Origin of the sequence: Camelimonas lactis, from assembly GCF_004342915.1 — a bacterium.
GTDB lineage: Bacteria > Pseudomonadota > Alphaproteobacteria > Rhizobiales > Beijerinckiaceae > Camelimonas > Camelimonas lactis.
Window position 1 is genome coordinate 115344 of sequence record NZ_SLWL01000008.1, and the last position, 56932, is coordinate 172275.

Below are 56932 nucleotides of genomic sequence, written 5' to 3' on the forward strand. Positions count from 1 at the left end.
TCCTGCATGACGATGCGGGGCCAGGCGCGGCGTTCGCCGCCACGGCGCGTCCCGGCGATGTGATTGGCGTCGCCGGCCCCGGCGGTCGCGGCCTGCGTCAGGCGGAGCGCTATGTGTTTCTGACGGACGAAACCGGCCTGCCGGCGGTGGCCCGCATGCTGGAGGCCCTGCCGGAAACGGCGTCGGGCCTGGTGCTGGCGGAAGTGGCCGACGCGGCGGATGTCCAGCCCCTGAAGGCGCCGGACGACGTGACGGTGCGGTGGCTCTGTCGCAATGCGCGGGGAGGGGCCCCCCTGGTGGAGGCATTCGGCGCGCTGGTCTGGCCGGAGAATGGACCAGGCGTCTATCTGTGGGCGGCGTGTGAGCACGAAGCCGCCAGCCTGATCCGCGCGGGCGCCCGGACGCGCCTGAGAGCGGGGCGGGACCAGCATCTCATCGTCAGCTACTGGCGCGCCGGCATGGCCGAGGAGCAGCACGCCAGGCGCAAACTGGCGACGCGGGAGGCCCAGGTCGCCGCCGGCGCGGCAAATCCACGCTGATTGAACCGCCATGCGCCATCCGGGCTTTCCCAAAACCCGGTGAAGCAGATTCAAAAGCTCCGGCAAACCGGGCAGGCGGGAGCGCGCCGTCGCGCCCTGTCGGGCGGCGTGGCGACATATGGCGAGCCGCCGGATCGCGCGCCGGTCATCCCTGGCGTCGCGAAGCTGCTATGAAGGGGCTTCCGTGATTCCCGTGTTGCCGCCGATGACCGCCGCTCTCGATATTCTCAAAACCGTTTATGGCTACGATGCGTTCCGGGGACCGCAGGCGGACATCGTCGCGCATGTCATTGAAGGCCACAACGCCTTCGTGCTGATGCCGACGGGCGGCGGCAAGTCGCTCTGTTACCAGATCCCGGCGCTGGTTCGCGCCGGCATGGGCCTGGTCGTGTCGCCGTTGCTGGCGCTCATGGCCGATCAGGTGACGGCGTTGCGACAGGCGGGGGTGCGGGCGGCCGCGCTCAATTCCGACCTGCCGTGGGAGGAGCGGCGCGCCCTGTGGCGCGACATCCGGACGGGCGCGCTCGATCTGCTTTATGTGGCCCCCGAAACCTTGCTGCGGCCCGACGTGCTGGAGCTGCTGGACAGCGTGAAGCTGTCGGTCATCGCCATCGATGAAGCGCATTGCCTGTCGCAATGGGGGCATGATTTCCGGCCGTCGTACCGTCAGCTCGACGCGGTCGTGGCGCGCTTTGGCGACACGCCGCGCATGGCGCTGACGGCCACGGCGGATGAGCCGACGCGCGCGGAAATCCTGTCGCATCTGGCGATTGCGGAAACCGACGCCTTCATCGCCGGCTTCGATCGCCCCAATATTCGCTACGCCATTGAAGAAAAAGATAATCCGCGTGCGCAGATAAAGGCGTTCCTCCAGCGCCACGCTGGGGAGAGCGGCATCGTCTACTGCCTGTCGAAGCGCAAGACCGAGGAGACCGCCGCCTGGCTTCAGGGGCTTGGTTACGATGCGCTTGCCTATCACGCCGGCATGGACAAGGCGGCCCGCGAGGCCAATCAGGTCCGCTTCCAGCACGGCGAGGCCGTCATCATGGTCGCCACCGTCGCCTTCGGCATGGGCATCGACAAGCCGGACGTCCGCTTCGTCGCCCATATCGATCTGCCAGGCAGCATCGAGGCCTATTATCAGGAAACCGGCCGGGCAGGCCGCGATGGCCTGCCGGCCGAGGCCCTGATGCTCTACGGCTACGAGGACATCGCCCTGCGCAGCCGCTTTATCGAGGAATCGGAGGCGCCCGACCAGCGCAAACGCATGGAGCGGCAGAAGCTTGACGCGTTGCTGGGGCTGGCCGAGACGGCCGGTTGCCGCCGCCAGGCGCTGCTGTCGTATTTTGGCGACCATTGTCCGCCGTGCGGCAATTGCGACACCTGCGCCGAGCCGCCAGAACTGTTCGACGGCACGGTCGCGGCGCAAAAGGCGCTGTCATGCATCTACCGCACCGGCGAGCGCTTCGGACAGGCCTACATTGTCGACGTGCTGCTCGGCGTCGACAATGAACGCATCGCCCGGCTTGGCCATGACCGCGTCTCCACCTTCGGCATTGGCGGCGAGCATGACAGTCGCGCATGGCGGGCGATCCTGCGCCAGCTGATCGCGCTGCGCCTGGTCGACGTCGATCTTTCAGGTCATGGCGGCCTGTCGATCGCGCCCGCCGGCCGGGCCTTTTTGCGCGACAGGCCAATGCTGATGCTGCGCGCGCCGGCGCCAGCCCGCGCCAGGCGCTCCAAACTGGCGCGTGGCCCGGCCCTGGCAGCGGTGTCCGATGGCGACCAGGAGCTGTTTCAGGCGCTGCGTCGCAAACGCGCCGAGATCGCGCGCGCGCAGAACATGCCGCCCTACGTCATTTTCCACGACAGAACCCTGATCGAACTGGCCTCGGCGCGCCCCACGTCACCCGCGCAGATGGCGAAGGTCGCGGGCATTGGCGAGGCCAAGCTTGAACGTTACGGGGCCGCGTTTCTGGCTGTGATCGCCGGACATGCGTGATTGTTGGGGGCAGGCGCTGTTGCGGAACCGCGTTCGCGCAATGCATCGGCCCAGATGTGAAATTCCGCCTGCCTGACCTGTCCAGATCACAGATGTTTCGCTCACATTGGCTCAGGCTGACGTTGGGGATCGCGCTGGAAAAGCGGGTGCACGCAAAGTGAAACCGCGCCGTTATTCGCAATGAGAGGCAAAGTTTCATTCCAGTTCCGGGGAATATTTCTCCTGTGCGTTTCCAGTCAAATCCAGGTTGCCGGAAACCCGCAAGCTTTTCAGTTCAACACATCTTGTTCACGAAAAGTGGAGTACACTTTTCCTGGAAATGCTGTAGGCTGGGGTTCTCGTGTCAGATGTAATGGAGAATGACGATGAAACGCCTGGCCCTGGCCGTTGCGGGAATCCTGTGCGGGTCGTGCATTGCCTTCAGCGCGGGCGCCGCGCCGCTGGCTCCCGCTCCGCTGACCGCAACTTCAGATATTGAGCTGGCCCAGCACCGCCCGCCTCAGGCCCGGCCGCGCCCGCCGCATCATGCGCATCCACATGTCAGGCATCGTCATCCCCATCACGTCCGGCGCCATTGCACCACGCGGCGCGTGGTCGTGCGGAACCGTTTCGGGCATCCGGTGCGTGACCGCTTCGGCCGGCCGGTTTTCCGGCATGTCCGGGTTTGCCGCTAAAGCATTTTCACGGCAAGGGAGCCCGCTTCGCGTGAAGCGGGTTCCATTCAGGAGGCATGGCGCTTTCCCTGGCGCGGTTTTGCCGAAGTGCTCCAGCGAACCTGACGGCAGGCCTGTGCCTGCGGCTCAGGCTGGCAGGACGACAACCTTCGTCTTGACCGGCGTGCGTGCGTAAAGGTGGATCATGTCCTGGCTGAGGAGGCCGACGCAGCCGCTGGTGACGCCCGTGCCGATCGATTCAGGGTCGCTGCTGGCGTAGATCGTATAGAGCGTGTACGCGCCGTTCTGGTAAAGATACAGCGTGCGGGCGCCAAGTGGATTGTCGAGGCCGCCCGGCATGCCACGGGCGTATTTGGCCGCTTCCGGCTGCCGCTTGATCATTTCTTTGGGCGGCGTCCAGGTGGCCCATTCAGCTTTCCGTCCGACATAGGCGTCGCCGCTCCAGCGGAACCCGTCACGGCCAACATTGGCGCCATAGCGGGTGGCGGTTCCATCGTCTTCGACGCGGTAGACATAATAAGAACCGGGATCGACGATGATGGTTCCGGGCGCTTCTTTGGTTTCGTAGCGCACGGTGCGGCGATAATATTTCGGGTCGACCTTGCTGACGTCGACGGCCGGGATCGGGAATTTTTCCTGGGGTACGGCCCCATACACCCTGGCGGCCTCGGCATGGCTCATATGGTCGGATGTGGCGCAGCCAGCCAGGCCCAGCGCGCCAAGACCGGCGGCGGAGCCAAACAGAAACGCCCGGCGGTGAAGCAGCCCAGGGCGAACGTCGGCCAGGCTTTCGTTGCGCGCCGCGTCAGCGGCGGTGATTTCTCGGTCCGTGATCATGATTTCGAAGCTTCCATGTCGCGTCGGCGGACCAGGAATCACTCCGGCATATCCGCGCTGAATATCCTGGCGGCCAACATTGCCGTCAGGCGCGCCGATTGGCAATCGTACCTCGCCGGCGGCCGCGCGGCTCGCGGCGCCGCCGATATTGGCGCATGCGGCGGGTTCAGGTTTTCCGGTCAGGCGTTCCTGCCGATGACGACTGGTTCACCCTGGCCCAGCAGATGGGCTGACGTGCGCCACGCATGGCTGGCGATCTGGTCCAGACGGCGCATGGTTTCGATCCGCGCGAACGCTTCCGATGCGGTGAGGGCGCCAGGCGCCACGGCGGCCAGCACGCTGGCGCGGCCCTCGCGCTGCATCGTCTGGAGCTTTCTGGCGGCCGCGGCCATTTCAGCCAGCGCCGTATCTTCCGCCGCTGACATCCCCCAACCGATGGGCGTGGCCTGGGCGCTGAGGGCGCTTTCGGCGGTAATCGCATCGGCAATGAACTGCGCGTTGCGCAAGGTGATGTCGCAAAGCGCGGCGGCGTCGCCTTCAGGCGAGCCGGGCGCGGCCACGCCGCGCAGTTCGCCAGCCGCCACCGCCTCGGCCAGGCGCGCGGCGTGGTCGAGGGCGTGGAGCGTGCTGGTCAGGCGGAAGCGCTCTTCTCCGGTTTCCGGCGGCTCCTTCAGCGCGGAGAGAAACCGCCGCACGTCAGCCAGCGTGGTCGCCGCGGTCGCGGCGTCCGGGGCGTCCCGGTGGCCCGCGAGGGCGGCGGACGCTGAAGCGGCGGTGGTCCCCAGCACATCCGCCACGACCCGCCGCGCGGTTTCGATGGCGATCACCGGGCTGGCGAGGGCGCTTGGGTCAAGCGCGCGCTCCAGCGGCGTTTCCCGGGATGGCAGCATCCGGGTGACAGTGCGGGCAAACCACCGGGTGGCGGGCAAAAGCACGGCGACGCCCACGACGTTGTAGGCGGTGTGATAGGCGGCGAGCAGGGTCGTGCCGTCGAGCGTCGATGACAGGCCCTGCATCAACCGCGTGGTCAGCGGAAAAGCGACGATGGCGATGAGCGCGGCGATCAGCTTGAACAGCACATAGGCCAGGGCGAGGCGTTTGGCGGTGACGCTGGCGCCGATGGCCGCCAGGGCCGAGCTCGTCGCCGTGCCGATGTTTTGGCCGATGATCAGCGCCGCGCCCTGCTCAAGGCTAACCGCTCCAGCGAAAAAGGCGGAAATGGTCACGGCGATGGCGGCGGTTGACGACTGCATCACCGCGGTCATGGCGAGGCCGACGAGGACCAGCGTCAGCAGGCCGCTGACGCCGGAAAACCAGCTGACCCCAGGCATGCCCAGCACAGCCGGAAGGTCAGCGGGGTTCAGGCTTTCGGCAAGACCGCCCATGCCCTGCTGGAGGGTCGTCAGGCCATAGAGCACCAGCGCGAAGCCGGCGAGGGCGCCGCCGCCCGCCGCGATCCGTCCGCTGGCCAGCAGCCGCGTCAGCGCCCCGACAAAGATCAGGGGCAGCGCATAAGCGGACAGCGACACCCGCACCCCGATCAGGGCCACCAGCCAGCCGGTGCCCGTGGTGCCAACGTTGGCGCCAAACACCAGGCCGAGCCCTTGGGGAAAAGTCAGAAGGCCGGCGTTGACCAGGCCGATGGTCGTCATGGTCACGGCGCTTGAGGACTGCACGAGCAGCGTGACGATCGCGCCCCAGAAGGCGCCGGAAACCGGCGTCGCCGCAGCCTTGCCAAGCACAGCGCGCAGCGAGGAGCCCGCGAGGGATTTCAGGCTGTCGGTCATGACGGTCATGCCGAGCAGGAACAGCCCGACGCCGCCGAGAATGGCAACAAGTGTCGTCATGCGCGCCTTTCCACCCGATCCGGGCGAGCTGGCGTTCTGCGCCAGGCCGGCATTATGGCCGTGGCCTTGCCGTGGGGCCAGACCCCTTCCGCTTCTCGCATACCGGCCATGAAGCCCTGATCACGATTTCCGGGCGAGGCATCCGGGCGTGCAGGCGTCCTGCGAACAGAACGACGCCGTCCGCCATTTGCGCGAGCGTCGCCAGGGCGCGGCGACGCGGTTGATGCGCTCGGCCTGGGTTCAGCCATCCACGTGCTGGCGCTGGCGCAACAGATCGAGCGCCAGGGCGGTGAGCGCGCCGTCGGGGCGGACGAGTTCCTGGAGAATGGTGAAGTGATTGGCCCCCACGATCGGGGCGGTCACGCAGGGCCGGCTCACGGCGGCGCAGGCCCTGGCGAAAGCCCCGGACTGGCGTTGCAGTTCCGGCAGTTCATGCGTTCCCCAAGCCAGCGCCAGGGGCGTGGACTTCCCCGACGTCCGGCGGGACAGGTTGTTGATCGGGCTGAGGCTGGCGATCTCGCCCGGCAACAGCCGCAGGGCGTCGTTCAGATGACAGGCGGCGACGGGCGCCAGATCGTGGATGCCCGAAATGGCGAGCACGGCGTCCACTTCCGGCATGTCGAGGCAGGAGGCGGCCAGATGGCCGCCGGCCGACCACCCAGACGCCATCAGCCGGCCCTGCGCCACATTGAGCGCGGCGCCATCGTTGCGCAGCCAGCGGATCGCCGCGCGAATTTCACCGACGATCTGCGTCAGCGAGGCTTCCGGCGCCAGCGTGTAGCCGGGCAGGGCCACATCGACGCCATGGGCCAGCAGTCCCTCGGCCATGCAGGAGAAAACCGCCTTGCTGTTGCGCTGCCAGTAACCGCCGTGGACGAAGACGAACAGCGGCGCATTGTTCTGGCCGCAGCGGAAGATATCGAGGCGGGTGCGATCGCCGGGACCATAGGGAAGGTCGAGCAGTTCTGGCTGTCGCGCCCTGAGCGCCGCGCTCCGCGCCGCCCATTGCGCCAGCCAGGCGGCGCTGTCGGTCACGGCGGCCGAGTTGTCGTAGGCGGCGTCCAGCTCCGCCTTCGTCCAGTCGCGCCAGGCCTCGTCCGGCCGCGGGCGCGGGACGTCCCGGGCTGCTGCATTGGTCATGACCACTCCTGCGGTGGCGGTGCGGAGGCCGTTTCATCATGCGAAGCGCGCGCCGCTCCGCATGATCGCTTGCCATGGCATGATCACTTGCCATGGATGGCCGCCATGGATGGTTTGCCGGATCACGCCGCCCTGCGGGCATGGTGGCTGTGCAGGCGCTGGTTCAGATCGCCGCGAATGGCGTTGAACGTGGGCGAGGCGACGTCGCGGGGGCGCGGCAGATCCAGCTGCAGTTCGCTGTCGATGCGCCCGGGTCCCGGCGACATGGCCACCACGCGGTCGGACAGGAACACCGCCTCCTCGATGGAGTGGGTGACGAACAGCACGGTCAGCCCCGTGCTGGCCCACAGCTCCAGCAACTCGTCCTGGAGGCGGTCGCGGGTCATGGCGTCGAGGGCGCCAAAGGGTTCGTCCATCAGAACCACTTCCGCGTCGTTGGCCAGCACACGGGCGATGGCGACGCGCTGCTTCATGCCGCCGGAGAGCTGGTGTGGCCAGGCGTCGGCGAACTTGCCGAGGCCGACCATGTCGACGTAGCGGCTGACCGTGTCCTGGATTTCGGCCTTCGGCCGGCCGCGAGCGGCGAGGCCGAAGCCGATATTGCCGCGCACGGTCAGCCAGGGAAACAGGCCGTAGTCCTGAAACACCATGCCGCGCGACGGGTCCGGGCCGTCGATTGGCTTGCCCCACATCAGCGCCTCGCCGGAGGTTGGTTGCTCGAAACCGGCGGCGATGCGCAGCAGCGTGGACTTGCCGCAGCCCGAGGCGCCGATGAGGCAGATGAATTCGCCCTTGCGCACCGTGAGGCTGGCGCCGGAGAGCGCCTGGATGCGCTGCCCCGAGAAGTCGAACGTCTTGCTGACATTGCGCATTTCGAGGATCGGAATGGTCGGTTCAGACATGGTTCGGACTCCAGGACAGCAGGCGGCGGCCGAGCAGCATGACGAGGCGGTCGGAAATGAAGCCGAGCGCGCCGATGGCGACCATGCCGGCGATGACGATCTCCGTGCGCGAGAGCTGGCGGGCTTCCATGATGATGGCGCCGAGGCCGGTCTGGACGCCGGTCATCTCACCGATGACGATCACCACCCACGCGAAACCAAGGCCAAGACGCAGACCGGTGAAGATCGCCGGCAGCGAGGCCGGCAGCACCACGCGGGCAAACTGCGCCGGCCCCTTGCAGCCGAGCATGCTCGCGGCTTCGAACAGCCGCGCCTCGACGGCGCGCACGCCGAACACCGTATTGACGAGGATGGGATAGAACGCGCCGAGAAACACCAGGAAGAACGCCGAGCGCGGACCGATGCCGAACAGGATCATCGCCAGCGGCAGCCAGGCGGTCACCGGAATTGGCCGCAGCAGTTGCAGGGTCGGGTCCAGCATCTGGCGCACGAACGGCACGCGGCCGATCAGCAGGCCAAGCGGCAGCGCTGCGAGCACGGCGAGACCGAAGCCGCCAAGCACCCGCCCCACCGACGCCAGCACGTGGGTCAGCAACGTCTGGCTGAAGGCGTCGTCGTTAATTCCGCCGAAGGCGAGGTCCCAGAAGGCGCGGGCGACTTCCGCCGGCGGCGGCACCAGGCTATAGGCTTCGCCGGCGGTGGCGAAGTGCCACCCGGTCAGGATGGCGGCGGGAAAGGCCAGCGCCAGGGCGACCTGGCCGGCGCGGCCGCCGAGCGCCCGCAGGCGCGCCGTGGAGACGCGGCCATGACCGCGCATGGCGGGCGGCGCCCCTTGCATGACGATGCTCATGCGCGTCCTCCAATCTGGTCAATGGCGGCGGTCTGGAAGAAGGCGGCGAAATCCGGCAGCCGGCGGATCTGCTTCAGATCGAGCATGCGCTGGGCATAGGTTTCGCCGCGCTTGCGATCCTCGGGCGTGAAGTCCCACACCAGATCGACATTGGGCACGGAGCGGGCGATGGCGTCCGGCTTCTGGCCCAGCTTCGCCACCGCCATCGCGGCCATGCGGTCGCGGTTGGCCATGGCGAATTCGCAGGCCTTGCGGTGCACCTCCAGCAGCACCTTCACCTGCTCCGGCCGCGCCGCCAGCGTGTCCTTGTGGGTGGCGGTGATCATGTTCAGCGCCCCCAGCGGCGTGCCATAGGGGTATTCGACGATCTTGCCGACGCCAGTGGCGAGGCTGACGCCGGGACCCGGCTCGGCGCCCACATAGGCGTCGACGTCGCCCCGGGCGAGCGCCGCGTGCATTTCCGAGAAGGAAATGCGCACCGGGGTGATGTCCTTCACCGACATGCCTTCCTGGGAAAGGCGTTCGAGGATGAACATTTCCTGGGTGGAGCCGGGCCAGATGGCGACGCGCTTGCCCTTGAGGTCCCGGATGGAGTTGATCTCGCTGTTCTTGCCGGCGACGACGCCGACGCCCTTGTTGCAGGCGCCGGCGATCAGCGCCACGGGCTCGCCGGCCGAGGCGCCGAGCAGCCCGGCGGCGATGCCGAACATGCCGAAATCGACGGACTTCGTGACCACGGCGTTCTTGCCCTCGGTAGGGCTTTCGAACGGCACGACGTCGATGCGGTAACCGGCTGGGGTGAACTGCTCGTAGAAATACGGCGCGATGGAGTGGATGAGCTTGAGCGCGCCCATGCGGATGACGACCGGCTTGCCGGACTGGGCGCGGACGCCGGTGCTGATGACGGCCGGGGCGGCGAGGGCGGCCATGGCGCCCATCAGGAACTGTCTGCGCTGGATCATGATGTGGCTCCTTTGCCTGGATTCAGGCGGGTTTCGGGCCTGGCGCCGGTCAGGCCGCCCTGGCGGCGGTCAGGAAGGCGCGCCAGCCGCCAAAAATGGTGATGTCACGCGCGCCAGCGATGGCGTGGGGTTCGCAGAGAAAGCCTTTCACGACGGAGCCGTCCTCCAGTTCCACCGAGCCAATGCCCAGTGGCGCAGGTATCCCAGCAACAAACGTGCCAAAGGCTTCCGGTGTGAGCCGCCACAACTCCAGGGCGACGCCGCCCGCGCCGCCGTCGCGCAACAGGCCAGGCTTGGGCGGCGTGGTTCCTGCAAGTGCATAAAGGCTGTAGCCGGCGCCTGTTTTTGCGGCGCCCAGAAATTCGGCGTTGCGATCGGTCAATTGCCAGTTCAGTGGCTCGCCGCGCAGATGGGCGCCGACGACAGCCAGCGTGACGCCGGCGCGTGGCGATGCGGCCACTGGCGCCGTCGCCGCCAGCGCCCGCCGGGTCGCCCCGAGAGAGGCCGCCGGCACGGCGCGGTGCAGCAGGTCGCCGATGGCGGCGAGCCTGCCATCGCTGAAGGCGGGACCGACAAGGGTGACGCCGGCGGGACGCCCGGCTGAGGTCAGGTCGGACGGAACGGCCAGGGCGGCCAGGTCCATCAGGTTGACGAAATTGGTGAACAGGCCAAGCCGGGCGTTGAGGCCGACGGGGTCGGCCAGCATGGCGTCGATGGATGGATGCTCCGGCGCGGTCGGGGTCAGGACGATATCAACGGCGTTCCAGACCGTTTCAGCCTGGCGGATCAGCGCGGCGAGCCGGTATTGCGCCTTGAAGGCGTCGGCGGCGGACCAGTTTGCGCCTCTGGCGATGACGTCGCGCACCGCTGGATGAACCTCAGGCGCGTTGTCAGCCATAAATCCGCCAACCGCCGCCAGTCGCTCGGCGACCCATGGGCCATCATAGAGCAGGGAGGCCGCGTCTCGCAGGGGCGCCCAGTCGATGGCCACGGCGGTTCCGCCCATGGCTTCCAGCCGCGAGATGGAGCGGGCGTAAGCCGCCTGGACGACGGCGTCGCATGACGCCAGGGTCGCTGCGTCCAGAACGCCAAAACGGAAGGGCGCCACGGCCGGCGTCGCCAGCGCATCCGCCGGGGCGCGGCGCGCATACGGGTCGGCGGCGTCAAAACCTGTGATGATGCGGGTGACCAGCAGGGCGTCGGCGACGGTCGCCGCGAACACGCAGACGCAATCGAGGCTGCGGCAGGCTGGCGTCACGCCGGTCGTGCTGATCAGGCCCTTCGTGGGCTTCATCCCGACCACATTGTTGAAGGCGGCGGGAACCCGGCCCGAGCCGGCCGTGTCGGTGCCAAGGGCAAAGGGGACGACACCTGCGGCGACGGCGACGGCCGAGCCGGAACTGGATCCACCGGAAACCCGCGCCGGATCGAGCGCCGACGCTGGAATGCCATAAGGAGAGCGCGTGCCGTTCAGCCCGGTGGCGAACTGGTCGAGGTTGGTCTTCCCGACCGGAATGGCGCCGGCCGCAACCAGACGGGACACGGCCGTTGCGGAGGACGCCGGCGTGAAAGCGAAAGCGGGGCAGGCGGCGGTCGTCGGCAGGCCGGCGACGTCGATATTGTCCTTCACGGCGAAGGGGACGCCATATAGCGGCAGGTCCTCCCCGGCCTTCAGACGGCGGCTCGCCGCGGCCAGCATTGTTTCGATGACAGCGAGCGGCGTCACGGAAATCCATATGTGCGAACTGGCGGCGGCGGTGATCGCCGCGTGAATCGCCCGCAGATCGGCAAGCGCATCGCGGCCGGCCCGGTATGCGGCGACCCGGGCTGGCAGGTCGGCGAACGGCAGGTCCTCAAGATCGGCGGGCATGGACGTCTCCGGCGTGATGTGATCGCCGGAACAGGGTGGGTTACCCGCGTGTTGCAGTCTATTGCTTGTTTTTGAACAATGTGTTTCATAAAACGCAACACGTCAGGACGATGGATGAAAACGGTGGGTCCGCGATCAGGCTTCAGGGAAGCGGGGACAATGAAACATCTCAGGACGTTCGCCTGCATTCTGGATGTGGCGAAGAGCGGCTCGATCCGCAAAAGCGCCGAGCGTCTGGCGCTGACGCCTTCAGCGCTGACCCGCAAAATCCAGGATTTCGAGCAGGAGATGGGGGTAACCCTGTTTGAGCGTTTGCCCCAGGGCATGCGCCTCAATCCGGCGGGCGAACTTGTCGTGCGCCATATCCGCGACCAGCTCTCGGATTTCGACCGTATCCGCTCGCAGATCGCCGATCTGTCCGGCGAGCGGCGGGGCCATGTGTCGGTGGCCTGCAGCCAGGCGTTCGCCCACGAATTCCTGCCAGCGCAGATCGCGCGCTATCGCGCCGCGCATCAGCTGGTTTCGTTCAGCCTCATGGTGCGCGACCACGCCCATGTGGTTTCGGCCCTGACCGCGTTCGAAGCTGATCTTGCTGTTGTCCTGCAACCGCCGCCCACGCCAGAATTCATGCCATTGCTGGTGCTGGAACAGCCTGTTTGCGCCATTGTCGCCGCCGATCATCCGCTGGCGGCGACCGCCGGGCCGGTGCGGCTGCGCGACTGTCTGCGCTGGCCGGTGGTCATGCCTGATCGCAGCCTCGCCATCCGGTATCTGCTGGACGCGGCGCGCACGCGCGTCTCCCTGCCGGCGCAGGTGGCGCTCGAAACCGGATCATTCGAGGTGATGCGTGGTTACGCCATGCGCGAACACGTGGTGACCTTCCAGATTCGCGCCGGAGTTCCGCGAGAAGATCAGCGGCTGGTTGCCCGTGAGATCGACGCCAGGGACATGGCGCCCGCGCAGACCGTGGTTGGCCAGTTGCGGGGGCGCACCCTGCCGGTCGCCGCCGCCCGCTTCACTGAACAGGTAATCCGGGCGCTGGCTGGCTGAAGCGGGCCGGGCGCACGCCCATGTCGCGAGGGGCGCCCCACACGGGCGTTCGACGCAGGCGGCCTTCCGCCATGCAACTGGACTGTCCGGCGTTGTTGCGGGTCGACAGTCTTGCGCCATGACCATGGGGCAGCCCAGAATGCCGGGGTCAGAACGCCGGTTCCGGCGCGCTCGCCAACGATTTGCATATGGGTTGTGCTGTTGTCCCGGCAATTGAAACCTGGAATGGCGCCATGATGGTTCGCGACAAACGTCCTGTCATTATCGCAGGCGGGGGGCCAGCCGGAATGATGGCCGGGCTGCTGTTCGCGCGCGCTGGCGCGCCAACCGTCGTGCTGGAAAAGCATCGGGATTTTCTGAGGGATTTCCGGGGGGACACGGTTCACCCCTCGACCCTGGATATCTTCAGCGAACTTGGCCTTCTGGATGGCCTGCTCGCGCGTGAACACAACGAGGTGGAGCGCATCGGCGCGGTCATCGGCGGCCATGAATACGGGATTGCCGATTTCAGCTGGCTCCCGGGTCCCGCGCGCTTCCTGGCCATGATGCCGCAGTGGCATTTTCTCGATTTCGTGGCCGGGGAGGCGCGGCGGTTTCCGGCTTTCTCCCTGCGTATGGAAGCGGAAGTCGTCGGGTTGATCGAGGGGAATGACCGGATCGAAGGCGTCCGGCTGGCTTCAGGCGAGATGCTTGAGGGCGCCCTGGTCATCGCCGCTGACGGACGCGACTCCGTCCTGCGTGAGGCCGCCAGGCTGCCCCGGCAGGATCTGGACGCGCCCATAGACGTGCTCTGGTTTCGCGTGCCCAAGGCGCGCACCCCCGACAATCGCACCCAGGGTTATATCGACAGGGGCGAGATGATCGTGACCATTGATCGCGGCGATTATTTCCAGTGCGCGCGCGTCATCGAAAAGGGGGGCGCTGACCGCGTGCGCGCCGGCGGCCTGGAGCATTTCCGGGCGGACGTCACGGCGACGGCCCCGGTTCTTGCCGGGCATATCAGCGCCATTACCAGCTGGGATGAGGTGAAGCTTCTCACCGTATCCCTTGACCGCCTGACCCGCTGGAGCCGGCCCGGCCTGCTTGCCATCGGGGACGCCGCGCACGCCATGTCGCCCGTGGGCGGCGTCGGCGTCAATCTCGCGATCCAGGATGCGGTCGCCGCCGCCAATATCCTGGCCGGGCCGCTCGCGCGCGGCGCTGATCCCGATCCGCTGCTGCACCGCGTGCAGAAGCGCCGGATGCTCGCGGTCAGGACAATCCAGGCCATACAACGCACGGTCCACCGCAAGGTCATTGGCGCAGCCCTGCGCGAAAAGGCGCCGCGCGCGCCGGCGGTCGTGCGCCTCCTGCAAATCATTCCGCCGCTCCAGGCATTGCCGGCATGGTTGCTGGGGCTTGGCGTGCGGCGTGAGCATGTTTCCGCGCCGCGGGCATTGCCGGATCACTGATGGGCAACACGGCCGGCAAGTCGGTTTCAGGCTGAACGGCCGCGTCGCACTGTTCCTATCCAGCTTCGCGATCACGGTTTTTCCGGCTTCCGGCCCCGGACACGCGGCGTTTTCCGGAGGCTCGCAGGTGGGGAAGGCGGTCCGGTTTCAGCGCCGGCGGCGCCGCGCAGGCCGTGCGCCACGAACTTTTTGTAGGTTGCCGCAGCTTTCCGGATTGTCGCAGCGGCGTCGTCGCTCCCCGCCACCGAGTGTGAGTAAACATAGTCGCGGGCGGACATCAGCAGAAACGCCAGGGTGTCCAGTTCATTTTTATCGTAGCCAGGCATTTCCCCGGCGTCATGGTGACGTCCCAGCAGTTTGCGATAGCGCACAAGGAGGTTGCTCACATGACGGCGGTAGCCTTCGGGGGTCGCCACATGCGCCTCATGAAGGAGGCGGAAGAACCATGGATGCTGCTGTACATAGAAAAAGAAGTCCAGAAATGCGCGCGCTTCCAGTTCAACAATTCCGAGCGGGCTGTTGGCGGCGGCGTTCAGGGCGTCGAGAACTTCTTCGCCTTTCATCGGCAGCAACACATCGAAAAGGTCCTGACGGCTGTCGAAATAAGCATAGAAAGTTCCGCACGCGAGGCCAGCCCGCTCCATGATGCGGGAGATGGTGGCGTCGGCGTAGCCGTATTCACCAATAATTTCGGCTGCGGCCTCGCATATCAGCGCGCGTGAACGTTCTGACTTTTCCTGACGGGTCAGGCGCGGCTGGCGCGGCCTGGTTGCCGGAGCCGTCATGTTTTTGGAAAGCCGCCCTGTTTCAGTCCGCGTCGTCTTTGTATGCGCCATAAATCACGATCCGTAACAGGGGCTGGCCAACGGGCTGCGCCAGCAGACGTCTGGCGGGGGGCTGATTTTTCCAACTGCGCCCGGGGTCATGTGATCATTTACGACGGTTGGCGGAGCTTGAGCAAACTGCCGGCCCCGGAAGGGCGGGGGCCGTAAGAAAAACAGCAACTGGTCCGCCTGCTGGGCGGAGCCGCGCCACGGCTTACGCGTCACGCGGCGCGCCAGTAACGCGATGCGCCCGAAGGCGCATCGCTTGATCACATTTCCATGGCGCCAGCCATCCGCAGCCAGCGCGCAACCAGGCGGAAGTTGCCGATGCCGGGCGCGACCTGGCCTACTTTTTGTTCGCCTTCGACTGGAAGTTCTTCATGAACTCCGCGTCGATGAACGAGCCGTTCTGGTGCAGGCGATAGTGCGTGTGCGCCAGGTGGTGGGCGTTGAAGGCCGCCCGCTGCACATTCTCGAAGCCCTGCGCGTGGAACACGGCGTTGAGCGCGTCCTTGGCGAGTTTGAGCGCAAATGCAGGCTTGTCCGCGAGGCTGCGCGCGAACGCCAGCGTTTCGGCCTCAAGCGCATCGCGCGTCACCACCCGGTTCACCATGCCGGCGGCCCGCGCCTCTTCAGCGCTGATCGGCTGGCCGGTCATCAGGAACTCTTTTGCCTTGCGAATGCCCAGCTCCCAGGCATGGGCAAAATATTCGACGCCAGGAATGCCCATGTACATGGTGTTGTCCTGGAACGTTGCGTCGTCGCTGGCGATCACGAAGTCACAGGGCCAGATCAGCATGAGGCCGCCGGCGATGGCCTTGCCGTGAACGGATGCGATCGTCGGTTTGGCGAGATCGCGCCAGCGTCGGCAGAACCCTTCGTAAATCTCCTTTTCCCGGGCATAATAGGCTTCCGCGCCGGCCCAGTCTGCGGGCCCCCAATTGTCTGCTCCCCAGGAGCCGACCAGCTTGCGTTGGCCTTTTTCGACATCCTTCTCCCGCAGGTCATGTCCGGCGGAAAAGTGCTGGCCCTTCGCCGCCAGGATAACCACTTTCACCTGGTTATCGGCCATGGCCGCGTCGAAGGCGTCGTTCAGCTCGTAAAGAAGCTGGGTGTCCTGGGCGTTGCGGGCGTCCGGCCGGTTCAGCCAGATGCGGGCGATGTTGGCCTCGGGCTTTTCGTAAATAATCGTGTCGAACGTGGGCATGTGGGGTTCCGTTATGAAACTGGTTTGAGCGGGCTCTGTCTGGGTGGCGCCCTGGCGTCTGGACCCGCGCCAGCGCAGGGCGAAGCGGCGTCCGGGAACTGGCGCGTGATGGTCCACGCGCCAGACCTGGTTCAGTCGATATTGACCCACCGCTTGCCGTCGAATTTCTGCAATTGCAGCGACTGGTAAGCCGAGAAGTCGTCGGGCGTGGTGTGCAGCACGATCTTCTGCGGCTGCATTGGCATGCGTTCATTGTTGATGCTGCCGACCAGTTTCATGATGTTTTCGCGGGTCAGATTATCGCCGGCGCGCTCGAGAATGCGCTTCATCATGTTGACGACGATATAGGTCGAAGTCAGATCCTTCGGGTTCTCCTGCGGCGCCCATTTCTTCATGAACGCGAGGTAGTCTTTGACTTCCGGATCGTTGACGAGGTCCGGGTCGTCGGGCGCTTTGGCGAAGTTCCCGGTGATGACGCCGGTTGAAGCTTCGACTCCGGCGGGCGTCAGCACATGGCTGATGGAAGCGGAGGCGTTGGTGACAAACTGCAGCGGCTTCCAGCCGATCTCGTGGGCCTTGCGCATCGCCTGGGCTGCGAATTTCGGGGTCGTGGCGCTGATGAACACGTCGGCGCCGGAGTTTTTCAGGTTGAGGATCTGCGAGTCGACGACAGGGTCAGAGGTTTCATAGGCCTGGACGCTGACAAGCGCCTTCGACTTGCCGTGCGCCTCAAGCGCCGCGCGAACACCGTTCAGGTGATCCTTGCCGTAGTCGTCGTTGGCATGGAGCACGCCGATCTTTGCATCCGGCTTCTGCTTCAGGATGTAATCAACATACGTTTTCTGTTCGAGCGCGTAGGATGGCCAGAACGGCATGGTCCATGGATAGACCTTGGGATTATTGAACTTGTTGGCTCCCGTGGTGATCAGCACCTGGGGCACCTGCTTGTTGTTCAGATACTTCTGTGTCGCTGTATTGGTCGGGGTGCCGGAGACGCCGAAAATCAGCAGAACATTGTCGCTTTCAACCAGTTTGCGCGTTTGCTCCAGCGCCTTTGGCGGACTGTAGGCGTCATCAAGACTGATAAATGTGATCTTGCGCCCATTAATGCCGCCATTGGCGTTGATCATATCAAAGAACGCCTTGGCCGTGCGGCCGCCCGCGCCGTAAGCGGAGACAGGCCCGCTATAGGCTGTGGTGCTGCCCAGGCGGATTTCCGTATCGGACGCGCCTGGGCTGTAGGCTGGCTTGTCCGCCGCCGTGGCCGGCGCAGCTGCGAACATGCCGCCCAGAAAACCGGCCAGAACGGCCGTCTGCGTTATTGAATGCTTCATTGCTGTTCCCCCGTTTGTTGTTGAATGTCACGGTGCGCGCCTGGCGCATGTTGTTGGTGAAGCAATCCCGGCGGCGGCGCGTGATGCACGTGGTGATCCTGTATCTGCTTCCGGCATGGGCCGGGATTACTGCCAGACGAGCAGCTTTTTCTCGATCCAGTTCATGGCGACGGTGATGGAGAGGCCGAGCAGGGCGAGCAGCAACAGCAGGGCCATGACGCCGTCCATGTCGAAGGTTGATTGCAAATAGGCCAGCACCTGGCCGAGCCCGTGCTCGGCGGCGATCAGCTCCGCGCCAACCACGCCGAGCAGGGCGTAGACCAGCCCGAGCCTGAGGCCCGAGAAGATCACCGGCACCGCCGACGGCAGCGTCACCTTGAAAAAGATCTGCCCCGGCGTTGCGCCCAACGCCCGCGACAGCACCAGATGGTCGCTGTTGACGCCGCGAATGCCCGCGACCGTCGCCGCCAGCACGATGAAAAAGGTCAGGCTGACGGCCACCGCGATCTTGGAGCCGATGCCAAGGCCGAACCAGAGCAGGAACAGCGGCACGAGGGCGATGCGCGGCATGGCGTTCAGCAGCGAGAGATAGGGCTCGCAGGCGCGGTGGAGCCCCGGCAGCATGGTGAACAGCAGGCCGGCCAGGATGGCGGTGAGGCTGCCGCCGACGAAGGCGATGGCGGCGGCGGCGAGGGTGTAGGACAGGTCGTTCCACAGGTTGCGGTCGGTGATGAAGCCGCGCCACAGATAGCTGGCGATGCCGGAGGGACGGCCAGCGAAGGTGGGGTCAATGACGCCGCGCGCGCCCAGGAACTCCCACAGGGCGACGAGCGCGACGATGAAGACGACGTGTCCAGGGACGCGAGCCCGGGTGATGCGGAACGGTTTACTCATGGGCGGCCGCCCCCTGTTCAAGCAGGCGCCAGAGTTTGGCGTAGAGATCGTGGAAGCGGTGATCGGTCTGCAGCTTGCGCACGTCGCGCGGGCGCGGCAGGTCGATGGCGACGTCGGCGACGATGCGTCCCGGGCGGGCGCTCATGACGATCACCCGGTCGGACAGTGCGATGGCTTCGGCGAGATCATGGGTGACGAACACGACGGTCTTGCGATGGGCTGACCACAGCTGCATCAGCAGGTCTTCGAGGGTCAGCTTGGTCTGGGCGTCGAGCGCGCCGAACGGCTCATCCATCAGCAGCACCGGGCTGTCGAGGGCGAAGGTCCGGGCAAGGGCGCAGCGCTGGCGCATGCCGTGCGACAGGGCCTTGGGGAACTTGTCGGCGAAATCACCAAGGCCGACCTGCTGCAGCAGGTCGCGCGCCCGGCTTTCGCGCTCGCGCCTTGGCAGGCCGCGCACCTCCATGCCGAAGGCGGCGTTGTCGAGCGCGGTGCGCCAGGGCAGCAGGCTGTCGCGCGCCAGCATGTAGGCGATGTCGGGGTTGCCTTCACGCGGCGGCCTGCCGAGGACGCGGACGTCGCCGTCCGCCTCCTCCTTCAGCAGCCCGGTCAGCAGGTTGAGAATGGTGGTCTTGCCACAGCCGCTTGGTCCGACCAGCGAGACGAACTCGCCCGGGGCCAGCGACAGGGAAACATTGTCGACGGCGAGCACGGCGTCCGCCGTGCCGGCGCCGAAACGCATGGTCAGGTCGCGGATGGCGATGGTTGGCGGCAGGTTCACGGCGGCAATATGCTCATGGGCCGGCGCCGTCTGGGCCAACCCCACGGGCCGGCTCATTGGCCGCCTCCGGCCAGCGCGGCCTCGTTGTAGACCAGCGTGTCGGTGTCGAACGGCTGCGGCAGCTGGCCCACAGTCGTGATGTTGGCGGCGATCTGCTTCAGGGCCGCCCGGGACAGACCCATTTTGAGGGAGGGCAGCACAGCTTTCAGCGAGGCCGCCAACACCTCATCACCGTGTGGTATATTCATCTTTGAATTTTGGCTGGCGATGGCGACGACTTCACCAAAGTTCGCCGGGTTCTGTATGAAAGTCTCCGCTTCATGGCCCGCCGCCAGAATGGCCCTGATCGTGGCTGGCGCACGCGCGATCATCTCCCCGGTGACAAGAAGCAGCGACGAGGCGCCGTTGGTTCCGGTGATTTCCTTCGGCCCGGTTGCCCGCGATCCCACATAAACCACCTTGCAGTCCTTGATGACCTCACAGATGGACGCTGAAGGCTCGAAGGTCATGCTGGCGTCAATCTGCTTCGATTTGAGCGCGCCATAGGACGTGTTGGGCGATCCAACCGCGACGAAGGTGTAGTCACCCGCCTTGAGGCCGGCGAGATTCGCCATCATGATGAACATCAGCTCGCCGGCGCCTCCCCGCACGGGCACGCCGATCTTCTTGCCCTTCAGGGCCTGCATCATCGGCTTGAAGTCCTGATCACCGTCAGGAACGTCAAGCTCGGGGCGGACAACGATCTGCAAGGGGGTTCGCTGCGAACCGGCGCCGATGGCCTTGAAATCCGCGCCTTTGGCGGCCGCGTTGATTGTGACTTCCGGCGAGGCGAACGCCACGTCGATGTTCTTCGCCAGCATGGCCTGAATGCCAAGCGGCACGGTCGGAATTGGCTGCATCTGGCAGCGAATTCCATGCTTCGCGCAAAAGCCCTTCGCGGCCGCGACCCGGTACAGCAGGTTGCCGAGGCCAGGGTAATCCTGAATCCGGACCACGGTTTCGGTTGCGGCTGGGGTATTCCCCTCCTGGGCGCCGGCGCCGGTCACGGTCATTGCCGCCGCCAGCACCGCTCCGGTTATCATCCGTTTCCTCATCGTTTCCCCCTGACGTCATGTTTTGCCTCCGGCCGGACGAGCGGACTCAACCCAGCCAGGCAGCGGCCTCCGCCGCCGCCAATGCGCTCCGGCGAAACAGGCGAAGAAGCGGTGGCCGGCGCCAAAATGCTCCGGGCGATCGGGCGTTGATGGGAAGGCGTATCGAATCCGGCCTTACCGTGGCGCATGCCCGTTGTCCTTATGCAGGGATGGCCTGGGCGGCAGCCTTACGGGCCCAGCCATAATCGGCCTTGCCGGCCGGGCTGCGGACCACGGCTGCGACGCGGATGATCGCCTTTGGCAGCTTGTAACCGGCAAGTCGCCTGCGGGCGCCCGCGAGCAACTCCTCGTCCGACGCATCCTGCCCGGGCGCCAGCTCGACAATGGCGACCACTTCCTGACCCCAGCGTTCGCTCGGCCGTCCGACAACAACCACATCCCGGATGGCGGCGTTGTCAGCCAGCGCATCCTCGACCTCCTCGGCGAAAATCTTCTCTCCGCCGGAGTTGATCGTCACCGATTCACGGCCGAGAAGCTCGATCATCCCGTCCGCGAGACACCGCGCGCGGTCACCGGCCAAAACCATGCGCACGCCATCAATCGTGGGAAACGTCCGCGCGGTCTTGTCCGGGTCCCCGAGATAGCCAAACGGAATGAACCCATGCCTGGCCAGCCAGCCTGTTTCCGGGCTGTCCGGCTCCAGAATGCGGCTGTGATCATCGGCCACCACGCAGGCGCCAGGCGCCGGGGCAAAAACGCCGGAGGTCGCCGGGGCCTGACTGTCGCTCTGATTTGAAAGTTGCGAACCTGTTTCCGACGAGCCCGCCACGTCACCGATAACGGCGTGGGGCAGGAGGCGCAGGATGCGGTCCTTGACCGACGCGCTCGTCACGGCGCCGCCGACGCCGATACGCTGTAACGAGCCGCCATCATAGCCGCCGCGTTCGTATGCGTCGCACATGGGGGTGGCGAAGGCGTTGCCGACCAGGTTCACGAACTGCACGCGTTCCTTGTCGATGATCCGCCACACTGAATCGGGATCGAGCCGGTCGACGACATCGGGGAACACCATGAGGCTGCCGGTCATGAAGGCGGCCATCGCCATCCACTGGGCGGCGGCGTGCATCAGTGGCGGCAGCGGCAGCAACACGCGCCGGTCGGCCGCCGCGAGCATCGCCACCGCATCGGCGAGCGATGGCGCATTGAAAATGCCCTCGGGAAGCCCCCCCGCCAGGGCGCCTTCAATGATATTGCCCTGGGACCACAGGACGCCTTTCGGCATCCCTGTGGTGCCGCCCGTATAGACCACATAGAGGTCGTCAGGGTCCGGCGTCGCGGCCGGGCGGGCAGGGCTTGATGCAGCAAGCGCTTCCTCATAGTCGAGGGCGCCAGGAAGCAGCGCGTTGCCCGAGTCGTCCGCCACCTGCAGCAGAAGTTTTGGCGCCTCACGCAAGGATCCAAGCGCCTGCTGGAGAACCGGCGCGAACCGCGCGTGGTAAATAATTGCCTTCGTCGCGGCGTCGTTCAGCAGATAGGCGAGTTCAGCTTCGACATACCGGTAGTTGACGTTGAAGGAGGCCGCGCGCGCGGTTGCCGCGCCGAGCATGCCTTCAACGTACTCATTGCCGTTGTACAGGTATAGCGCCACATGATCCTGCCCGGATTCCCAGGGGCGCAGTTCCGCGCGCGGCCGCTGTATGGTGACGCCGTGCGACAGCAGCAGGTTCGCCAGGCGATTGACGCGTGCGGCCACATCGCCGTAGCTCAGCCGCAGGTTCCGGAAAACGATGCAGTCGCGCTCCGGCATTTCCGCCGCGACGGCGGCAAACAGTTCAGCGTAGTTGTAGCGCATAAGGGTTTCCTCGCGGCGCAGGCAAGAAACAGGGATATCCCGGGAGATCAGATGCAGCGGACGTCGACCAGCGCCTGACGCCGCTCTTCCCGGACAACGCGAAGCGCTTCGGCCAGAGCGCTTTTGAGTTCGCTGCGCTGACGCACGGTCACGCCGTGGCCGCCGGAGGCGATGCAATAAGCCGCGAAGTCTGGCGATGGCGCGAGATTGGAAAAGCGGTCTTCGGCTTCAGCCCTGCCGTCGGGATAGACAAGCTGCGTCGCCAGATCCACGGCCCACCAGTGGCTGTTATTGGCCAGAACAGTCAGCACGGGCAGATCGTGCTTGGCGGACGCGTGGTGGCACGCCGCCGGATTGGCGAACATGTAGGCGCCGTCGCCGAGCGTCGCGATAACGGTCCGCTCCGGCGCCGCATATTTGGCGCCGAGAGCCGCGGGAAGCCCCCATCCCAGGCCGCCGGAGGCAGGCAGAAAGTAATAGGTCCCCGGCGCCGTGCGGTTCAGTAGTTCAGGCGTCGCCACGTATTCGTTGAAGACAATGTCGTCTTCCCTGAGTAATTCGCCAAGGAAGGCGGAGATGGTCGCCCGGGTGATCGGCGCGTCCGGCGCGGCGTCCGTCTCAGTTTTCCGCTGGGTTTCCACCGTCTGCCGGTGCGCGCCGGCCATCGCGCGGATACGCTCTGACCGCGCCGGGTCAATATTGCCGGCGCGTTTCTCCAGGGCCGCGATCAGTTCTGTCAGGAATGCTCCCGGCGTGGCGCCAATATTGAGATCGGAACGATGTGATCTGACCGGATACGCGCAGAACAGGGGATCAACGCCGACCTGGGCAATGAACATATCCTGTGACGGTTTTGCCCACGCCTCTATCCAGGGAACGTCGGACTCGAGAAAAACGACAACGTCGGCCTGGTTCAGAACCGTGGTCACGTCCGATCCCACCCGGTGCGGATGATTGGAAGGAATATTCAGATAGCGGGCCCACGGATCGGCGACCCCAATCCCAAACCGGGTGCAACACGTTGCCAGCAGATCGACGGATTCCCGCTCGGCGCCGCTTGCCGTGGTGACAAAAACCGGAAGCCTGGCGGATGCGAGCCGGTCCGCCAGCAGCGCAATGGCCGCGGGATCAGGCTGTACAATCGCCGGAACGGGGGTGCGCGGCGGTCTGCCTGGCGCTATTTCCGCCGGTTCAGCCAGGACTTCGCGCGGCAACGACAGATAAACCGGGCCCCGGGGGTGGGCGGATGCAAGGCTGATGGCCCGATCCACCACAGCGTCCACCTGGCGCGGATCGCGCAACTCATAGTCCCATTTGACAAATTCCCGAACCAGGCCAGCCTGGTCAAACATTTCCTGGGACCAGTGAATGGGCAGATCGCGCGCGCCGGTCGCGCCGCTCTCGAGAATTGGCGAGCGACCGGCGGTGACAAGCAGCGGAATCCGGTCACGCGCGGCGTTGGCCACCGCGCAGGCGGCGTTGGCGGTGCCGACATTGACATGGAGCATGATCGCCTGCGGCCGGCCCGACATGAGGGCGGCGCCATGCGCCATCCCGCCAGCCAGGTTCTCATGCGCGCAGATCACCGGCCTGGGCAGAGCTGGTCCGCCGGCTTTGCTGTTGGCGGCGTAGGCTTCGACGATCGGCGCAAAGTCCGTTCCCGCGTTGACAAAGATCGAGTCTATTCCGTGCCCGGCCAGGGCGGATAAATAACGGGCGGCAGCGGTCGTCGACATAGGCGTTCCCCTGACTGTGCTGTTTTATTTACGCACCAAGCTTTGGCATGGCGCGGAATAGCGAAAAACTTGTATTTCTGCGTAATTCATTTTTATTTATATATTTGCGAGAGGTAATTTTTTATAATTATGCGCCTCGATACAATGAGGGATGATGCAGATTGTGAGTGATTATTACGTCTTGCAACTCATTTGATTGAGTTGAATTCATGATAAATTATAGCGTATAGCAAATAACGCGCGCCATTATTCTGAGTGACATGGGAATGCAACCTGAAATTTCTTTGGGCCGATTTCAGGTTATCTGCAATCTTTCATGTTAATTGCCTGCTTTCATCCCCTGAACGTAATCTAAATTGCAGCGGATACCTTGGCCGGTTGATCTGCCGGCCGGGTGATGGCGACGACGTCTTGCTCTGGATGGAACATTTCAACGTCCCGGCAGCCATGTCAATCATAAAATGAATATCGAGTCGAAATTCATTTTATGGCCGGCGCCCCTGCCTGGTCAGCAGGCGCTGGCCTGCTTCCAGGTGAAGCCCGGGAGCCGCCTGCGCGTCCTGCCCGCCATATCCAGATGTCCATCAGTTCATCGTTATGGGGCGCGATGATCCAGGCATGACGCGAGCCGGGGCTTGTGATTTGGCCCGCCCACGCGGTCGGTGTGGCCCCTCACAGGAAGGGGGCGCCTGAGGTCGCGCCAGGCCGCCGACAGGAGCGCGGGAACAGTTGCGCCTCCGCCGTGTTGGTATCAGGAGAAATCAGCACGACGAAGGAGGCGGATCGCCATGATGACATGCGACCAGTGCGGCAACCATTACGACAAGACCTTCCGGGTCGCGATGGCGGGCCGTGAATACCATTTCGACTGCTTTGAGTGCGCAATCACCAAACTCGCGCCGGTTTGCGCCCATTGTGACTGCCGGGTGATCGGCCACGGCGTTGAACAGGGAGACGTGATTTACTGCTGCGCCCATTGCGCCAGCGCCAGCGGCGTCACCGGCCTTGCCGACAGGCCGCCGGAGGAGGCGCGATCGCACTGATCGCCCGGGGAGTGGGGCATGGCCCAGCGCGCGTTCTGGAAGGGATATCTGAAGCTCTCGCTCGTCACGTGTCGCGTGGCGATGACGCCGGCGACGAGCGATCGCGAAAAGGTGCGGTTTCACACCCTCAACGCCCGCACAGGCAATCGCCTTGTCAGCCGCTATGTGGACGCGGTTACCGGGAAACCTGTCGACCCGGAGGACGAAGCGCGCGGCTACCCCCGGGGCGAGGACGACCATGTTCTGATCGGGGACGACGAACTCGACGCCGTCGCGCTGGAAAGCACCCACACCATCGACGTGGACGCCTTCGTGCCGGCCGACAGCATTGGCTGGCTCTGGTATGACCGCCCGCACTATCTGCTGCCCGATGACGCCGTGGGCGAGGAAGCCTTTTCCGTGATCCGGGAAGCGATGCAATCAACCGGGATGGTCGGCGTTTCGCGCCTTGTTCTCTATCGCCGCGAGCGGGCGGTGATGCTGGAGCCGCGCGACCAGGGCATCGTGCTGTGGACATTGCGCTACGGCGATGAGGTGCGTGACGCCAGCGACTACTTTGCCGGTCTGGATGAGGACCGGCCCGACCCGGAGCTGATGAAACTGGTGCTGCGGCTGATCGACGAGCGCACCCGGCCCTGGGACCCGGACATGGTCCACGATCCGGTGCAGGAGCGGCTGCTCGATCTGATTGAAACGCGCAGGAAAGGCCGAAAACGGCCCACCAGAACGCCCGAGCCGGCGGAGGAGCCGGCGTCCAACGTCGTCAGCATCATGGATGCGCTGCGACGCAGCATCGCCTCGGAAAGCGCCTCACGGAGGAAATCCCGTAAATAGCATGCCTCCCGTCCCCGCGCAGGGCAAATGCAGCCTGGAGGGCTGTCGCTTGCCGGTCAATCGCGCGCCCTGATGTCTGGGGTGCGGAACTGCAGCCCGCCTGGTTTCAGGCCCGCTTCGCTTTTGCCCCGGCTCCGCCGGTCCGGCCTTTCACCTCCAGCGGCGCCGCGGCGGCGCGAAAATCCGCCCAGGGATCACTGGCGAGCGCCGCCAGCCGTGTCGGGATATTGGTGACGGTGAAGTAGGCCGGCCCAATCTCCGGGCCCAGTTCACTCCACGCCAGCGGCGCCGAGACCGGCGCGCCTGGCCGGGCGCGCGTCGACCAGGCGGCGACCGCCGTGGCTCCGCGCTGGTTGCGCAAATAGTCGATCAGGATTTTGCCGCGCCGTTTCGATTTGGTGATGGTGGCGACGTAGAGATCCGGGCTGTCGGCGGCCATGGCTTCGGCGAGGGCTTTCGTGAAGGCTTTCACCGCCGGCCATTTCGCCGCCGGTTGCAATGGCGCAGCGACATGCAGGCCCTTGCCGCCGGAGGTTTTGACGAACGGCGATAGCCCCGCGTCGCGCAGGCGCTGCCGCACCTCCTGGGCGGCGTCTATCACCGCCTGCCAGGCGACGCCTTCTCCCGGATCGAGGTCCATGACGATCATGTCTGGCCGCTCCCAGTCCGCGACGGTGGAGCCCCACGGGTGAATCTCCAGGGCGGCCGACTGCACCAGCCCCATCAGCCCGTCCAGATCGTTGATGCTGATCAGCGGCGCGTCGCCGGTTTCCTGCGGATCGTGAATCAGGGCGACCTTGGGATTGAGCCCCTTCCACGCGTGTTTCTGGAAGAATTTCTCGCCAGTAATCCCGTTGGGGCATCGCAACAGCGCAAGCGGCCGCCCCACCACGAGCGGCGCCATGCGCCGCCAGACTTCGGCGTAGTAATCGGCCAGGCCTTCCTTGGTGACGCCCTCGTCCGGCCAGTACAGACGGTCCGGGTGGGTGAGCCGGACGACGCGGCGCTGGGGCGGCGGCTCCAGGGCGCCGGCATTCTGGCCCCCTGCATCCTGGTCGTCCCCGTTCCGGGCTCCGGTGCGTTTGTCTGACGCCTTGCGCCCGGCTTCCGGTGTTTCCCGCACGATGTCGCGGGCCGCCTTGTCCTCGCGCAGGCCCCGGAAAGCGGCGTGCCGCAGATGGCCATCCGCGGTCCAGGCCCGGAATTCGACTTCCGCCACCAGTTCCGGCCGGACGAAGGTGACCTGCCGGCGCTCCGTCGCGGTGAGCAGCCCGTCGAATGGGCTCCTGTCCGCGCGCAGCGCCTGCAACCGGCTGAACAGCTGTTCCGCCATGGCGGCGCTGAAGCCGGTTCCCACCCGGCCCACATGGTGCAACGCATCGCCCTCGTAAACGCCAAGCACCAGCGAGCCGATGGCCTTGCGCGCCACGGAGGAGGGGGTGTAGCCGCCGATGACGAACTCCTGCCGCGCCGAGCATTTCGATTTGATCCAGGTTCGCCCGCGGCCGCCGCGCCAGGGGGCGTCGCGCTGTTTGGAGACAACGCCTTCGAGGCTGAGGCGGCAGGCGTGGCGCAGCACCAGCTCGCCGCTTGCGTCGAAATGGCCGCTGTAGCGGATGACGCCGTCCGCCGCAGCCACCAGCTGCTCCAGCTGCTGCTTGCGCTGGATGAGCGGAACGCGGGTGAGATCATGGCCGTCGAGATAGAGCAGATCGAAAACGTAATAGACGAAGCGATCGGTGCGGCCAGCGCTGAGGTCGGCCTGCAGCGCGGAGAAATCCGAGGCGCCGGCCCCGTTTTCCACCACCAGTTCGCCGTCGATGATCGCCGTGTCGACGGGCAGGGCCGCGAGGGCGTGGGGAATGCGGTCGCCGAACTTCGCTGTCCAGTCGAGGCCGCCGCGCGTCAGCAGGCGGATTTTTCCGTCCTGGACATGGGTTTGCAACCGGTAGCCATCGAATTTGATTTCGTGCAGCCACTGCTTGCCGGCGGGCGGCGCGGCGGCCAGCGTCGCCAGCGTCGGCTCCAGAAAGTCCGGCATCGCCGCCTTGCGCGCGCCTTTGAGCGTCGTCCCGGGCGCCGCGGCAGCGGCGCCGGCTGGATGGTCCGTCGCCGGTTTGGCGGGCTTTGAGGCCCTGGCTTTTGGCTGGGTGTCCTTGCCATTGCTCCTGTCGATGCGCCCGGTTCTGGACGACCAGCCTGGCGTTTCACCGGCGACCGCGGCGATGTCCCGGCCGGTTTTCACCGAGGCTGGCGCTTCTTCCAGAATGTCAGCGGCGTCTTCGGGGCGCGCCCATTCATCGTCGCCCTTGATCAGCAGCCAGTTTTCCCGCTTCTCCCCCGGCTTGCCCCGCATCCGCACCAGATGCCAGCGTCCATGCAGCTTTTCGCCGTCCAGCTCGAAATCCAGATGTCCCTTGGCGTAACCCTTGTGGGCGTCGCCGATGGGCTTCCAGTCGCCGCGATCCCAGACGATCACCGCGCCGCCGCCATACTCGCCTTTCGGGATTGTGCCTTCGAAATCGCCATATTCGAGCGGGTGATCCTCCACATGCACGGCAAGGCGTTTTTCCCCCGCCACCAGGCTGGGACCTTTGGTGACGGCCCAGCTTTTCAGCACGCCGTCCATCTCCAGGCGGAAATCATAATGCAGACGGGTGGCGTCATGTTTCTGGACGACGAAATGCGCGCCCTGCTTCTGCGCCTTGCGTCCGCGCGGCTCGCTGGTGCGGCTGAAGTTCCGCTTTTGCCGGTAGGTTTCGAGCGCCATCTAGCCAGCCTTTCTGCGGGAGGCCGCTGTCCGCGCGGCGGATTTTCCAGCCCTGTCCGGGCCGGATCTGGTTTTGCCCGCCGCGCGGCCAGATGGCCGGGGCGCGCCCATGGCCGCCGCGCTCTCACGCAGGGCGGCCATCAGATCGACCACCTTCGTGGGCTTGGGCGGCTTGCGCGCCGCAATCTTGCGGCCCTCCAGCTTCGCCTTCACCAGATCAGCCAGCGCCGCCTCATAGCGATCCTCGAAGGTGGACGGATCAAACGTTCCGGTTTTCATGCGGATGATATGTCCGGCAAGCTCCAGCATCTCGTCCTTGATCTTCATATCCGGGATATCGCTGAAGGCTGCCGCCGCCGGGCGCACCTCGTAATCGAAATTCAACGTCGTCGCGACGAGGCCTTCGCCGGCGGCGCGGATCAGCAGGATGCGCACGCGGCGAAACAGCACGGCCTGGCCAATGGCCACGGTTTTCGTCTTGCGCAGGCCGTCGCGGATCAGGGCGTAGGGCTCCTGGGCGGCGCGGTCTGAAGGCGCAAGGTAATATGGCCTGTCGAAATAAACGTCGTCGATGTCCGCGCAGGGGACGAATGCGGCAACGCTGATCGTCTTGTCGCTGGCCGGCGTGGCGCTGGCGACTTCCTCCGGCGTCAGGACGACGTAATCGCCCTGGGCAAGCTCGTAGCCCTTGACCTGGTCGTCGCGCTCCACCGGCCGGCCGGTGACGCCGTCGACGAACTGGCGATGCACCCGGTGACCGGTGGCCCGGTTTATCGTGTGAAAGGCGATGCGCTCCGATGTCGAAGCGGCGGTGAACAACGCCACCGGGCAACTGACCTCGGCGATCTTCAGCACCCCTTTCCAGTTCGCCCTGGGCGCCATTGCCAAGCCCCTGTCTGCGCCGCTTCCAAACTGCTTGCCGTGAACAGGTACGGGCGCGGGCCGCGGCGCGTGGCCCGCATCAGGGTTCAACGCGGTGCAGCCGGGGGTGTTCCACCGGCAACCGGAAGCGGCGTTAGCCAGGTTCGCCGACGCCCGGCTGGAGCAAAGGGGAGCCTGGCTGGAAAAAGGGACGCGTCGTCAGGGGCGAACGGTGATATTGTTGTGGAAGCCAGCGCCGGTCATGGCCCGCCTTTCCACCGTTGACGGCGCGGGGACTGTTACACATTGTAACAGAAAGTTGACAGCCCGCCGCCCCACGTGTTGAACCTCCCGGAATGATGATGCGAAGCGTTCTGTCCCCCCGGGTTTTCATCTCGATGGCCAGCCTTGGCCTTGCGCTGCAATACGGTCATGCGCACGCATATGAAACCAGCCTGCGGCCCCAGTTCGAGCGGCTTGAGCCCGATACCCGCCTTGAGGAAGTCTGCGACACGGAAGTTGCCCTGAGGCTTAATCGCGAGCAGCGGGGACTGGCCGTCGACAAGGTGGTGTCTTACACGTTCAGGCAGGTCATTCAGGAAAGAAACAACAAGATCGTCGCCAATGGCGCGGCGTTTCGCAGTCGCGGCAAGTGGTTCCACCTGAAGTTCGAATGCCAGACGGGCCCAAAGCATATGGACGTTCATATGTTGACCTATACGGCGGGGGCGGAAATTCCACGGTCCCAGTGGGCGCGTCACTACCTCTACGATTGAATATATCTGCGTCGCCTGGGATAGAATGCGGTCCGCCAGCCAGGCCGCTTACCGCAAGGCGTCCCGTGGGCCTGGGCGGGGTAGCCATTGCCCGGGGGCCAGGATGGAAGAGCCCGGCTCACCGACCCGCCCGTGCTGGACGCCACGACCTGGCGGCGCCGGCCAAACATGCGCCGCCTTTGAAAAGCGGGCGCCGCTCCGCTGGCGGGGCGCGCGCGGTTGGCATGGTTGTTGCTTCATGATGTGCGTGAAACGCAATCATACGGCTTCCCATGCGCGAAAGAACGCCAGAACAGCAATCCAGGCTCCGCGTCGCCATCGTGGAGGCGAACAGCGTCCGGGCTGCGATTATCGTCGGCGGCCTGCATGATGCCGGGATTGTCGACGCCCATGTCATCTCCGGATCAGGCCAGCTGCTCCGCAGCCTGGCCGATCTGGAGCCGGACGTGGTCGTCATCGGCCTTGAAAATCCCGGCCGCGATGTGCTCACGCAGATGTTCCGCATATCCCGGCTCATTGCCCGACCCGTCGTCATGTTCGTGGATAACCCGGATAGCGACATGACCGGCGCGGCGGCGGAAGCGGGAGTGTCCGCCTATGTGGTGGATGGTCTGCGCCGGGAGCGGATCAGGGCGATTGTCCATATGGCGGTGAGCCGGTTTGAGGTTTTTGACCGCCTGCAGCGCGAGCGTGACGCGGCTTGCGATGCGCTTGCCGCCCGCAAGATCGTTGATCGCGCCAAGGGCATGCTGATGCAGGGCCGGCAGATGACGGAGGCGGAAGCCTATGCGCTGCTGCGCCGCACAGCGATGAACGAAAAGCGCAAGCTTGTCGACGTCGCCCAGAGCCTGGTTACAGCAGCGTCGCTGATCGCGAAGTAACGTCAGCCGGCATTGACCGGTCGTCAACGATTTTGAGCGGCCAGATATAAGGTTCTCAGGTATAGTTGCGTGGCGCGCAGGTTTTGTTGTTGCCTGAGGCCATCGGCTGCGCCAGTTCCGTCAGGCGCTTTCGCGCCCAACATCGGCGCGCCGCGCCATAACCGCGCAATATCTTCCAGCGATAAAGAAACCCGCATATCCGTCACGCGGCCGTGACCTGGGCGGCAAAGCGCTGGCCCCTTGCCCTGAATTCGGGCGCCTCGCTGATGATATGTTGCTCACGGCGCCCAGACTATCCCCTTGAGCGCAATCCATTGCTTCCATATCGTCAAGTACACGACGGGTCCATGACAATGAGGTCATCCGGTCCCGGGCTGCTCCGCCAGATCTGGCGGGCGCAGCATAGTCTACTGACACTGCAAAACGACAACGGCGTCGCACGAACAACCCCGATCCATTTGCGATCTCCGGGTGTGTTCTCGCGGCGTTTTGCGTGTTTTGCATCGAATATTCGCCAGATCACCCATCTGCGCGGAAGGGAGGCCAGAGGATGCCCCGAAAGCTTGTTGTGATCGGCAATGGCATGGCGGCCGGCCGCGTGCTGGATGAGCTGCTGGCGCGTGATCCGGATGCGTATTCGGTGACGGTTTTTGGCGCGGAGCCGCGCGTCAACTATAACCGCATCATGCTCTCGCCAGTATTGGCTGGCGAGAAGGCCTATGAAGATATCCTGATCCATGACGACGCCTGGTATGCGGCCAATCGCATTGACCTGCGGCGCGGCGTCGCCGTTACCCACATTGACCGTGAGGCGAAGCAGGTCACCGGCGCCGATGGCTCGGTCACCAGTTACGACGCCCTGCTGCTGGCGACCGGATCTTCTCCCTTTGTCCTGCCGGTTCCGGGCGCGGACTTGCCAGGCGTGGTGAGTTTTCGTGACCTTGACGACGTGGACGCGATGCTGGCGGCCGCGCGCAGGGGTGGCCGCGCCGTGGTCATCGGCGGCGGTCTGCTCGGTCTGGAAGCCGCGGCCGGCCTGGCGGCCCGGGGCATGGACGTCACCGTTGTGCACCTCATGCCAACCCTGATGGAGCGCCAGCTCGACCCCTCGGCGGGCTACCTGCTGCAGCGGGCCATGGAGCAGCGGGGCGTGACCATCCGGAGCCGGGCCAACACCCACGCCATTCTTGGCGATACGCATGTCACGGGCGTCAGGCTGGATGACGGAGAGGAACTGCCGGCGGATCTGGTGGTGATGGCGATCGGCATCCGGCCAAACGCCGCGCTGGCGCGCGCGGCTGGCCTTGAGGTCAATCGCGGCGTGCTGGTTGGCGACGACATGCGCACCAGCGATCCCGATATCTTTTCAGTCGGTGAGTGCGTTGAACATGGCGGCGTCTGCTATGGCCTTGTCGCGCCCCTGTACGACATGGCGAAGGTCGCGGCGGCGCGCCTCGACGGCGACGCGACAGCGATGTTCACGGGGACGCTCACGGCCACGCGTCTCAAGGTCACGGGCGTCGACCTGTTCTCCGCCGGAGATTTCGGCGAGGGCGACGACCGCCAGGAAGTGGTGCTGCGCGACGTGGCCAGGGGCGTTTACAAGCGCGTCGTGCTGAAGGAGGACCGGGTGGTCGGCGTGGTGCTTTACGGCGACACGGCTGACGGTTCGTGGTTCTTTGATCTGCTGCGCCGGGGAACCGACGTGTCGCAGATGCGCGATACGCTGATCCATGGCCAGTCGTTCGCGACCGGCGCCCCGCAGGACCCGGCGGCGGCCGTCGCGGCCCTGCCGGACGATGCGGAGATTTGCGGTTGTAACGGGGTCTGCAAGGGGAAGATCGTCCAGACGATTGCCGGGGAAGGGCTCTCTTCCCTGGCGGAGGTGCGGGCCCATACCAAGGCCTCGGCCTCATGCGGGGCCTGCACCGGTCTTGTCGAGCAACTGATGTCGCTGACGCTCGGCGCGGCGTTCGCCCCCGCCACCGTGGAGCCCATGTGCGGCTGCACCGATCTCGGCCACGATGACGTGCGCCGGCTGATCCGGGCGGGGGAACTGAAGTCCATTCCGGCGGTGATGCAGGAGCTCGGCTGGAAGACATCCGGCGGCTGCGCCCGATGCCGCCCCGCGCTCAATTATTATCTGCTGTGTGACTGGCCTGAGGAATACGCGGACGACGCGCGCTCCCGTTACGTCAACGAGCGTGTCCACGCCAATATCCAGAAGGATGGCACCTATTCGGTCGTGCCGCGCATGTGGGGCGGCCTCACCAATCCGCGTGAGTTGCGCGCCATCGCCGACGTGGCGGAGCGCTACGACATTCCGGCGGTGAAGGTGACGGGCGGGCAACGCATCGATCTTCTCGGCGTGCGCAAGGAAGACCTGCCGGCGGTCTGGGCCGATCTCAACCGGGCGGGCATGGTTTCCGGCCACGCCTACGCCAAGGGCCTGCGCACGGTGAAAACCTGCGTTGGCTCGGACTGGTGTCGCTTCGGAACCCAGGACTCGACGGGTCTGGGCGTGCGGATCGAGAAGTTCATGTGGGGCTCGTGGACGCCAGCCAAGGTGAAGATGGGCGTCTCCGGCTGTCCGCGCAACTGCGCCGAGGCGACCTGCAAGGACGTGGGCGTGATCTGCGTCGACTCCGGTTTCGAGATCCACTTCGCCGGCGCCGCCGGCCTGCACATCAGGGGCACGCAACTGCTGACCCGCACCGCCACCGAGGATGAGTGCATCGAGGTCATCGCCGCGCTCACCCAGCTGTATCGCGAGCAGGGGCGCTACCTGGAGCGCATGTACAAATGGGCCGACCGCACTGGCGTCGATGTTATCCGCGCGGCCGTCGTCGATGACGCGGACAGGCGCAGGTCGCTTTTCGAACGCTTCGTCATCTCGCAACGCAAGGCGCAGGTCGATCCCTGGGCGGAGCGGGTCGAGGGACACGACGCGCATGAATTCACCCCGATGGCCAATCTGAAACTGCTGGAGGCGGCGGAATGACCGAATGGATTGATGTGGGCCTGGTCACGGACATTCCGGTTCAGGGGTCCCGGGTTGTGGCGGCGCCAGCGGGCGACATCGCGGTTTTTCGCACGGCGGATGGATCAGTCTTCGCCCTGCGCGACCGCTGTCCGCACAAGGGCGGCCCGCTGTCGGAGGGCATGGTCCACGGCCACGCCGTAACGTGCCCCCTCCACAACTGGGTCATCAGCCTGGAAACCGGCCAGGCCCAGGGCGCCGATCATGGCTGCGCCGGGAAAATCCCCGTGAGGATCGAAGGCGAACGGGTGCTGCTCGCCGCCTCGGCCCTCCAGCGCTACGCGGCCTGACCAACTGACAGATCAACGGCGGCCGCGCGCGGCGCGGCCGGCCCCGAAAGGACGCACCATGTCGTACCTGCCCCCGACCGAATACGTCGCCAAGATGGTGGATGCTGGCGAATCCAAGATTTTCATGTCGACGCGCGACACGGTGATCCGCGCCTTCATGGCCGGCGCGATCCTGTCGCTGGCCGCTGCCTTCGCTGTCACAATCAATGTGCACACGGGGCAGCCGCTCGCCGGCGCCATCCTGTTCCCCGTCGGCTTCTGTCTGCTCTATCTGATGGGTTTTGACCTGCTTACCGGCGTGCTCATGCTGTCGCCGCTCGCCCTCATCGACCGGCGCCCCGGCGTGACCTGGGGCGGCGTGTTGCGGAACTGGGGGCTGGTCTTCCTCGGCAATTTCGCCGGCGCCCTCACCGTGGCGCTGATGATGGCGGTGATTTTCACCTATGGCTTCACCCAGGCGCCCGACGCCGTGGGCCAGAAGATCGGCGTCATTGGCGAAGGACGGACCGTGGGCTACGCAGCCCACGGCGCCGCCGGCATGCTGACGTTGTTCATTCGCGGCGTGCTGTGCAACTGGATGGTCGCGACCGGCGTTGTCGGCGCCATGATGTCAACGTCGGTTTCCGGCAAGGTCATCGCCATGTGGATGCCGATCATGCTGTTTTTCTACATGGGCTTCGAACATTCCGTCGTTAACATGTTCCTGTTTCCGTCAGGGCTTCTGCTCGGCGGCCATTTCTCCGTCATGGATTACCTCATCTGGAATGAAATCCCGACCGTGCTGGGCAATCTTGTCGGGGGGCTCACCTTCGTCGGGCTCACGCTTTATACAACGCACGTGCGCACTGGCGCGAAGCGCGCGCCCCGGATGAACCTCCGCCCCGGCGCCGTGCCTGCTGAATAAACAGCTTTCCGCAAGCCGTAATCTTCCCGCCGATCCGGCGGGAAGACCCATGGGAGCGCCCATGCCCCTTGCGATATCGATTGGCCAGCACTCGGACAGGGGCCGGAAGGAGATCAATCAGGATTTCCATGGCGCGCTCATTCCTGCCGGCGCCGCCCTGGCGATGAAAGGCGTGGCCATTGCCATTGCCGACGGCATCAGCAGCAGCCCGGTTAGCGGCATCGCGGCTGAGGCGGCGATCCGTAGCTTCCTGACCGACTATTACTGCACATCCGACGCCTGGACGGTGAAAACCTCGGCCCGACGCGTCATCACCGCGACCAATGCGTGGCTCAACGCCGAAACCCGTCGACACGCCGACGTGGGCGACGCCGACCGGGGCCACGTTTGCTCGTTCTCCGCAATGGTGCTGAAAGGGCGCCAGGCGCACATTTTTCACGTGGGCGATTGCCGTATCGGCCGCCTGCATGGCAAATCGCTGGAGCCGCTGACTGAAGAGCACCGGCTTGTCGTTTCGTCGCGGCACAGTTACCTGGCCCGCGCCCTTGGCGCCCGCCCTGACGTCGAGATCGACTATCGCGTCACGGACCTGCACGTGGGCGACGTGTTTGTGCTGTCCAGCGACGGCGTGCATGAGCATGTAACGGGCGAGGATATCGCCGCTACGCTCGCGGCTCATCCTGACGATCTGGACGCCGCGGCCCGCGCCCTCGTCGGCGCGGCGCTTGCCGCGGGCAGCGGCGACAATCTGACCGTGCAAATCATCCGCATCGAGAGCCTGCCGGACAGCGACGCCGACGACTGGCTTGCGGACGCAGCCCTGGAGCCGGCCGCGCCGCCGGAACCCGGCGCGCTGCTCGATGGCTACCGCATCATACGCGCGCTTCACGTCAGCCACCGCAGCCACGTTTTTCTCGCCACCGACCCCGACACGGGCGAACCGGTCGCCATCAAAACCGCCGCGACGGAAATGCGGGGCGATGCGCTCGCCCTGAGGCGGCTGATGATGGAGGAATGGATTGCGCGACGGCTGAAAAGCCCGCACGTCATGAAAGCAGCGCCCCGTCGGCGGCGCAGCGGTGTTTACGTGGCGGCGGAATATGTGGACGGTCAGACCCTCGCCCAGTGGATGGTGGACCACCCCAAGCCGGACCTGGCGACCATTCGCGATATCGCGGCGCAGATCGCCGGGGGGCTGCGCGCGTTCCATCGCGCCGAAATGGTGCATCAGGATCTGCGGCCGCAAAATATCATGATCGACCGCTTTGGCGCGGTGAAACTGATTGATTTCGGCGCCACCCGGGTCGCTGGCGTAGTGGAAGCAATCCCCATAGCGTGGGAACAGATCCCCGGAACGGTCCAGTACACGGCGCCGGAATACTTTCTCGGTGAACAGGGAGACGGCAGGGCGGACGTGTTTTCCCTCGGCGTCATCGTCTACCAGATGCTGACCGGGCGTCTGCCATATGGGGCGGATGTTGCAAAAACACGCACCCGTCTGCAGCAGGCCCGGCTTGTCTATACCCCAGCCATAGAAGTGCGCCCGGACGCGCCGCCATGGTTCGATCTTGCAATCCGCAAGGCGACGCATCCCAATCCCTGGAAACGGCATCAGGACGCTGACGAATTTATCCACGACCTGCGGCGCCCAAACCCGGATCTGCCTGGCGCCGCCCGTTCGCCGCTGATCCGGCGGCATCCGGCCAGGTTCTGGCAGGGCGTCTCCGCCGGCCTTGCAGCCATCGTCGTCGTGCTCCTGTGGCGCCTCTCCCGCGTCGGTGACTTTTTCTGACGCGGCGCAGCGGGCTTTCCAGCCTGCAGGCCGCCCGTGTCTGTCAAGGTTATCTGGCGGCGCCGGGCCCATCAACGACGCTACACCGGCTTGCAAGAACCAGGCGCCGGTTCGCCGGGAGCGGCTCGCAGACACGAGGCTACGTGGCCGGAACGCGGAACGGAGGGGATGGTCCCCTCCGTTTGCTGGTTTTGCATCTGCGGTCCGGTCAACGGCGGTGGTCCCAGCCGCGGCGCGAGGCTTCAGAGTGGCCCTCGGGATCACCGAACCAGCCGCCGTGACCGCGCCCGCGGTCGTCATCCCGGTCGCGGGCTGAATAGCGGCGATCGTCGTCATCGTAACGGCTTGCAGAGCGGCTGCGCCCCCGCCGATACTCATCATCGTCATCACGGCGGTGGTCCCAGCCACGGCGGGAGGCCTCCGAATGTCCCTCAGCATCGCCGAACCAGCCGCCGTGACCACGGTCGCGGCCATAGTCATCATCCCGGCTGCGGGACGAATAACGGCGATCATCGTCGTCGTAGCGGCTATAGGCGCGTCCACGGCCACGCCCGTTGTCGTCGTCATCGCGGCGGTGGTCCCAGCCACGGCGCGAGGCTTCGGCGTGACCTTCCGGGTCGCCGAACCAGCCGCCCTGGCCCCGGTCGCGGGCCGAATAGCGGCGATCGTCGTCATCGTCGCGTCCACGGGCGGAATAACGGCGATCGTCATCGTCATGGCGGCCCGCAGCCCGGCCAGGGCCGCGCTCGTCGCGCCGCTCATCCCAGCCGCGACGCGAGGCCTCGGAGTGCCCCTCCCGGTCGCCAAACCAGCCGCCATGACCACGATCACGCGCGGAATAGCGCCGGTCGTCGTCATCGTCGCGACGGCGGTAAGCCTGGCTGCGATCGCGATCACCGCCCCGGGGGCCGTCATCGCTCATGAAACGCCCCTGGTCGTCGCGTTCGGGCATGTTTCTCATCCTGGCCATTTTTTCCTCCATATCCAGATTGAGGCAGAGAAGGTGTGGTTTGTCCGCGCGCCCTTCAGGAGGCGCCTTGAGGCAGGCGTCGATGCGCCTGGCCAGGGCAGCGGGCTCGACGCCGGCCGCCCTGATTCTGGCGAGGAGGCCGCTGTCGGCCTTTTCCTCGCGTCCGGTCATGTCCGTGATCAGCCGCGTCGCAAGTTTCAGACGGGCCGCAGCCGTTTCATCATCTTCTTCGGCGAGCAGGATCGACACCAGGTCGGTCTCGATGGCGGCTGCGATGATATCGTCGCCATCGACGCTGTCCTTGCCGTTCGCCGGCTTGTCGTCCGCGGGCCTGGCTCTGACGGCGCCGAAGAGCGCCGCGTGCAAGGCAACGTGGTGGCGCCAGACCTGGGAAAGCGTCTCCAGATCGTCAGCGACGTCATTTTTCTGCGAAGATTTTGCGATTTTCCCGCATAGCTCCCGCAATTCTTCATGATGTTGCTTCAGAAGTTGATAGCCATCCTGCATATCACCGGAGCGCTCCGCTGATTTTTCGGCTGCCTCCTTGCCACTTTGCGACGTATCGCCGGCTTTCTGTTCGTCCTCCGGGTTGGTTTGGGGTGTCGGTCTAGTCTCGCGCGCCATGATGCGACCTCCATATGTTGGGGCAACGTGGACGGATGAACCTGATGAACACACCGTGGGCGCCGATGTTCCTGAATATTATTTTTTATATTTCAGTATTAAAAATTATATATGAAACACGCTGGATTTCTGTGGTATATATTTGTGGTTTGCTAATAATTTATCATTATGTTCAGCTGAAACCGGCGTGTGCGTCGATTTCCTCAGGGGAGGCTGGCGCGAAGCAGGCCTCTTGCCCGGTTAACGCGACTTTTGATGGTGCCGATGTCGCAGTGCAGGATTTCCGCAGCAGCCCCATAACTTTCGCCCAGGACCCCGATCAATACGACCGCGTCGCGATAGTGCGCGGGCATCCTGTCAAGGACGACGGCCAGTTCATTCTGGCGCAATTTCCATTCCTGCGGCGCCTCCACCCTGGGTTCGGATGATACGCTGTATTCCTGTCCCGCCGTTTCAAGGTTGCGTTTTCGGATATTGTTGAGGAATGCGTTCCGCATGATCGTCAACAACCAGGCGCGCATGTATGTTCCTGGCTTGTAGCGATGTAAATTTTCAATAGCTCTCAGTATTGTTTGCTGGAAAAGATCCTCGGCGTCCGCCCTGTTGGTGCATAGCGATCGCGAGAATGCGCGCAGTTCAGGGCTATACGTCAGTATCTGCCCGGGCGTGGCGAAATTCGGCATGGCTGCCTGCTCCCATCTTGATCTGATCCAGGAGTTCCTGCTCCCGGAACACTGGCGCCTCTCAGGAACCGGACGAAGGCTCATCCATGCGTGGGGCGCTGCGCCCTGGCTGGGCGGAAACCTCTGGTTTTGGTTCCGCCGTTCCGTGCGCGGCAATACCAATCAGTGTCGATTCCCTGCTGGGGTAAGGCCCAAGCACGGGTTGGCCGTCATCGGTGAGCGCCCACCATCCCGGGGGAACTCCGAAGCGTTCGGCCTGCTCATCGCTGAGTTGCCGGGGGTATAATTGCATCTTGCCTTCCCGTCCCATGGCCGCTTTTCCGGGCCATGTTCGCGGTTCCCGTCAAAATGGCTGCAAGGCCGCAGCAGTTTCCCGCTTTGGCGCAGCCCCGCTTGCTGACCGGACGCCGCCTGCATGTCTGGTGAATGGCTCCCGGCTGCCTGAACGGCTACGCAAATGCGCCGGGTTGACTGGATAAGCGGTGGGGAAAGGCAAAGTTCCCGTGTCAATTCTGACCATTTCGCGTTCGAATTGGGTCGCGACCGTGTTGTCCGCCGCCGGGCCGCGACAGCTCCGCGCTTTCCCGCCTCTCTGGCGCGCGCAATCTCCCCGCGGATATGTGCGAACCAAAGCCTGCCGATGTTTCGGGCGCCGTGATTGCTTTTGGAATCCACCGACTCGACTTGTGAAAAATGCCGGGCTTCCTGGAAAATTATCGGCGAGGTCAGATGATTTTATACAATTCATATGCGTTAAAACAGCATGAGCGATAGCTAAAATAATATCGATCGGGAACATCTCGGGATAGCTGGTGTTCATTTCCCATTCTCTCCGAAAGAAGGGATGCCTCAATGCGACAGCAGATGCTTTTTGCAGTAATTTTGTGTGCTTTTGCAGCGCCGGTTGCTGCGCAAACAGCGCCAGCCAATCCAAAGCCCGAAACACCCGCGATCGATAACCGCAAGACATCGCCGCTGGCGCCGGCAAAGGGTGAAAACAGCTTTACCATGGCGCAGGCCAAATCCCGGATCGAGGCGGGCGGGTTCACGGACGTGAACGGCCTGGCCAAAGACAGGGATGGCGTCTGGCGCGGCAAGGCCATGAAGGACGGCGCGACGCATGATGTGGCGCTGGACTACCAGGGCAAGCTGTTCGCCAGGCCAGTCGCCGGCGAACCACAGGGAGGCAGCCGATGACCACCGTTACGGCACTTTTCGATACGCATGGGCAGGCGCTGGCCGCTGCTGACAGGCTCGCCGCGATTGGCGTCGCCCGTGATGACATCAGCCTGGTCGCGAGTAATGCGGATGGCTGGTATGAGCCCGAAAACCACGTCGCGGAAGGGGCGGCGACCGGCGTGGGGGTAGGCGCGGCGCTCGGGGGAGCGGGCGGCTTGCTGGCCGGCCTCGGGCTGATGGCCATTCCCGGCATCGGTCCCGTGGTGGCTGCTGGCTGGCTGGCCGCAACCGGGGCCGGCGCGCTTGCGGGCGCCGCCGCTGGCGGCGCGGCTGGCGGCGTCGTTGGCGCGCTGATGGGCGAGGGCGTGCCGGAGCGTGACGCCCATGTCTATGCCGAGGGCGTCCGGCGCGGCGGAACCATTTTGTCCGCGCGCGTTGACGAAGCCCGCGCCGTGGAAGCGCAAACCATTCTGGACCAGGCGGCGGCGGTGGAGATCGCTGAACGTGAGGAACTCTATCGCAAGGAAGGCTGGACAGGGTTTGACCCGAACGCCCGGCCTTACGTCGCTGACACGGCGACCGACCGGTCCCGGCCGGGCGCATAGTCCGTCAACGACGTGGACCGTGTCCGTTCAAAAACCCGGAAAGTTCGCGCCGATGACTTGCGCGGGCAATTGTGCGGTCATTTCAGCGGGAGGCTGTGATGAAAGACAAGAACCTGGAAGATCTGTTTCACGACACCCTCAAGGATATTTATTACGCAGAGCGGAAAATTCTGCGCTCCCTGCCGAAAATGGCGCGGGGCGCTCACTCGCCGCAATTGCGCAAGGCGTTCGAAACCCATCGTGAGGAAACCCAGGGGCATATCGAACGTCTGCAAAACGTCTTCGAGATTATTGGCAGGAATCCGCGCGGCAAGACCTGCCCCGCGATCGACGGCATTATCGAGGAAGCGGAAGAACTTATGGAGGAATACAAGGGCTCCCGCGCCCTTGACGCCGGCCTGATTTCATCGGCTCAGGCTGTCGAGCATTATGAGATCACCCGTTACGGAACCCTGCGGCGCTGGGCTCAGGAACTCGGGTTGACCGATGCGGAGGGGTTGCTGCAGCAGACCCTCGATGAGGAAGCGAAAACTGACGCAATCCTGACCCAGATTGCTGAAACCGGACCCAACCCGGAGGCTGCGCCGTGATCCCGTTTGCTGCCGTTTCAACCCGGCGAGGAGGAGCAGATGACGACTGATGGTGACCAGCGCCATCCGGTTGCTGAGGGGCGCCGGAAGGCGCAGCCCGGCGGCGCCGGCGACGAACCCGATCCCGGCGCTGCGCCAGAGCCAGACGGCGTCCCCGACATCGCGGAGGCTGATCTGGACGCCGTCGTCAGCGGCGACATCCTGCCTGACAGCGCGCCGCCTGATGCGGGTCTGCCCGGAGAAATGGGCGACGCGCCTGAGGAGGAGGACGACAATCCCTGTCAGCACAGCGATGAGGCGCTGCCAGACGACATTGAGGAAGCAGTGATCCGTCGCAATCCTTCGCGCGAGGGCGGGCTGTTCGACGAGGTGTGAGGCGCGTGTCCGCGCGCGGACGCCTTGCCTGAGGACAGCGCGTCCCCATGTGAGAAAAGGGGGATGGCTTCGCGCCAGCCCCTGCGGAAGGAAGTCAGTACATTCTGGAGGACTGCCATGCAGAGATCGTTGCAGATCGCTTTTCGGGGAATGGACAGTTCGCCGGCGCTTGAGGCGCTGGCCCGGGAACGCGTCCGCCGTCTTGAAGGACAGTTTCCCCGGCTGACCGGCTGCAGGGTCGTGATTGAGGCGCCCCACCGGGGCGCCGAGGCAGCGAAAACGGCGATCGCCGTGTCGGTTGAAGCAGATGTGCCAGGCCGCGGGCCTGTGATTGGCAAGGATGAACAGGAGCGCCGGGAAGCCAAAAATGATCATACGGCGGCCCTGAACAATGCCTTCGAGGCAGTCGAGCGGCAGCTCGGCAAGATCGCCAGCCTGCGCAATAACCCGCCGGCTCCTCACGCGGCAGAAGGACAATCCGGCGTGGTTGTGCGGCTGTTTCCGGCTGAGGAATATGGGTTTGTTGAAATCGATAACGCTCCGGAGCTTCATTTCACGCGCAATGCTGTCGTCGGCGGGAAGTTCGATGAACTGACGACGGGCATGATGGTGCTGGTGACGGTCGCCGCCACGGAGGGCCCCATGGGGCCACAAGCGGCCTCGGTGCGCCTGCTTGATCGCAGCAAGGCGCCCTGAATCCCACGCAATTGCCGCCGGCTTCGCTAACGCCCTGTCACGTAAACAGGCAGGGCCCGGCGCGTTGCCTGACGCCTGAACACGGTGGCCTTCCATATGGACCCGGTGAGGGGGTATCGCTTTCCCTGCCCCCAGGGCGCCTGCCGTTGCCGGCGGCGTCGGGCTTCAGATCATGGGCATTCCGCCGGTGACAGCGATCGTGGCGCCGGAGATGTAACTGGCCCGTGGCTCCGCAAGCATGACGTAGGCGGCCGCAAGTTCCGCCGGCTGGGCCGGGCGGCCCATGGGATAATTCTGCCCGAACGTCTGCACGTCTTCAGCAGACATGGTCGCGGGTATCAACGGGGTCCAGACCGGGCCCGGCGCCACGGCGTTGACGCGGATTCCACGTTTTGCCAGGAGCTGGGCGAGGCCCACGGTGAAGTTAAGAATGGCCCCCTTGGTCGTAGCGTACGCCAACAGGCTGGGATTGGGGCGGTCAGCGTTGATCGACGTTGTATTGATAATGACGCCGCCACGCGGCATGTGCGGCGCCACCGCCTTGCACAGGCAGAACATGGCGTGGACATTCACGTCAAAAGTGCGCCGCCATTCTTCCTCCGGAATGTCCTCCAGTTCCTGGAACTGGGCCTGATGGCCAGCGTTGTTGACCAGAATATCCACTGCGCCGAGTTTCTCGCGCACGGTGTCGGCCAACGTCTGGCAATGACGCGGATCGGCTATGTCTCCGGCAATCGTCTGGCAACGCTGGCCGGCCTCCTCCACAAGCTGGGCCGTTGAAGCCGCGTCCGCGTCCTCGTTGAGGTAGGCGAGCGCCACATCCGCGCCTTCGCGGGCAAAAGCGATGGCGACCGCGCGGCCGATGCCGCTATCGCCGCCGGTAATCAGCGCCACCTTGCCTTCAAGCCTGCCGGAGCCCCGCCAGGTTTCCTCGCCGTGGTCCGGGATTGGGTCCATGCCGGCCAGCCGGCCCGGGGGCGTTTGCGTTTGTTTGGGGAAGGGGGGATGGGGGTAATCTTTCATCACAAAGCTCCGTTGATGGGTACATGCGGACCGGTCGGCGCGCGCCCTTATTTGCCGGGACCGCCCGCCTGCCCACTCTCCGGAGCCGGCGCGCAGGCGATCAGTGTTTCGCCGCCGCGTGTGGCCTTCGCGGCCTTGCGTCCAGATATTCCTGGCGGTCCGGCCTGGCTTTCGGCGGCTTGCGACCGGTTTCATCGACCTGCTCCGTATCGAGCGGAGCGGTCGCGTGCTTCCCGGGCGCCGGGGGGCGGCTGCGGGGTTCGGTCCTGGGCGGTTTGTCGTGCGCAGGCATTTTGGCCCTCCTGCCGGGCTGGAAAGCTCAGGCCCGGCGATCAGAAATTGGAAAGATGCGGACGGGGAACAGCCAATGTCCGTTCCATTGCGGTCTGGCGTCTTGCCGGCGCGCCGACAGACGGGCCTCGCCGCTGTCATTTTGCCTGGGCGCTTCCCAAGGTCGACCAGCGCATGATCCTTGCCCGTTGCGCCCTGGCATAGTTGGCCAGCAACGCCACATGAAGCATGGGCGTTTGATCGTCGTGACGCCGGGAATGTGCGGCGGTTGGCCTTGTGGCGGCCTTAGGTTCGGGCTCGGGATCGGCCATATGGTCCTCCAGTATCATGTCCTGCGCTATCGCACGCCTGTGCATGGAAAATTCATGGCGAACGCGAAGGTTCCGCTTGGTAAATAACAAATTCATCAGGTAAATTCACCCGGCGACCATGATAAGAATAAATGCAATGGATATGTATAAAATTATCCTTTATTGGAACGATGCATCGCGCAACGGGTTTTTCGGCGGAATTCAGACCCGGATAAATATACAGATGAAGGATGAATTTATTCGGCGGCCAGGCCGGCGCCTGCGGCGCCGGGCTGACGTTTTCGGGTTTGCCACAGGCGTGGTGTTGATGCGCCCCCAGGCGCGGGCGTTCACAGGTGTTTGCGGGGAGGCGAGGGGCGCGTACAAAAGCTCCAGATCCGGATGGGGCTGATGCGTAAAATCTACATGGGCGTGCGCCTGCGGCGACTGCGTGAGGAACGGAGCCTGAAGCAGGTCGAACTAGCGGCGCTGCTGGGCATTTCCCCCAGTTACCTCAATCAGATCGAGCGGAACCAACGACCGCTGACCGTTTCAGTCCTTTTGCGCATCAACGCCATTTTCGGCGTCGACGTGCAGCTTCTCTCCGAAGATGGGGAAGGGCGGTTGATCACCGAGCTGCGCGATGTCGTGTCCGACGGCGCCGAAACCATTTCCCTTGCGGAAATTCGCGAGCTGGCGATGAACATGCCGGCGGTGGGACGGACGCTGGTCGCCCTGCACCGCCGTTACCGCGAGGCGGTTGAACAAAGCGAGGCCCTCGCCGCCCAGCTGGGTGATGAATGGATCGCCGGCGGCCCGGCGCGGGCGCCTTTTGAGCAGGTGCGCGATTTCTTTTACGCCCGCCGCAACCACGTGGCGCCGCTGGATGAGGCGGCCGAGCGACTTTATCGCGACGCCGGGCTTGGGCCCCTGTCGGTGCATCCGGGGCTGGCGGCCTGGCTGCGCGAACGACACGGCGTTGCGGTCGTGGTGACAGGCAGCGACGATGACCAGCGCCGGTTCGATCCCGAATCCCGGACCCTGTTTATCTCCGCGGACCTCAAGCTTGGCCAGCAGGCGTTCCAGATGGCCGCGCAGATCGCGGTGCTCGAACTGGGCCCGGTGATCGACCGCCTGACCGATGATCCTGTCCTGGCCAGCCCCGATGCACGGCGTCTGGCGCGGGTGGGGCTGGCCAATTATTTCGCTGGCGCGCTTGTCCTGCCTTATCGAGAATTCCTGACGGCGGCCGAGGCCGAGGCTTACGATATTGAGAAGCTGGGCCGGCGCTATGGCGTTGGCTTCGAAACCGTGTGCCACCGTTTGTCGACGCTGCAGCGGCCCGGCGCCCGCGGCGTGCCGTTCTTCTTCGTGCGGGTCGACCGGGCCGGCAATATTTCCAAGCGGCAATCCGCCACCGATTTTCATTTTTCCCGCGTCGGCGGCAGTTGCCCGCTGTGGAACGTCTATGAAGCCTTCACCCAGCCCGGCCGGGTGCTGACCCAGATCGCCCGCATGCCGGATGGCCGCGCCTATCTGTGGATCGCCCGCACGGTAGGGCGCGGCGTCGCCGGCTTCGGGGCGCCTGGCAAGACATTCGCAGTCGGCATCGGCTGCGATATCCGCCACGCCAGCCGCCTGATCTATGCGCGGGGTCTTGATCTCAACGACCCTGAAGCGGCGACGCCGATTGGGGCCGGTTGCAAGGTTTGCGAGCGCCCCGCATGTCCCCAGCGCGCTTTCCCGCCCGTGGGCCGGAGGCTGGCGGTGGATGAAAACCGCAGCGCGCTCGCGCCCTATCCGGTGGCCTGAGCGTGAGCCTGACGCCGCCCGCCTGCACCATCCGACGTCGTCGCGCCGCGAGGGCGCCGTCCGCCGCTCACGGCAAGCAGTATCCGCCCGGCGACTGGCTTGGACGTGCAGCGAATTAACCGGGCTATCGTTCCAAAGTATGCGATTTCAGGCCGGGGGTAGATGACCGGGTTACGCGGGCTGCAACTCCGGCGTCACGGCAGGGCGATCGCCATCAATGGCAAAGTCCGCTTTACTGACATGCGGGCGCGTAAACCCTGGCAAAGTCGCAGTTCTTGGGGACGTTGTGCTCAAGGTCATCGCGCGGGTTGGCCGATCAGATTCCGCCAATCACACCCGCTTGATTATAGTAACATTACCAGATGTGTCGTCTGCGCGCGCGGGCGGATAATGCTATCCGTATTGGCGTGCTGACGGACCTTTCCGGCCCGCGGCCCGCACCCGGACAACGCCGGGACGTCAATGGGGCTGGAGTAGCGCGGCGCCAGACTGCATTGATGATGTCACCGAAAATTGAATGGGGAAGTTTCTCCATTATTGATTAGATTTGGTGATGATCTATCCCGCTTTTATTCGGGGCCCGGGCTGACATCTGTCTGAGTCATGAATTGGAAGGGCAAAGATGACACGTGTCAGCCAATGCTTTGGTGTGTCCCTGGGGAAGGGAGGCCGGAGCATTCCGGTCACCACGATCTTCGCCACCCTTGCATCCCTGATCCCGGCTTCTGTTTACGCCCAGAGCGTATATGGGCCGAGCCCGCCGACGATCACGTCGACGATCAATGTCCCGACAGGCGCCGCAACGATCGTGGGATCGACCACCGTACAGGTCGGGGGAACTGACAACGCCAGCAATGTCACGGGCGGGACACTCACCCTGGACAGTCTGGCCGGGCCGTCTCCGGGCGGCATCCTTATCCAGACTCTGAACGGCAATGCCCTTCAGGTGTCTTCTGGCTCCATTACAGCTTCGCAAGGCAACGTTACTCTGCTTACCCAGGGAGGGCATGGCGTTCTCGCGAATGGCGCCGCCAGCAGCGCCGCCCTGAACGGCCTCACAATTTCCACGACGGGCGCCGGGGCAGGGCTCGCCGCGATCGGCGGCGCAATTGAGGCCAGCAATGTCGCGATCAGCAACACCGGCGCGGCAAGTGCAAACGCGTCTGCCGGTCACGGCGCTGTTGCTGAAACAGGCGGCCTGATCAATCTGCATGGCGGCGTCAGCATCGCCACCGGGGCTTTCAATGCCGTCGGATTGGGGGCGTCCGGAGCGGGCAGCCGGGTCGTCGCTGATGCGCTCATTCCTGTGGCGATGAACGGACGCGGGGCCATGGGGGTGTACCTCCATGACGGCGGGCAGGTGACGCTGCTGCCTGGCTCCGTAATCAATCTCAACGGAACCAGCAGCATCGGTGTCTCGGTGGACAATACCATTGTGCCGGTGGGTGCGATTGGCAGCGGTCTCACGTTGAACTTCAACGCGACGGGCGTGTCTGGCCAGGCGGGCGGAACGGGCGTAGCTGCTTTCAACAACGGGCAGATTACGCTCGATAATCTGACAGTGAACGGCTCCAACGCAGGAGCTGGCGCCTGGGCGCGGGCAGGTAGCCGCATTACATTGACGGGCCGCAGCGTCATCAACATCAATTCTGAGCAGAACCCGACCTCGTACACACTGGCGACGGCCAATCTTGTCACCCCTAACGGGCCGGTTGGGTCAATCTTCTCGGTAACCAGCGCCATTCCCGTTAGTGGACTTCTTTCGCGAGGCGCCGGCGCCGTCATCACCAGCACAGGAACCACCATCAATGTGTCGACCGGCAATGGCGCCGCGGGCGTCGATGCCGGAAACGACGGTCTTGTCGACATGACCGACAACACCATCACCACCACTGGCTCCAGCTCGTTCGGCGTGAGGGTCGATTCCAGTGGCGTTGTTCTGGGGCGGGGTTCCCGAATCACCACGTCGGGTGGAGGGGCGGCTCTCTTCATCAATGGCGGCGTTGGTCTGATCGATCTGACTAATACAACCTCGCTTGCAACTGGCGCGGGAACCGCCGGCCTCGTCTCCCTCAACCTTACGCCCGGCGCCGCCAATACGGTCAACCTGACCGGCGGCAGTCTGGTGAGCTCTGCTGATACGGCGGTCGTGGCGCAAGGCCCGCTAAACCTGACTGCAAGTGGCGCGACCATAACCGGCGGCGGTGGTTTCGTTCTCGAAGTCTTCGACAATTATGCGGACTTCCAGCCAACGGCCGTGCAGTTCGACGCGTCAAATGGAAGCCGGTTGACAGGCGACGCGAGGGTGGGGCCGCTGAGCACCGCGAACATCAACTTGAAGACAGGGTCCAGCTGGACAGGCGCAGCCTTTGATGTGACGAACGTGAGCGTTGACACAACGAGCCGCTGGACAGTGACCGGCAGTTCGACCGTCACACGGGACACCGCCAACGCCGGTGTGATCCAGTTCACGCCCCCCACTGGCGACCCGACCCTGCTGGCGAGCTACAAGACGCTCACGACACAGAACTATATCGGCGCGGGCGGACAAATCGGCCTCAACACCTATCTCGGCGCCGATGGATCGCCCTCAGATCGCCTGGTTATCAATGGCGGACTCGCTTCGGGAAATTCACCTCTGCTGGTCGCAAACACGGCCGGCCCTGGCGACCTGACCATTGGAAACGGCATCCTCGTGGTCGAGACGATCGCCAACGGCTCAACGTTGCCCGGCGTCTTTACCTTGGGACGTCCGGTGCTCGCTGGCCCCTACGAATATTCACTTTATCGCGGCAGCGTTGACGCCACGGGTCCGCAGAACTGGTACCTGCGCTCTGCTCTTCGGCCAGTTCCACCTGACCCCCCAGTGCCGCCGGATCCCCCTGTGCCTCCCACGCCGCCGACCCCGACGCCCCAGCCCCCGTCGCCAGTTCCGGACTATCGCCGCGAGACGTCTCTTTATTCCGCGCTGCCGGCTATGGGCCTGATTTATGGACGGACCATCATCGACAGCCTGCATGAACGTATGGGAGAAACGCGCCCTCAGGTATCTGCCCCGGTCACGGAAGAGCGCACAATCTGGTGCAAAAACCCTGAGAAGAGCTATCGTTGCACGACAGTTGTGCGGATGCCTGACAGCGCGGTGGCGGCAAGCCGCTCTTACGTTTCCGCAGGGTGGGCGCGGATAATCGGCGCCCATGGCAATCAGGACGGCGGACCATGGGGCGTCTATCGCAATGGTCCAAATTTCGACTACGATATCTACGCCTTGCAGGCAGGCATTGACCTTTACCGGGCTGTGAATGCTGACGGTAGCCGCGACCATGCTGGCGTTTACGCCGCCGTGGGACGAATTCAGGGCGACGTCAGGCACTTCAACGGCATTCATGCGGGCACGAATACCATCGACGCTTATTCAGTCGGCGCTTACTGGACACATTTTGGCGCATCCGGCTGGTATATTGATGGCGTTGTCCAGGGAACGTGGTTTGACGCGGAGGCGGACTCCCGCCGCCTCATCAAACTGAAGCGCGACGGCTTCGGCTTCGCGGCCTCCATCGAGGGTGGGTATCCGGTTGCGCTCGGTGGCGGCTGGATTGTCGAACCACAGGCGCAACTGATCTACCAGACGCTCACCCAGAAGTCCGGTCATGACGGCGTGGCGCTGGTGCGCTTTTCAGACGCTGACTCCCTTGCGGGCAGGATTGGCGCGCGCCTTGCCAGGGACTGGATTGTTGGTGAGGATGGTCAGCCGCGCAAGATCGCTACCTGGGTCAAGGCCAGCCTCTGGAACGAATTCCTGGGCGATCCCAAGACATCGTTCTCGTCAGCAACGGGAATGATTCCGTTCCGCTCGGATCTGGGTGGAGCATGGGGTGAAGTCAAAGTCGGCGCTGATGCACAGATAGCCGGGAACGCCGCGCTTTATGCCTCGGCGGGCTATTCAATTGGACTCGATGGGCGTTCGCACGCCTACGATGGACGGGTTGGCGTCAAGTTTACGTGGTAGACGTTTCCCCCGAGGGAGCGCGCCAGAAGAACCATCAATCAGGGGCCGTCGCGCCGGCTTGTGTTCCAGGAGTTGAGGACGGATCCTGACTACCGTTCTACCCGCCTGTTCCAGCTCAACCAGGCCTACACCCAGCGCATCGTCGACGTGGTGCGCAGCGCCCAGGAGCGTCACGAATTCAGACGGGAGATTGCGCCTGCCCTGGTCCGCGACATGTTGTTCGGCTGCATGGAACACCGCACCTGGGCGTTCCTTCGGGGGGAAGGTGATTTTGACGCCCCATCCCTCGCGGACGAGATAACCGACCTCATTTGTCGCTCAGGCGCCCTGGCGCGGGCGGCAACCGGCCCCGAAGACGGCGCCCGCCAGCACCTTGACCGGCTGGAACGTGTCGCCGCGCGCCTGGAAGCCGCGACGGCAAGCTTCGAGAACCAGATTCGCTCGACAGGGGAGAAGGACACGATTACCAAGAATAAGTGATTGATATAAATGATATATACGCATCGCTTGACGTCGGCGCAGCCGCGGATGCGCAGCGGAGGATGCAAGTTAAAGTTCCATAAGATATCTTCTGCGAATGCGCTGCGCTGTCCGCTCCGTCGCTGCGACGGTCAAACATCCTGGCGGCGATGCGACTGGCCTCATCTCATAACGGTGTAACGCATCCCCTCCAGCGACAGGCGTTCACCCATCATGAAAAAACGGCAGCGACTGTTGTCGTCGCGATCAAACGTGCGAAACGTCGCCAGGGCGCATCACCGACCTGGGCGAACATCTTTCATGCTCGCAATTCCGTCAGGTCGAACAACCTGCCGGAATTGCATTCGTTTGGCATAAATCACTTACTGTGCTGGATTGCCTGGAAACATCGCCCGTAATCGACGCTTTGGAGACCAGGCCAGCGCATTGCCAGCTGATTGTATGTCAGTGATCGAGCATCGGCATATTGTCCGGGTCGAGCTTTAGATCAATGAGCAACGGCCGCCTGTTGCCCCGGATCGCCTCAACTGCGGCGTCGAGGTCCGCGGCGGAGCGCACGGTGACGCCGGCGGCGCCCATTGCCTCCGCGACCGGCGCGAAATCCGGCCAGTCAAACAACGAAATTGACGGATCCATCTGCTTGCTCCGGAACTGGATGTGCTCGGCGCCATAGCTGCCGTCGTTGCAGAGGATGACAATCAGGTTCGCCCCGGCCCGCACTGCAGAGCTAAACTCGTTCAAGCCGTCCAGCATGAAACCACCGTCGCCTGTCACCAGCAGGGTTTGGCGCCCAGGGTGAGCGAAAGACGCTCCTATGGCTTCTCCAACGCCGAGGCCGATGGTTCCCGTGTTGACCGTATAAACCCACGATTGCGGGTCCTGCACGCTGACGATCCGCCATGCATCGATCAGAAAGCGCCCGGTGTCCGTGACGAGGATACGGTCTGGATCGATCACCTTGTCCAATGTCTGCAGCGCCAGCCTGACGCTGACAGTGCCGGGGCGTCCCTTGTCCGGCAGCGGCGCGTAGGAGAACTCCGCAATGGCTTTGCCCAGCTCCGGCGACCGGTTGCGCGAACCCGGGATCTCCGCCTCGTCAAGCAGACGCACCATTTGCGCCGCAGTTCGACCCGGCTCCCCTACAAGTCCCGCATCTGGAATCGCATGGCGGCCGATATCCGCAGGATCGGAACTGATATGGACAAGCCGCTTGCCGCGCAGGAGGCTTCCCTGTGCGGTTGTATACTGGTTCAGGCTTGCCCCGAATGCGATGATGCAATCGCTGGCCATGATCGCATCTGTCGCGACCGGCGTGCTCAGGGTGCCAAATATGCCCAGATTGAACGGATGACCTGCAAAGGCCCCTTTTGCCTTGAGCGTATGGGCCAGCGGGGCTTCGATGCGGTCTGCGAACGCCTGTATGCCCTGCAGGGCTGATGGATCGCACGCGCCACGTCCGCACAGCACAAGCGGGCGTTTTGCCGAGGCCACGATCCCCACCGCGTTCTCCATACCCGGCCCATCAACCACATATTCCAGCCGGGCCGGCGCGTAAGCCGTGTGCGGGGTATACCCGGCGTCCTGCCACTGAAGATCGGCGGGCATATTGACAACGATGGGGCGTTTTTCGATCCGGGCGCGTCTGAATGCCGTCGCCACGTCTTCTCCAATCGTCTTCGGCGAGCGAAGCTGCACGAATCCGGCGCCCGCGGCCTGGAAGAACTCGCGCTGGTCGATATTCTGGAAGTGGTAACGGTCGACCACTGCGGTGTCCCCGGCGAAGAGAACGATGGGTGTCGAGCCGCGCTGCCCTTCTATCAGGGCGGTCAGGGCATTGGTAATCGCCAGTCCATGGGTAATGGTGGCCACGCCGACTTTGCCAGACGCCTGAGCGTAGCCGATCGCCATCAGGACAGCCCCCCCTTCATTTACAGCCGCCTGGTACTTCGCCTTGCCGCTCTTTATGAAGGTGTCCACCATGTACAGATTGGCATCGCCGATAAGCCCGAACATCACCTCAACGCCCTGATCAAGGATGGCTTGCGCAAGCGCCTGGTATGTTTTCATGGCGTCTATCCTCCTGTTTTATTTGCGGTTTGTCTGGTTTCATGGAACAGGCGAGCTGACCCGGGCATGGCCAGCCAGGCCAGGCATTGTTGTAAATGGAAGCGCAGGCTTGCATCCGCGTCCGACGCGAAGCGTTGCGGCGGCCCATCGGCCAGGCCGATGATCGCAGCCGCGGACACCATTGTCTGCCTCCCTTTGTCGTTGACCATCGTGGCGCAGATAATCTCCGCGCGAAGTGACGCGCCAGCGGTAGCTGCACCTAGCTGCACCACTGGATGGCAAGGTTGGCCGATCTTCATTCCAGCGTCGGCAGCGCCGTGACCGTACTGCTTTTCGGCCATGACCGGGCTGGAGCTGACGATGACAGATATCGTAGCGGCCACCACAACTCCCCTTCCCTTCGGCCCCGGCATATCGCTCACCGATCGCCAGCTGATTATGCACCCACCCCCCGCCCCTGAATGTTATGGTCGCGACAATTCGCCTGAGATGGCGCCGTCAGGCTCCGAAGATCGGATGACACCAGCCCCGTACGACTGCCGCCAGGCAACGTTGCATTATATGCGTTGGACAGGGCAGGTTTTGTGTTTGATGGAAGGTCGTTTCTGCCGCCGGCAGTCGAGATTATCAGGGTGGCGTCATGTGACATTGGGCGCCTGGCATAACGTGGAAATCGATGCGGCTTGATCGCAATCGCGCCAGGTTGGCTGCACTGACCCCGTGAAAGTGACCAGTGAAAGAAGGGAGCCTTCAATGACACGCCTCGTTGGAATCTCGGGCAGCCTGCGGAAGGCCTCATTCAACTCGGGCCTGCTGCGCGCTGCAATGGAAGTGGCCCCGGCTGGCGTGACATTGGTCGCAGGGCGCATCCAGGAAATTCCACTCTACAATGGCGATGATGAGCGTGCGAATGGCATACCCCTGGCGGTGCAGACTCTGAAGCAGCAGCTGACGAATGCCGACGGCTTGCTGCTCTTTACGCCTGAGTACAACAATTCGCTGCCGGGCGTCATGAAGAACGCGATCGACTGGCTGACACGGCCAGCTTCCGATATCGATGCGCTATTTGGCGGCAAACCCGTTGCCGTGTTGGGCGCATCGCCGGGCGGCTTCGGCACAATCCTGGCCCAGAATGCGTGGCTGCCGGTTTTGCGCACCCTGGGGACACGCCCGTGGTTTGAGGGACGCATGATGGTGTCGCGCGCGGGTAATCTCTTCGACGACGACGGCAATCTGACTGATGAAGTCACACGCCAGCGTCTTGGCGCGTTCGTCGAAGGGTTTGCCGCTTTCGCCGCCGCCCGCTGAAAGAGACTGCTTTCGGCGTTACCTGTGGTTACAGGAACGGGGATCAGTATTCATTTAACGGTATTGAAAGTTGCTCCATAATTTATGTTCCGCAAATCGATTGCCTGTTGCCAAACTGATGCGGGGGACGCCCCCCGTGATCCAATGCGCCTCCAGAAGCCCCTGCATGTCGAGGCCCCCACGCCTGTCACATCCTTGAAAAAACCGGTCTGCCGGCTGGCTTCGGGATGGACCTTCTGGTTGGTCCCCATCGCCATGACCGGAACGTCTCCAGTCTGGCGCCGGTTCGCCTTTCGGGGCGAATAATTTTTTCATGACGGGCATCAGCGACGCTCGTCGACGCCGACCCGGTTGGCCAACTTTGGATGGCGCCCGGCCTGAAGGGCGGCTACTTTCGGGTTTCAACAGCGAGGGAGCACGCTTGATAACCGCAGTTTCAAGCAGGTCGGATAGCAGGTCACCAGACCGGGCGGGCTGCCCGGCGGCAGGCCGGCCTGCCCGGGCGCGTGGTATTTTTTCCGCTCTGGCTCTGGCCCTGATTCTTTCTGGATGCGCCACGCGGCCCGGTCCCGACGCGCTCAATCCTGTCGTGGAGAAAGCCCGTGGCAATGCGGAAATTACCGTCCTTGCCGTGACCGACCGGTCGCCGGCGTCAACCCCGCCGTCCGCGTTCGGCGGTGGACGCGGGGCGATCAGCTACGAGCAATTTACGATGCAGGCTGTTGCGTCGGCGCCTGGCGGATATTCCGGCGCGGGTGTTGTTCCGCACAACGGCAATCCGAAGAATTTTGTGACGACGGGGCGGCGCGAGCTCGACCGGACGTCCTTCGAACAGTCCGTCATCCGCTTGCAAAAGAACGCCGACATCACGGTTGTTTTTGTGCATGGATACAACACCAGCTATCAGGAAGCGGTTTTCCGCCTTGCCCAGTTGAGCGTCGGTGCGCGCACCGTGCCGATCCTCTTTTCCTGGCCCTCTCAGGCCGATTTCCGCGGCTATGTCACCGACAGGGACGCCACCACATATGCGCGTGACGATCTCGTTCAGCTGCTCACCCTGTTGACCCGGACGCTCCCCAGGGGACGCATCGCCGTCGTCGGTCACAGCATGGGCGCGTGGCTGGTAATGGAGGCGTTACGCCAGTTGCGTCTGGAAGGCCGGGACAACGTTATCGCGCGCCTTCAGGTGGGCCTTGCTTCTCCTGACATCGACATTGATGTGTTCCGCAAGCAGGCGGCCGTGATCGGCCGGTTGACGCCGCCGCTGACGGTGCTGGTCTCGAAGGACGACCGTGCCCTCGCTGTTTCGAGCCAGATCGCCGGCGGCAACCCGCGCCTCGGTCTGGCCAGCGCTTATGATCCGAAAGTGCAGGAGATCGCCCGTCAGAGTGGAACGCAAATCATCGACATTACCACCCTGCCCGCCACCGACAGCCTCAACCACGACCGCTTCGTCGCCTTTGCCGCGCGCTATGCATCCTCGGCGCGCGACAGCGGGTCTGCCGGCGGCTTCCGGCATGCCGGCGCTTTCCTGCTCGATACCACAGGCAGGATCCTGTCGGCGCCCTTCGAAGGAACGGCGCGGATCATAGCCGGATCGCAATAGGTAATTTGAAGTCGATGCGGGTGACAGATTGAACAAATGGCGATCTTAATTTTGCTTATGCGATATTTACATGTAGCACATCGTTGACAGCAATATATTAACATAACTTAACATATATTATTGGTATCATTTCGCGCATTCCCTGACCAATGCGACGCTTTTTATCTGGGCGTAGAGTTCATTCCCTTCCGCAAGCCTGAGGTTTTCCCACGACAGTCTGGTGACCCGCGCCAGGATCCGGCTTCCGGCGCCGGCCGGCCCAAGCCCGAGCACGGCGACGATCTCATGCTCTGCGGCGGGCGTGGCCGACAGTATCCGCACGGGCAGGGTGTTGAGCACCGTCGTCGCCCGGGGCGCTTCGCGCGCCAGGCTCACGTCGCCGGCGGCAACCGTTATCCGGCGGCGCCCGCCAACAACCGACCGCCGCATAGGCGCGGTGAAGCAGCCGCCGTCCACCGCCAGCATCGCAATTCCATACGCCGGATCATATGCGCTCACGACTGCGTCAAGCGTGACCGCAGCGTCGCGCCGGCTCGCCAGCGGCAGCGCCGGATCGCCCTGCAATTCCCCGAGGGGACCCGCCGCCAGGACCCGTCCTGCGCGCATCAGCACCAGATGATCCGCAAGCTGTTCGATCTCCCGCATATCGTGACTCACATAGATAAACGGCAACGAGAGGCTGTCGTGTAATCGTCTGAGAAACGGCAGGACCTCGTCCCGGGCCTGCGGGTCAAGCGCCGAAAGCGGCTCATCCATCAACAACAGCTGCGGCCGGGACAGAAGCGCGCGCCCGATCGCAACCCGTTGACGTTCGCCGCCGGAGAGCTTGCGCGGCGCGCGATCGAGCAGCTTCTCAAGTCCAAGCAGGGCGACCACTTCATCGAAACCAGCCGGGTCCCCGGGCCTCAGCGGGCTGCGGCCAGGGGCCCCGTAAAGCAGGTTGCCGGTCACCGTAAGATGCGGAAAAAGACCAGGCTCCTGGAAGACGTAGCCGATCGGCCGTTGATGGACAGGGCGGAAGCTGCGGCCTCCGTGCCAGACGTCGCCATTGACCGCGCAATATCCGTCAGCGAGGCGCTGCAGACCGGCGATGCAGCGCAGCACCGTCGTCTTGCCGCATCCCGAGGGCCCGAAGAGCGCCGTTACGCCGTGGGTAGGCGTGGTGAAGGCGGCGTCGAGAACGAAGCCGCCGAACACACCCCTGAAGGCCACGCTGATGAAACTCGACGGGTTCATTCGGCGACGCGCATCAGGCGCTTTCCCGCCAGCATCACGGCGAAGACCACG

50 protein-coding genes and 1 pseudogene (2 of these 51 only partly in view) are annotated in these 56932 nt (G+C 64.4%); 23 read left to right on the forward strand and 28 right to left on the reverse strand.

Annotated elements, in window-relative coordinates; genetic code table 11:
- Together EV666_RS10400 and recQ are read left to right on the forward strand one after the other, a co-directional pair.
- Window positions 1-539: the 3' portion of a siderophore-interacting protein gene (locus EV666_RS10400; RefSeq protein WP_132007153.1), read on the forward strand. 586 nt of this gene lie to the left of the window's left edge; 539 of the gene's 1125 nt are visible here — the last part of the coding sequence; the start codon falls outside the window, past its left edge; it ends in the stop codon at window positions 537-539.
- Between the two features lie 205 nt (window positions 540-744).
- Window positions 745-2541, forward strand: coding sequence for a DNA helicase RecQ (recQ, locus tag EV666_RS10405; protein WP_132007357.1), 1797 nt, complete (start codon window positions 745-747; stop codon window positions 2539-2541).
- Window positions 2542-3008: 467 nt separating this feature from the next.
- On the opposite strand, the gene EV666_RS10410 is transcribed toward recQ, so the two are convergent.
- From EV666_RS10410 to atzF, 8 genes are all read right to left on the reverse strand, one after another.
- Window positions 3009-3197, reverse strand: coding sequence for a hypothetical protein (locus EV666_RS10410; RefSeq protein ID WP_132007156.1), 189 nt, complete (start codon window positions 3195-3197; stop codon window positions 3009-3011).
- 144 nt (window positions 3198-3341) lie between these two features.
- Window positions 3342-4052 carry a L,D-transpeptidase gene (locus EV666_RS10415; RefSeq protein ID WP_132007159.1) on the reverse strand — a complete coding sequence of 237 codons (711 nt, stop codon included), beginning with the start codon at window positions 4050-4052 and terminating at the stop codon, window positions 3342-3344.
- A 179-nt stretch (window positions 4053-4231) separates the two neighbouring features.
- Window positions 4232-5899 carry a Na/Pi cotransporter family protein gene (locus EV666_RS10420; protein ID WP_132007162.1) on the reverse strand — a complete coding sequence of 556 codons (1668 nt, stop codon included), beginning with the start codon at window positions 5897-5899 and terminating at the stop codon, window positions 4232-4234.
- A gap of 240 nt (window positions 5900-6139) precedes the next feature.
- The gene (locus EV666_RS10425) at window positions 6140-7039 is read right to left on the reverse strand and encodes an alpha/beta hydrolase (protein ID WP_132007165.1); all 900 of its coding nucleotides are present in this window, start codon (window positions 7037-7039) and stop codon (window positions 6140-6142) included.
- A gap of 122 nt (window positions 7040-7161) precedes the next feature.
- Window positions 7162-7941 carry an ABC transporter ATP-binding protein gene (locus EV666_RS10430; RefSeq protein ID WP_132007168.1) on the reverse strand — a complete coding sequence of 260 codons (780 nt, stop codon included), beginning with the start codon at window positions 7939-7941 and terminating at the stop codon, window positions 7162-7164.
- Window positions 7934-8791, reverse strand: coding sequence for an ABC transporter permease (locus EV666_RS10435; RefSeq protein WP_132007171.1), 858 nt, complete (start codon window positions 8789-8791; stop codon window positions 7934-7936). Before EV666_RS10435 ends, EV666_RS10430 begins: the two co-directional genes overlap by 8 nt.
- Window positions 8788-9753, reverse strand: a complete 966-nt coding sequence (locus EV666_RS10440) for an ABC transporter substrate-binding protein (RefSeq protein WP_132007174.1) — start codon at window positions 9751-9753, stop codon at window positions 8788-8790. The genes EV666_RS10435 and EV666_RS10440 overlap by 4 nt, the downstream gene beginning before the upstream one ends.
- Window positions 9754-9802: 49 nt before the next feature.
- A complete protein-coding gene (atzF, locus tag EV666_RS10445; RefSeq protein WP_132007177.1) occupies window positions 9803-11623 on the reverse strand; it encodes an allophanate hydrolase in 1821 nt (606 codons plus the stop codon).
- A gap of 159 nt (window positions 11624-11782) precedes the next feature.
- Between atzF and EV666_RS10450 the strand changes: the two genes are divergently transcribed.
- Together EV666_RS10450 and EV666_RS10455 are read left to right on the forward strand one after the other, a co-directional pair.
- The gene (locus EV666_RS10450; RefSeq protein WP_132007180.1) at window positions 11783-12673 is read left to right on the forward strand and encodes a LysR family transcriptional regulator; all 891 of its coding nucleotides are present in this window, start codon (window positions 11783-11785) and stop codon (window positions 12671-12673) included.
- Window positions 12674-12906: 233 nt separating this feature from the next.
- Complete coding sequence (locus tag EV666_RS10455; RefSeq protein ID WP_245514350.1) at window positions 12907-14124, forward strand: FAD-dependent oxidoreductase; 1218 nt, start codon at window positions 12907-12909, stop codon at window positions 14122-14124.
- 71 nt (window positions 14125-14195) lie between these two features.
- On the opposite strand, the gene EV666_RS18630 is transcribed toward EV666_RS10455, so the two are convergent.
- The gene (locus tag EV666_RS18630) at window positions 14196-14510 is read right to left on the reverse strand and encodes a hypothetical protein (protein WP_245514351.1); all 315 of its coding nucleotides are present in this window, start codon (window positions 14508-14510) and stop codon (window positions 14196-14198) included.
- Between EV666_RS18630 and EV666_RS18635 the strand changes: the two genes are divergently transcribed.
- Window positions 14511-14846: a hypothetical protein gene (locus EV666_RS18635; RefSeq protein WP_245514352.1), complete on the forward strand. Its 336-nt coding sequence runs from the start codon at window positions 14511-14513 to the stop codon at window positions 14844-14846. It begins immediately after the preceding gene.
- Here EV666_RS18635 and EV666_RS18880 read toward each other — a convergent pair.
- From EV666_RS18880 to EV666_RS10495, 8 genes and pseudogenes are all read right to left on the reverse strand, one after another.
- Window positions 14760-14960 (reverse strand): annotated as a pseudogene (locus EV666_RS18880) (hypothetical protein); the annotation flags it as partial. The gene EV666_RS18635 and the pseudogene EV666_RS18880 sit on opposite strands and share 87 nt — an antisense overlap.
- Before the next feature lie 334 nt (window positions 14961-15294).
- Window positions 15295-16155, reverse strand: a complete 861-nt coding sequence (locus EV666_RS10465) for an enoyl-CoA hydratase (RefSeq protein WP_132007186.1) — start codon at window positions 16153-16155, stop codon at window positions 15295-15297.
- A gap of 131 nt (window positions 16156-16286) precedes the next feature.
- The gene (locus EV666_RS10470; RefSeq protein ID WP_132007189.1) at window positions 16287-17489 is read right to left on the reverse strand and encodes an ABC transporter substrate-binding protein; all 1203 of its coding nucleotides are present in this window, start codon (window positions 17487-17489) and stop codon (window positions 16287-16289) included.
- Window positions 17490-17615: 126 nt separating this feature from the next.
- Window positions 17616-18383 (reverse strand): ABC transporter permease, encoded by a 768-nt coding sequence (locus tag EV666_RS10475; protein ID WP_132007192.1) that lies wholly within the window; start codon window positions 18381-18383, stop codon window positions 17616-17618.
- Window positions 18376-19221, reverse strand: a complete 846-nt coding sequence (locus EV666_RS10480) for an ABC transporter ATP-binding protein (RefSeq protein WP_245514353.1) — start codon at window positions 19219-19221, stop codon at window positions 18376-18378. Before EV666_RS10480 ends, EV666_RS10475 begins: the two co-directional genes overlap by 8 nt.
- Window positions 19218-20246 (reverse strand): ABC transporter substrate-binding protein, encoded by a 1029-nt coding sequence (locus EV666_RS10485; RefSeq protein WP_165909970.1) that lies wholly within the window; start codon window positions 20244-20246, stop codon window positions 19218-19220. Before EV666_RS10485 ends, EV666_RS10480 begins: the two co-directional genes overlap by 4 nt.
- A 211-nt stretch (window positions 20247-20457) precedes the next feature.
- Window positions 20458-22110: an AMP-binding protein gene (locus tag EV666_RS10490; RefSeq protein ID WP_132007198.1), complete on the reverse strand. Its 1653-nt coding sequence runs from the start codon at window positions 22108-22110 to the stop codon at window positions 20458-20460.
- A gap of 47 nt (window positions 22111-22157) precedes the next feature.
- A complete protein-coding gene (locus EV666_RS10495) occupies window positions 22158-23846 on the reverse strand; it encodes a thiamine pyrophosphate-requiring protein (RefSeq protein ID WP_132007201.1) in 1689 nt (562 codons plus the stop codon).
- A gap of 788 nt (window positions 23847-24634) precedes the next feature.
- Here EV666_RS10495 and EV666_RS10500 point away from each other — a divergent pair.
- Window positions 24635-24889 (forward strand): hypothetical protein, encoded by a 255-nt coding sequence (locus EV666_RS10500; RefSeq protein ID WP_132007204.1) that lies wholly within the window; start codon window positions 24635-24637, stop codon window positions 24887-24889.
- 18 nt (window positions 24890-24907) lie between these two features.
- Complete coding sequence (gene ku / locus EV666_RS10505) at window positions 24908-25723, forward strand: non-homologous end joining protein Ku (RefSeq protein WP_132007207.1); 816 nt, start codon at window positions 24908-24910, stop codon at window positions 25721-25723.
- A gap of 106 nt (window positions 25724-25829) precedes the next feature.
- Here the strand turns inward: ku (EV666_RS10505) and ligD are convergent, their stop codons facing one another.
- Both ligD and ku (EV666_RS10515) read right to left on the reverse strand, forming a co-directional pair.
- On the reverse strand, window positions 25830-28493 hold the full coding sequence (gene ligD / locus EV666_RS10510) for a DNA ligase D (protein WP_132007210.1): 2664 nt from the start codon (window positions 28491-28493) through the stop codon (window positions 25830-25832).
- Window positions 28494-29375, reverse strand: coding sequence for a non-homologous end joining protein Ku (ku, locus tag EV666_RS10515; RefSeq protein ID WP_132007213.1), 882 nt, complete (start codon window positions 29373-29375; stop codon window positions 28494-28496).
- A 335-nt stretch (window positions 29376-29710) separates the two neighbouring features.
- Here ku (EV666_RS10515) and EV666_RS10520 point away from each other — a divergent pair, with 335 nt between their 5' ends.
- The 6 genes from EV666_RS10520 to EV666_RS10545 all read left to right on the forward strand — a co-directional run bounded on the left by EV666_RS10520 (window position 29711) and on the right by EV666_RS10545 (window position 37037).
- Window positions 29711-30130, forward strand: coding sequence for a DUF930 domain-containing protein (locus tag EV666_RS10520; RefSeq protein WP_132007216.1), 420 nt, complete (start codon window positions 29711-29713; stop codon window positions 30128-30130).
- A 272-nt stretch (window positions 30131-30402) separates the two neighbouring features.
- Window positions 30403-31011, forward strand: coding sequence for an ANTAR domain-containing response regulator (locus tag EV666_RS10525; RefSeq protein ID WP_132007219.1), 609 nt, complete (start codon window positions 30403-30405; stop codon window positions 31009-31011).
- A gap of 550 nt (window positions 31012-31561) precedes the next feature.
- Complete coding sequence (gene nirB / locus EV666_RS10530) at window positions 31562-34012, forward strand: nitrite reductase large subunit NirB (RefSeq protein WP_132007222.1); 2451 nt, start codon at window positions 31562-31564, stop codon at window positions 34010-34012.
- Entirely contained in the window at window positions 34009-34341 is a 333-nt protein-coding gene (gene nirD / locus EV666_RS10535) for a nitrite reductase small subunit NirD (RefSeq protein ID WP_132007225.1), read from the forward strand. Before nirB ends, nirD begins: the two co-directional genes overlap by 4 nt.
- Window positions 34342-34399: 58 nt before the next feature.
- Window positions 34400-35245: a formate/nitrite transporter family protein gene (locus EV666_RS10540; protein ID WP_132007228.1), complete on the forward strand. Its 846-nt coding sequence runs from the start codon at window positions 34400-34402 to the stop codon at window positions 35243-35245.
- A 61-nt stretch (window positions 35246-35306) separates the two neighbouring features.
- Window positions 35307-37037, forward strand: coding sequence for a bifunctional protein-serine/threonine kinase/phosphatase (locus EV666_RS10545; RefSeq protein WP_132007230.1), 1731 nt, complete (start codon window positions 35307-35309; stop codon window positions 37035-37037).
- 208 nt (window positions 37038-37245) lie between these two features.
- On the opposite strand, the gene EV666_RS10550 is transcribed toward EV666_RS10545, so the two are convergent.
- The 3 genes from EV666_RS10550 to EV666_RS18640 all read right to left on the reverse strand — a co-directional run bounded on the left by EV666_RS10550 (window position 37246) and on the right by EV666_RS18640 (window position 40324).
- Complete coding sequence (locus EV666_RS10550) at window positions 37246-38631, reverse strand: hypothetical protein (RefSeq protein WP_132007233.1); 1386 nt, start codon at window positions 38629-38631, stop codon at window positions 37246-37248.
- 203 nt (window positions 38632-38834) lie between these two features.
- Complete coding sequence (locus EV666_RS10555) at window positions 38835-39314, reverse strand: sigma-70 family RNA polymerase sigma factor (protein WP_132007236.1); 480 nt, start codon at window positions 39312-39314, stop codon at window positions 38835-38837.
- A gap of 725 nt (window positions 39315-40039) precedes the next feature.
- The gene (locus tag EV666_RS18640; RefSeq protein WP_245514354.1) at window positions 40040-40324 is read right to left on the reverse strand and encodes a hypothetical protein; all 285 of its coding nucleotides are present in this window, start codon (window positions 40322-40324) and stop codon (window positions 40040-40042) included.
- On the opposite strand from EV666_RS18640, the gene EV666_RS18645 reads away from it, so the two are divergent.
- The 5 genes from EV666_RS18645 to EV666_RS10585 all read left to right on the forward strand — a co-directional run bounded on the left by EV666_RS18645 (window position 40323) and on the right by EV666_RS10585 (window position 42759).
- Window positions 40323-40511: a hypothetical protein gene (locus EV666_RS18645; RefSeq protein ID WP_245514355.1), complete on the forward strand. Its 189-nt coding sequence runs from the start codon at window positions 40323-40325 to the stop codon at window positions 40509-40511. The genes EV666_RS18640 and EV666_RS18645 overlap by 2 nt on opposite strands.
- Entirely contained in the window at window positions 40508-41098 is a 591-nt protein-coding gene (locus EV666_RS10570) for a hypothetical protein (protein WP_132007245.1), read from the forward strand. Before EV666_RS18645 ends, EV666_RS10570 begins: the two co-directional genes overlap by 4 nt.
- 98 nt (window positions 41099-41196) lie before the next feature.
- Window positions 41197-41688: a YciE/YciF ferroxidase family protein gene (locus tag EV666_RS10575; RefSeq protein ID WP_132007248.1), complete on the forward strand. Its 492-nt coding sequence runs from the start codon at window positions 41197-41199 to the stop codon at window positions 41686-41688.
- A 39-nt stretch (window positions 41689-41727) separates the two neighbouring features.
- Window positions 41728-42063: a hypothetical protein gene (locus tag EV666_RS10580; RefSeq protein ID WP_132007251.1), complete on the forward strand. Its 336-nt coding sequence runs from the start codon at window positions 41728-41730 to the stop codon at window positions 42061-42063.
- 117 nt (window positions 42064-42180) lie between these two features.
- Entirely contained in the window at window positions 42181-42759 is a 579-nt protein-coding gene (locus tag EV666_RS10585; RefSeq protein WP_165909971.1) for an HPF/RaiA family ribosome-associated protein, read from the forward strand.
- A gap of 165 nt (window positions 42760-42924) precedes the next feature.
- On the opposite strand, the gene EV666_RS10590 is transcribed toward EV666_RS10585, so the two are convergent.
- Window positions 42925-43782 carry a glucose 1-dehydrogenase gene (locus EV666_RS10590; RefSeq protein WP_132007257.1) on the reverse strand — a complete coding sequence of 286 codons (858 nt, stop codon included), beginning with the start codon at window positions 43780-43782 and terminating at the stop codon, window positions 42925-42927.
- Window positions 43783-44210: 428 nt separating this feature from the next.
- On the reverse strand, window positions 44211-44480 hold the full coding sequence (locus EV666_RS10595; RefSeq protein ID WP_132007260.1) for a hypothetical protein: 270 nt from the start codon (window positions 44478-44480) through the stop codon (window positions 44211-44213).
- Between the two features lie 294 nt (window positions 44481-44774).
- On the opposite strand from EV666_RS10595, the gene EV666_RS10600 reads away from it, so the two are divergent.
- The 3 genes from EV666_RS10600 to EV666_RS10610 all read left to right on the forward strand — a co-directional run bounded on the left by EV666_RS10600 (window position 44775) and on the right by EV666_RS10610 (window position 50664).
- On the forward strand, window positions 44775-46175 hold the full coding sequence (locus tag EV666_RS10600) for a short-chain fatty acyl-CoA regulator family protein (protein ID WP_245514356.1): 1401 nt from the start codon (window positions 44775-44777) through the stop codon (window positions 46173-46175).
- A gap of 622 nt (window positions 46176-46797) precedes the next feature.
- Window positions 46798-50184, forward strand: a complete 3387-nt coding sequence (locus EV666_RS10605; protein ID WP_132007265.1) for an autotransporter outer membrane beta-barrel domain-containing protein — start codon at window positions 46798-46800, stop codon at window positions 50182-50184.
- 33 nt (window positions 50185-50217) lie between these two features.
- On the forward strand, window positions 50218-50664 hold the full coding sequence (locus EV666_RS10610; protein ID WP_132007268.1) for a TetR-type transcription factor C-terminal domain-containing protein: 447 nt from the start codon (window positions 50218-50220) through the stop codon (window positions 50662-50664).
- A 444-nt stretch (window positions 50665-51108) separates the two neighbouring features.
- Here the strand turns inward: EV666_RS10610 and EV666_RS10615 are convergent, their stop codons facing one another.
- Together EV666_RS10615 and EV666_RS10620 are read right to left on the reverse strand one after the other, a co-directional pair.
- Window positions 51109-52731 (reverse strand): thiamine pyrophosphate-binding protein, encoded by a 1623-nt coding sequence (locus tag EV666_RS10615; protein WP_132007271.1) that lies wholly within the window; start codon window positions 52729-52731, stop codon window positions 51109-51111.
- A 5-nt stretch (window positions 52732-52736) separates the two neighbouring features.
- Window positions 52737-53153: a hypothetical protein gene (locus EV666_RS10620; RefSeq protein WP_132007274.1), complete on the reverse strand. Its 417-nt coding sequence runs from the start codon at window positions 53151-53153 to the stop codon at window positions 52737-52739.
- A gap of 331 nt (window positions 53154-53484) precedes the next feature.
- Here EV666_RS10620 and EV666_RS10625 point away from each other — a divergent pair, with 331 nt between their 5' ends.
- Entirely contained in the window at window positions 53485-54039 is a 555-nt protein-coding gene (locus EV666_RS10625) for an NADPH-dependent FMN reductase (RefSeq protein WP_132007277.1), read from the forward strand.
- A 589-nt stretch (window positions 54040-54628) separates the two neighbouring features.
- Window positions 54629-55645: an alpha/beta hydrolase gene (locus tag EV666_RS10630; RefSeq protein ID WP_165909973.1), complete on the forward strand. Its 1017-nt coding sequence runs from the start codon at window positions 54629-54631 to the stop codon at window positions 55643-55645.
- 126 nt (window positions 55646-55771) lie between these two features.
- Here EV666_RS10630 and modC read toward each other — a convergent pair whose 3' ends face one another.
- Window positions 55772-56881 (reverse strand): molybdenum ABC transporter ATP-binding protein, encoded by a 1110-nt coding sequence (gene modC, locus EV666_RS10635; protein WP_132007283.1) that lies wholly within the window; start codon window positions 56879-56881, stop codon window positions 55772-55774.
- Window positions 56878-56932 carry the final stretch of a molybdate ABC transporter permease subunit gene (modB, locus tag EV666_RS10640; RefSeq protein WP_132007286.1) on the reverse strand. The gene runs 632 nt beyond the window's last position, so only the last 55 of its 687 coding nucleotides appear in the window; the start codon falls outside the window, past its right edge — the gene reads right to left on this strand; it ends in the stop codon at window positions 56878-56880. Before modB ends, modC begins: the two co-directional genes overlap by 4 nt.

What these genes read in the sequence shown, in the direction of transcription:
- recQ (WP_132007357.1), top strand. Translation starts at nt 745, where the DNA reads ATGACCGCCGCTCTCGATATTCTCAAAACCGTTTATGGCTACGATGCG.
- EV666_RS10410 (WP_132007156.1), bottom strand. Translation starts at nt 3,197, where the DNA reads ATGCCGGAAAACCGGCCGGCCGAAGCGGTCACGCACCGGATGCCCGAA.
- EV666_RS10415 (WP_132007159.1), bottom strand. Translation starts at nt 4,052, where the DNA reads ATGATCACGGACCGAGAAATCACCGCCGCTGACGCGGCGCGCAACGAA.
- EV666_RS10420 (WP_132007162.1), bottom strand. Translation starts at nt 5,899, where the DNA reads ATGACGACACTTGTTGCCATTCTCGGCGGCGTCGGGCTGTTCCTGCTC.
- EV666_RS10425 (WP_132007165.1), bottom strand. Translation starts at nt 7,039, where the DNA reads ATGACCAATGCAGCAGCCCGGGACGTCCCGCGCCCGCGGCCGGACGAG.
- EV666_RS10430 (WP_132007168.1), bottom strand. Translation starts at nt 7,941, where the DNA reads ATGTCTGAACCGACCATTCCGATCCTCGAAATGCGCAATGTCAGCAAG.
- EV666_RS10435 (WP_132007171.1), bottom strand. Translation starts at nt 8,791, where the DNA reads ATGAGCATCGTCATGCAAGGGGCGCCGCCCGCCATGCGCGGTCATGGC.
- EV666_RS10440 (WP_132007174.1), bottom strand. Translation starts at nt 9,753, where the DNA reads ATGATCCAGCGCAGACAGTTCCTGATGGGCGCCATGGCCGCCCTCGCC.
- atzF (WP_132007177.1), bottom strand. Translation starts at nt 11,623, where the DNA reads ATGCCCGCCGATCTTGAGGACCTGCCGTTCGCCGACCTGCCAGCCCGG.
- EV666_RS10450 (WP_132007180.1), top strand. Translation starts at nt 11,783, where the DNA reads ATGAAACATCTCAGGACGTTCGCCTGCATTCTGGATGTGGCGAAGAGC.
- EV666_RS10455 (WP_245514350.1), top strand. Translation starts at nt 12,907, where the DNA reads ATGATGGTTCGCGACAAACGTCCTGTCATTATCGCAGGCGGGGGGCCA.
- EV666_RS18635 (WP_245514352.1), top strand. Translation starts at nt 14,511, where the DNA reads ATGACGGCGGTAGCCTTCGGGGGTCGCCACATGCGCCTCATGAAGGAG.
- EV666_RS10465 (WP_132007186.1), bottom strand. Translation starts at nt 16,155, where the DNA reads ATGCCCACGTTCGACACGATTATTTACGAAAAGCCCGAGGCCAACATC.
- EV666_RS10470 (WP_132007189.1), bottom strand. Translation starts at nt 17,489, where the DNA reads ATGAAGCATTCAATAACGCAGACGGCCGTTCTGGCCGGTTTTCTGGGC.
- EV666_RS10475 (WP_132007192.1), bottom strand. Translation starts at nt 18,383, where the DNA reads ATGAGTAAACCGTTCCGCATCACCCGGGCTCGCGTCCCTGGACACGTC.
- EV666_RS10480 (WP_245514353.1), bottom strand. Translation starts at nt 19,221, where the DNA reads ATGAGCCGGCCCGTGGGGTTGGCCCAGACGGCGCCGGCCCATGAGCAT.
- EV666_RS10485 (WP_165909970.1), bottom strand. Translation starts at nt 20,246, where the DNA reads ATGATAACCGGAGCGGTGCTGGCGGCGGCAATGACCGTGACCGGCGCC.
- EV666_RS10490 (WP_132007198.1), bottom strand. Translation starts at nt 22,110, where the DNA reads ATGCGCTACAACTACGCTGAACTGTTTGCCGCCGTCGCGGCGGAAATG.
- EV666_RS10495 (WP_132007201.1), bottom strand. Translation starts at nt 23,846, where the DNA reads ATGTCGACGACCGCTGCCGCCCGTTATTTATCCGCCCTGGCCGGGCAC.
- EV666_RS10500 (WP_132007204.1), top strand. Translation starts at nt 24,635, where the DNA reads ATGATGACATGCGACCAGTGCGGCAACCATTACGACAAGACCTTCCGG.
- ku (WP_132007207.1), top strand. Translation starts at nt 24,908, where the DNA reads ATGGCCCAGCGCGCGTTCTGGAAGGGATATCTGAAGCTCTCGCTCGTC.
- ligD (WP_132007210.1), bottom strand. Translation starts at nt 28,493, where the DNA reads ATGGCGCTCGAAACCTACCGGCAAAAGCGGAACTTCAGCCGCACCAGC.
- ku (WP_132007213.1), bottom strand. Translation starts at nt 29,375, where the DNA reads ATGGCGCCCAGGGCGAACTGGAAAGGGGTGCTGAAGATCGCCGAGGTC.
- EV666_RS10520 (WP_132007216.1), top strand. Translation starts at nt 29,711, where the DNA reads ATGATGATGCGAAGCGTTCTGTCCCCCCGGGTTTTCATCTCGATGGCC.
- EV666_RS10525 (WP_132007219.1), top strand. Translation starts at nt 30,403, where the DNA reads ATGCGCGAAAGAACGCCAGAACAGCAATCCAGGCTCCGCGTCGCCATC.
- nirB (WP_132007222.1), top strand. Translation starts at nt 31,562, where the DNA reads ATGCCCCGAAAGCTTGTTGTGATCGGCAATGGCATGGCGGCCGGCCGC.
- nirD (WP_132007225.1), top strand. Translation starts at nt 34,009, where the DNA reads ATGACCGAATGGATTGATGTGGGCCTGGTCACGGACATTCCGGTTCAG.
- EV666_RS10540 (WP_132007228.1), top strand. Translation starts at nt 34,400, where the DNA reads ATGTCGTACCTGCCCCCGACCGAATACGTCGCCAAGATGGTGGATGCT.
- EV666_RS10545 (WP_132007230.1), top strand. Translation starts at nt 35,307, where the DNA reads ATGCCCCTTGCGATATCGATTGGCCAGCACTCGGACAGGGGCCGGAAG.
- EV666_RS10550 (WP_132007233.1), bottom strand. Translation starts at nt 38,631, where the DNA reads ATGGCGCGCGAGACTAGACCGACACCCCAAACCAACCCGGAGGACGAA.
- EV666_RS10555 (WP_132007236.1), bottom strand. Translation starts at nt 39,314, where the DNA reads ATGCCGAATTTCGCCACGCCCGGGCAGATACTGACGTATAGCCCTGAA.
- EV666_RS18645 (WP_245514355.1), top strand. Translation starts at nt 40,323, where the DNA reads ATGGCGCAGGCCAAATCCCGGATCGAGGCGGGCGGGTTCACGGACGTG.
- EV666_RS18640 (WP_245514354.1), bottom strand. Translation starts at nt 40,324, where the DNA reads ATGGTAAAGCTGTTTTCACCCTTTGCCGGCGCCAGCGGCGATGTCTTG.
- EV666_RS10570 (WP_132007245.1), top strand. Translation starts at nt 40,508, where the DNA reads ATGACCACCGTTACGGCACTTTTCGATACGCATGGGCAGGCGCTGGCC.
- EV666_RS10575 (WP_132007248.1), top strand. Translation starts at nt 41,197, where the DNA reads ATGAAAGACAAGAACCTGGAAGATCTGTTTCACGACACCCTCAAGGAT.
- EV666_RS10580 (WP_132007251.1), top strand. Translation starts at nt 41,728, where the DNA reads ATGACGACTGATGGTGACCAGCGCCATCCGGTTGCTGAGGGGCGCCGG.
- EV666_RS10585 (WP_165909971.1), top strand. Translation starts at nt 42,181, where the DNA reads ATGCAGAGATCGTTGCAGATCGCTTTTCGGGGAATGGACAGTTCGCCG.
- EV666_RS10590 (WP_132007257.1), bottom strand. Translation starts at nt 43,782, where the DNA reads ATGAAAGATTACCCCCATCCCCCCTTCCCCAAACAAACGCAAACGCCC.
- EV666_RS10595 (WP_132007260.1), bottom strand. Translation starts at nt 44,480, where the DNA reads ATGAATTTGTTATTTACCAAGCGGAACCTTCGCGTTCGCCATGAATTT.
- EV666_RS10600 (WP_245514356.1), top strand. Translation starts at nt 44,775, where the DNA reads ATGCGTAAAATCTACATGGGCGTGCGCCTGCGGCGACTGCGTGAGGAA.
- EV666_RS10605 (WP_132007265.1), top strand. Translation starts at nt 46,798, where the DNA reads ATGACACGTGTCAGCCAATGCTTTGGTGTGTCCCTGGGGAAGGGAGGC.
- EV666_RS10615 (WP_132007271.1), bottom strand. Translation starts at nt 52,731, where the DNA reads ATGAAAACATACCAGGCGCTTGCGCAAGCCATCCTTGATCAGGGCGTT.
- EV666_RS10625 (WP_132007277.1), top strand. Translation starts at nt 53,485, where the DNA reads ATGACACGCCTCGTTGGAATCTCGGGCAGCCTGCGGAAGGCCTCATTC.
- modC (WP_132007283.1), bottom strand. Translation starts at nt 56,881, where the DNA reads ATGAACCCGTCGAGTTTCATCAGCGTGGCCTTCAGGGGTGTGTTCGGC.